A 48,956-nucleotide genomic window follows, 5' to 3' on the forward strand; every position below is an offset into this window, starting at 1 on the left:
CCGTCCGCGTCAGCCTTTGGTGTCACGCCATCTGCCGTTGGGGATTCTAGGGCCTGCGGCCTTCAGCGACCGTTGTGAGGTCTACCCGCTGGCGCCTGGGGATCGCATTTTCCTGCTCAGTGACGGTGTTCTCGAAGCCAGCGACAAGCAAGGGGAGTTGTTCGGCGAGGCGCGCCTGCTCGGTCTGCTGGATGCCAATCGCCAACCGCAGGCGCTGTTCGAGGAAATCCAGCAGGCGCTGGTGGCATTTCGCGGTGAGCAACAGGACGATGTCAGCATGGTCCAGGTCGGTTTGGCCGAAGACGATGAACGTCCCCGGCCGCTGGCCTTTGCCGACAGCGGCCAGAGTAGCGTGATGGACTGGTCGGCCAGTTTCGAGTTTCGTGCACTGAGTCTGCGTCATTTCAACCCTTTGCCGTTTCTGCTGCAGCTGCTGCTGGACGTGCAAGCACTGCGGCCACGTGGCGGTGAGCTGTATACCGTGCTCGCCGAGCTCTACTCCAATGCGTTGGAGCATGGTGTGATGGGCCTGGACTCGTCGCTCAAGAGGGATGCCAGTGGCTTTGCCGAGTACTACCGGGAGCGGCGTCTGCGCCTGGCGTCGCTGCATGACGGCTATGTGCGTTTTCATCTGCAGATGCTGCCCGAGACGAACGGCGGTCGGCTGATCGTGCGAGTGGAAGACAGCGGGCCTGGTTTCGACCCAGCCAGTGTCATCGATACGGCCGATGATGCGCTCTGTGGGCGGGGGCTGTCGTTGGTGCGTGAGCTAAGCGATGGCTTCGGGCATTGCTCCGACGGACGGGGCGTCAGCGTGGAGTTTTGCTGGTCCACTGAGGCATAATTCGCGCTTCGATGTTCATGGAGTGACCCAGTGTCCGATATCCATCTCGACGATGCTGTCCTGGCATCCTTGCAGGATGTCATGGAGGACGAATATCCGATTCTGCTCGATACCTTCGTGGCCGACTCCGAAGAGCGCGTGCGCCTGCTGCATGAGGCTCAGGCCGAAGGCGATGCTCAGGGGGTGCGTCTGGCTGCCCACAGTTTCAAGGGCAGTTGCAGCAACATGGGCGCGGTGCTGCTGGCTAGCCTGTGCAAAGAGCTGGAGGACGCGGGGCGGCGCGACGAGCTGGAACTGGTTCCGGCCCTGATCGAGCAGATCGAGCGCGAGTTTGCGATTGTCCGCATTCTCTTCAAATCCGAGCGTCAGCGTTACCGCGTCTGACGTCTTCTCACAAGTTGGCCCGTCCTTTGCTCTGATCCAGTCACGACCCATCAGACGGAGAGCGTCCATGTCCGCGTTGCCCGACCTACGCCTGCAGGCTACGCCTGAGGTGAAGAGCAAAGCGAAGCCGCCGGCCAAAGCGCCGGAGCCCAGCAAGAACGGTGCTTCCAGCTTTGCCGAGGTATATGCCAAGGAGCGCCAGGCCAAGCCCGGCGAGCGCGCTGGCAGTACCGATAAAACTAGCCAGGAGCAGAAGTCTGCGCCGTCAGCAGAAGAGTCCGATAGCGCTTCTGCTGCCGCCGAAGAGCCTGCGGTTGCCGCGTCCGGCAATTCCTTGCCGACGCAGGAGGGGGCTGAAGAAGAGCTCGATCCGTTGCTGGCAATGGCGCTGAGCGGCATTCAGGCGCAAGTCGACGATGCCCAGGTAACCGAGGAGTCGCCGGATCTGCCGGCGCTGGTGATAACCGGCGCCAAAGGCGAAGGCGTCGAGAATGCCGATCCAGTGTTGGAGGAAGAGGCGCTCGACCCATTGGCGCAGCTCAAGCTGCCAGCGGATGAGGCGGGCAAGGCGCAGTTGCCTCAGGACGCCGCGAACAAGAGTGCGCGAGTGGCAACCAGCACGGACTTCGCCGCTGCCATGGCCTCCATGGGCAAGGGCGAAGAGTCGACCGAGAGCACTGAGGAGGCGGCGCTGGATCTGCCACTGGAAAGCCTGGCCAAGGACACTCAGGAGAGTCTCAAGGACAGCGTTCAGCCCAATCGTCCGGATCAGTTCGTCAGCAAGCTCAATGCGTTGACGCAGGCGCTCAATCACCAGACCGGCGCCGCTCAGCGGGCGCCTCTGGTGCCCGGTCAGCCAGTGGCGATGCATCAGGGGGGCTGGAGCGAGGCGGTGGTGGATCGCGTCATGTGGCTGTCCAGTCAGAACCTCAAGTCGGCTGAAATTCAGCTCGATCCGGCGGATTTGGGGCGTCTCGAGGTGCGGGTGAACATGTCTCAGGATCAGGCCCAGGTGACCTTCGCCAGCCCCAATGCCGGGGTGCGGGAGGCGCTGGAAGGGCAGATGCACCGCCTGCGTGAGCTGTTCGCGCAGCAAGGCATGAACCTGGCCGATGCCAACGTCTCCGATCAATCGCTCAACCGCGGCTGGCAGGGGCAGGGCGAAGGCGGTCGGGGCGGCTCCGGCTCGCGTGGCGACTCGCTTGCCGGTGATGAGTTGCAAGCAGTTGCTCATCAGGATGTGCGTAGCGAACGTCTGGCCTCGGGTCGTGGGTTGGTCGATTACTACGCGTGAGTGACGTCAGGGTTGGGTAGTCGCACTGACCAATGTCCGGTGAGCGTCGATCCTCCGCTAGACTTGCATTCGCCCGGGTTGCCAAAAGGCACCCGGGCGAATGCATTTAGGGTGACAGCAAGGAGCTGGCGCTGTTAAATCCGCAGCCCAGAGTTAGACAAGCCTGCTCATATGCTGGCATAACACTTGCTCTTAACCCTTTGAATGCGGAAAGAACTCCGATAGTGACGGATTATTGGCATGGCTAAGAAAGAAGCAGCACCGGCTGCCGACGGACAACCCGCCGGCAAGAGCAAGCTGAAACTCATCATCCTGATCGTGGTGGGGCTGCTGCTGGCCGTCGGCCTGTCCGTGGGTGGTACCTGGTTCATTCTCAGCAAGGGTGACAAGCACGAGGAGACCAAGCCAGAAGAGGCTGCGGCTGAGGCGGCTCCAGCGCATCAGCCGGCCATCTACCAGGACCTGATGCCGGCCTTCGTGGTCAATTTCAACTACCAGAACCGTACCCGCTACCTGCAGGTGAGCATGGCGTTGATGGGCCGTGATGCAGCCGGTATGGAGAAGCTCAAGGTGCATATGCCGGTACTGCGCAATCGCCTGGTGATGCTGCTGTCCGGTCAGGACTTTGCCACGCTGCAAACGCCGCTGGGCAAGGAGATGCTCCTGCAGCAGGCGCTGGCCAGCGTGCAGGAGCTGGCGCAGAAGGAAACCGGCAGCACTGTGGTCGAGCAGGTGCTGTTCACCAATTTCGTGTTGCAGTAGCGGGAGCCGAAGATGGCCGTGCAAGACCTGCTTTCCCAGGACGAGATCGATGCGCTGTTGCATGGTGTTGACGACGGTCTGGTCGAAACCGAGGACGCTGCGGAGCCTGGGAGCGTCAAGCAATATGACCTGACCAGCCAGGATCGTATCGTCCGTGGGCGCATGCCGACCCTGGAGATGATCAACGAGCGTTTCGCCCGTTATACCCGCATCAGCATGTTCAACCTGCTGCGTCGTTCGGCTGACGTCGCCGTCGGTGGCGTGCAGGTGATGAAGTTCGGCGAATACGTGCACTCGCTGTACGTGCCGACCAGCCTCAACCTGGTGAAAATGAAGCCGTTGCGTGGCACCGGACTGTTCATCCTCGACGCCAAGCTGGTGTTCAAGCTGGTGGACAACTTCTTCGGCGGCGATGGGCGTCACGCCAAGATCGAAGGCCGCGAATTCACCCCTACCGAATTGCGCGTGGTGCGCATGGTGCTCGATCAGGCCTTCGTCGATCTGCGCGAGGCCTGGCACGCGGTAATGGACATCAATTTCGAATACGTCAACTCCGAGGTCAACCCGGCGCTGGCCAACATCGTCAGCCCCAGTGAGGTGGTGGTGGTGTCCACCTTCCACATCGAACTCGACGGCGGTGGTGGCGACCTGCACATCACGATGCCGTACTCGATGATCGAGCCGATTCGCGAAATGCTCGATGCCGGTTTCCAGTCCGATGTCGACGACCAGGACGAGCGTTGGATCAAGGCGCTGCGCGAGGACATTCTCGATGTCAGCGTACCGCTGGGCGCTACCGTTGCCCGCCGCCAGCTGAGGCTGCGCGACATCCTGCATATGCAGCCGGGCGATGTAATCCCGGTGGAGCTGCCCGAGAACGTGGTCATGCGCGCCAATGGCGTGCCGACCTTCAAGGTCAAGTTGGGTGCACACAAGGGCAATCTGGCCCTGCAGGTGCTGGAGCCCATCGAACGCCAGCGCTGAGGCGCTGGTAACTCTTCAGGGCTGACAAGCCCGATGCGAACGAATAGCTGGAGCCAGGCGAGGAAAGACGATGGCAGACGAAGAAAACACCTCTCCCGAGGAGCAGGCACTGGCCGATGAGTGGGCCGCGGCGCTGGCCGAGGCGGGCGATGCCGATCAGGACGATATCGATGCGATGCTGGCCGGGCAGGCCGCTGCTGAGCCTGCGCAACCTGCAGCACCCCGTGCACCGATGGAAGAATTTGGCAGCGCTCCGCCGCCGAGCAATCTGCCGGTGAACCTGGATGGGCCGAACCTGGATGTGATTCTCGACATTCCGGTGTCGATTTCCATGGAGGTGGGCAACACCGACATCACCATCCGTAACCTGCTGCAGCTCAACCAGGGCTCGGTGATCGAACTCGATCGTCTGGCCGGCGAGCCACTCGACGTTCTGGTCAATGGCACCCTGATCGCTCATGGTGAAGTGGTGGTGGTCAACGAGAAGTTCGGCATCCGCCTGACGGACGTGATCAGCCCCAGCGAACGTATCAAGAAGCTGCGCTGATCATGGCCCGACTCATCGCGTTACTGTTGGTGCTGCCGGGTTTGGCGCTGGCTGCCGAACCCGCCGGCAAGGCTGCCACGCCCATGGCTGGCAGTGATATCGCCGGCCAGCTCGGCCAATTGTTGCTGGGCCTGTTGCTGGTCATCGGGCTGATCTTCCTGCTTGCCTGGCTGCTGCGCCGCGTGCAGCGACTGAGCCCGCGTGGCGGGCAGGTGATCAAGCTGCTGTCGAGCCAGGCGCTCGGCCCGCGTGATCGCCTGGTGCTGGTGCAGGTGGGTAACGAGCAGATTCTGCTGGGCCTGTCGGCGGGGCGCATCACGCCTTTGCATGTACTCAAGGAGCCGGTGCACCTGCCAGACGCCGAGCCTGCCACACCGGAGTTCGCCCAGCGCCTGATGGAGCTGCTGGGCAAGGATCAGAAGGACAAATCCTGATGCTGCGCTTGTTGCTGGTGCTGGTGCTGAGCCTGGCCGCTTCACTGGCTTTCGCCGAAGATCCGCCTGGCGCCACTACGCTGATTCAGCAGGGCAACAACCCGCTGTCGATCCCGGCCATCACGCTGTCCACCGACGCTCAGGGGCAGCAGGAATACTCGGTCAGTCTGCAGATTCTGCTGATCATGACGGCGCTGAGTTTCATCCCGGCGTTCGTCATGCTGATGACCAGCTTCACGCGGATCATCATCGTCTTCTCCATCCTGCGGCAGGCGCTGGGTCTGCAACAGACGCCGTCGAACCAGATCCTGGTGGGGTTGGCGCTGTTTCTCACGATGTTCATCATGGCGCCGGTGTTCGACCGCATCAACAACGACGCCCTGCAGCCCTATCTCAACGAAGAGATCGTTGCCCAGGAGGCGTTGACGCGGGCTGAGGGGCCGATTCGCGACTTCATGCTGGCGCAGACCCGCGAGAGTGATCTAGCGCTGTTCGTGCGCCTGTCCAAGCGTACCGACCTGGCGGGTGTCGAGGACGTGCCGCTGACCATCCTGGTGCCGGCGTTCGTCACCTCCGAGCTGAAGACCGCGTTCCAGATCGGCTTCATGATCTTCATTCCGTTTCTGATCATCGACATGGTGGTCGCCAGCATCCTCATGGCAATGGGCATGATGATGCTTTCGCCACTGATCATCTCATTGCCGTTCAAGATCATGCTGTTCGTCCTGGTCGACGGCTGGGCGCTGATCATGGGGACGCTTGCCGCCAGTTTCGGCACGATATAGCGAGGCTCACGATGACTCCCGAGGTAGCAGTTGATCTGTTTCGCGAAGCGCTCTGGCTGATCGTGCTGATCGTTGGTCTGGCAGTGGTGCCGAGCCTGCTGGTGGGCCTGGTGGTCGCCATGTTTCAGGCGGCTACGCAGATCAACGAACAGACCCTGAGCTTCCTGCCGCGTCTGATGGTGATGCTACTGACTCTGATCTGGGCCGGCCCCTGGCTGGTGAGCCAGTTGATGGAGTACACCCAGACGTTGATACAGAACATTCCGTACCTCATAGGTTGAGGGGCAGGGCGCGATGCTGGAGTTGAGCAACGAGCAAATCAGCGCCTGGGTCGGCCAGTTTCTGCTGCCGTTGTTTCGCATCGCCGCAATGTTGATGGTCATGCCGATCTTCGGTACCCAGTTGGTGCCGACGCGCGTGCGGCTCTACCTGGCGCTGGCCATCAGCGTGCTGCTGGTGCCGACATTGCCGCCAATGCCGCAGGTGGACGCGCTGAGCCTGCGCAGTCTGTTGCTGATCCTCGAGCAGGTGCTCATCGGTGCCATGTTCGGTTTCATCCTGCAGCTGTTCTTCCACCTGTTCGCCGTGGCCGGACAGATCATTGCCATGCAGATGGGGTTGGGCTTCGCCTCGATGGTCGATCCGGCCAACGGCGTCTCCGTGCCGGTGCTCGGCCAGTTCATGCTGATGTTGGTGACCTTGCTGTTTTTGGCCATCAACGGTCACCTGGTGGCATTGGAAATTTTGGCGGAGAGCTTCGTCACCCTGCCGTATGGCCAGGGGATGATGGTCAATCACTACTGGGAGCTGGTCGGCAAGCTGGGCTGGGTGATCGGCGCCGGCCTGCTGTTGACCCTGCCTGCCGTCACCGCCTTGCTGGTGATCAACCTGGCATTCGGCGTGATGACCCGCGCTGCGCCGCAGCTGAACATCTTTTCCATCGGTTTCCCGCTGACCCTGGCCATGGGCCTGGTGATCTTCTGGGTAAGTCTCTCCGACTTCGGCAGCCTGTTCCAGGCGCTGGCCAGCGAAGCCCTGCAGCAGTTGGGCGAATTCGCCCTGACGCGATGAGGGGCGAGCATGGCTGAGAGCGAAAGTGGCGCCGACAAGAGCGAGGAACCCACAGGCAAGCGGCTTGAAGAGTCGCGCAAGAAAGGTCAGATCGCTCGCTCCAAGGAGCTCAACACCCTGGCGGTGACCCTCACCGGCACCGTGGCCCTGATCATCTTCGGCGCCTACATGGGCAATGCGCTGCTGGATATCATGCGCGGTAATTTCAGCCTGCCGCGTGACGTGTTGATGAACGAGGGCAGCATGGCGCTGCACCTGCTGGCCTCGGGCAAGCAGGCGCTGCTGGCGGCGCAGCCATTTCTGATCGCCTTGCTGATCGCCTCCGTGATCGGCCCCATTGCGTTGGGCGGCTGGCTGTTTTCTGCCGAAGCGCTGCAACCCAAGGCCAGCCGGATGAACCCTCTGGCCGGCCTTAAACGTATGTTTTCGGTTCAGGCTTTGGTCGAGTTGCTCAAGGCACTGGCCAAGTTTCTGGTGATTCTCGCAGTCGCCCTGGTGGTGCTGTCGGTGGACCAGGACGACCTGCTGGCGATTGCCAACGAGCCGCTCGAAGCCGCCATCCTGCATAGCCTCAAGGTGGTTGGCTGGAGTGCGTTCTGGTTGTCGTGCGGCTTGATCCTGATCGCGGCGGTGGATGTGCCGTTCCAGCTGTGGAGTCACAAGCAGAAGCTGATGATGACCAAGCAGGAAGTGCGCGACGAGTACAAGGACACCGAGGGCAAGCCCGAGGTCAAGGGCCGTATTCGCCAGCTGCAGCGGGAAATGGCCGAGCGGCGGATGATGCAGGCCGTACCGCAGGCCGACGTGGTGATCACCAACCCGACCCACTTCGCGGTGGCGCTCAAGTACGACCCGGAGAATGGCGGGGCTCCGGTGATGCTGGCTAAGGGTGGCGACTTCCTGGCGCTGAAAATTCGTGAGATTGCCCAGGAGCACCAGGTGATGGTGCTGGAGTCGCCGGCCCTGGCGCGTGCCGTGTATTACTCCACCGAGCTGGATCAGGAGATTCCTGCAGGCCTGTACCTGGCAGTGGCTCAGGTGCTGGCCTACGTCTATCAGCTGCGGCAATACCGGGCGGGCAAGGGCAAGCGGCCCGGTCCGTTGCCGGATCTGCCGATCCCTGCGGACCTGCGTCGCGACTCGTAAAGAGCGCCTTGCACGCTACTGCGTCATTTCTGGAACGCTTCTTGCCATTACCCCTTCAAGGCGCATTTTCGCGTCAAAAGATTGAATGGCTCGGGGTAGGGACGTGGCAGTAGATCGCGCACAGTTAATCGGTGATGTTCGCAGCAATCTGGCGGGCTTGCGTCACGGCAATCTGGGGATTCCCCTGCTGCTGCTGGTCATGCTCGGCATGGTCATGCTGCCGATCCCACCCTTCCTGCTGGACGTGTTGTTCACCTTCAGCATCGCGCTGTCGATCGTGGTGTTGCTGGTCAGTATCTACGCGCTGCGCCCGCTGGATTTCGCGGTTTTCCCGACCATTCTGCTGGCCGCCACGCTGCTGCGTCTGGCGCTGAACGTCGCTTCAACGCGGGTGGTGCTGCTCAACGGGCATGAGGGGCACGGCGCTGCTGGCCAGGTGATCCAGGCCTTTGGCGAGGTGGTGATCGGCGGCAACTACGTGGTCGGTATCGTGGTCTTCGCCATCCTCATGATCATCAACTTCGTGGTGGTCACCAAGGGTGCCGGGCGTATTTCCGAAGTCAGCGCGCGTTTCACCCTGGATGCCATGCCCGGCAAGCAGATGGCTATCGATGCCGACCTCAATGCCGGCCTGATCGATCAGGTCGAGGCCAAGAAGCGCCGCAGCGAAGTGGCTCAAGAAGCCGATTTCTACGGCTCCATGGACGGTGCCAGCAAGTTCGTTCGCGGTGACGCCATCGCCGGTCTGCTGATCCTGTTCATCAACCTCATCGGCGGTATCGCCATCGGCGTGCTGCAGCACAGCCTGGCCTTCTCCGATGCGGGCAAGGTCTACACCCTGCTGACCATCGGTGACGGTCTGGTAGCGCAGATTCCCTCCCTGTTGCTGTCCACGGCGGCAGCGGTGATGGTGACCCGCGTATCCACCTCCGAGGACATGGGCGCGCAGGTCAATCGGCAGATGTTCGCCTCGCCCCGTGCGCTGGCCGTGGCGGCGGCGATCATGATCGCCATGGGCCTGGTGCCGGGCATGCCGCACTTTTCCTTCATCGGCCTGGGTCTGATCGCTGCGGGTGGCGCGTACTGGATCGCCCACCGCCAGCGCAAGATCAAGGAAGAAGAGGTCAAGGAAGTCCAGCGTCAACAGGAGCTGCTGCCGGCGCAGAAGGCTCAGGAGGTCAAGGAGCTGGGCTGGGATGACGTGACTCCGGTGGATATGGTCGGCCTGGAAGTGGGGTATCGGCTGATCCCGCTGGTCGATCGCAACCAGGGTGGCCAACTGCTGGCGCGGATCAAGGGGGTGCGCAAGAAGCTCTCGCAGGAAATGGGTTTCCTCATGCCTTCGGTGCATATCCGCGACAACCTCGATCTGGCGCCCAATGCCTATCGTTTGACGCTGATGGGCGTCAGCGTCGCCGAGGCAGAGGTCTATCCGGATCGTGAGCTGGCGATCAACCCCGGTCAGGTGTTCGGTCCGCTCAATGGTATCGCCGCCAAGGATCCGGCGTTCGGCCTGGAAGCGGTATGGATCGATCCCAGTCAGCGCGATCAGGCGCAATCGCTGGGCTACACCGTGGTCGACGCCAGCACCGTGGTCGCCACTCATCTCAATCAGATCCTGCACAAGCATGCTCACGAGCTGCTGGGGCACGAGGAAGTGCAGCAACTGTTGCAATTGCTGGCCAAGAGCTCGCCCAAACTGGCCGAGGAGCTGGTGCCGGGGCTGGTGTCGCTGTCGACCTTGCTCAAGGTATTGCAGGCGTTGCTGCAGGAGCAGGTGCCGGTGCGCGACATCCGTACCATTGCCGAGGCGATCGCCAACGTCGCGCCAAAGAGTCAAGATCCCGCCGCCATGGTCGCTGCCGTTCGCGTTTCGCTGGCCCGCGCCATCGTGCAAAGCGTTGTGGGACTAGAGCCGGAGCTGCCTGTGATCACCCTTGAGCCAAGGTTGGAACAGATATTGCTGAACAGTCTTCAGAAGGCCGGTCAGGGCAGTGAGGATGGCATCCTCCTCGAACCTGGCATGGCCGAGAAGCTGCAGCGTTCCCTGGTGGAAGCGGCGCAGCGCCAGGAAATGCTCGGCAAGCCGGTGATTCTGCTGGTGGCCGGACCGGTCCGGGCGATGCTCTCGCGCTTCGCGCGGCTGGCGGTGCCCAGCATGCATGTGCTGGCGTACCAGGAAATTCCGGACAACAAGCAGGTCACCATAGTCGCTACGGTTGGCCAGAACTGAGGTAAAGGGTCATGCAGGTCAAACGCTTCTTCGCCGCCGATATGCGGACCGCCATGAAACTGGTGCGTGACGAGTTGGGTGCCGACGCCTCGATCATCGGCAATCGCCGTGTCGCCGGTGGCGTCGAGTTGACTGCTGCGCTGGACTACCAGGCGCCGGCGCCGGTGCGTGCGAATCCCGCGCTGGAGGCCGAGTTGCGCAAGACCCAGGCGCGTATTGCCAACGCCCAGGCCGAGCTGACCACGCGTGCCGAACAGGATGGCGGCAAGGATCGTCAACTGTTCGCCAACGAATCGCTGCTGGCACCCGAGCTGCTGGCAACGCCGGTCAAACCGCAGCGCCCGGTCGAAGCCGCAGCGCCTGCCACGCCCGCAGTCGATCCACGGGCGCTGGATGCCATGCGTTTCGAACTGCACGGCCTGCGCGAGCTGATTGAGGTGCAACTGGGCTCCATCGCCTGGGGGCAACTGCAAACTCGTCGTCCGCAACAGGCCAATCTGTGGCGTCGTCTGCAACGCATGGGCTTGTCCGCCGAACTGTCGCAGGCGCTGCTGAGCAAGGTGGCTGGCGTTGCCGAGCCGCGTCAGGCCTGGCGCATGCTGCTGGCGCATCTGGCGCATGCGATCAAGACGCCCAAGGTCGAGCCACTGGAGGAGGGCGGTGTCATCGCTCTGGTCGGCCCGGCTGGCATGGGCAAAACCACCACGCTGGCCAAGCTGGCTGCACGCTACGTGCTTAAGTACGGCTCGCAACAGGTCGCTCTGGTCAGTATGGACAGCTTCCGCATCGGTGCGCAGGAGCAACTCAAGACCCTCGGGCGTATCCTCGGTGTATCGGTGACCCAGGTCGATCCGGGGCAGTCTCTGCTGCAATCCCTGGCGCCGCTAGCCAAGAAACGCGTGGTGCTGGTCGATACCGCCGGCTTGCCGGGCAACGATCCCGCCTTGCGCCTGCAACTGGAAAGTCTGGCTTCGGCGCGCATCAAGGCAAAAAATTATCTGGTACTGGCTGCAACAAGTCAGAGCCAAGTGCTCAAGGCGGCCTACCATAGTTACAAGCGTTGTGGCCTTTCAGGCTGCATACTGACGAAACTGGACGAGGCCGCGAGCCTGGGCGAGGTTTTAGGCCTGGCTATAGGCCAGCAACTGCCGGTAGCCTATGTGACAGACGGACCGCGGATTCCGGACAATCTGCAGGTGCCGCGCAGCCATCAGCTGGTGAGCCGGGCAGTAGGTTTGCAGGCCGCCGAGGAGCCAAGTGAAGATGCCATGGCGCAGATGTTCGCCGGCCTCTATCACAACCCGACGCAGCGAGCCGGCTGAAGCGGCGATAATGTTGCACCCTCTCGCGCAGGTTGTGTGGGAGTGAACGGCCTGACGGCCAAGTCGAAGTTAGACAAGGTGTAAAGAGAACATGGGTATGCATCCCGTACAGGTGATTGCGGTGACTGGCGGCAAGGGTGGCGTCGGTAAGACCAACGTGTCGGTCAATCTGTCCATGGCCCTGGCCGATCTCGGTCGCCGGGTAATGCTGATGGACGCCGACCTTGGTCTGGCCAACGTCGACGTTCTGTTGGGGTTGACGCCCAAGCGCACGCTGGCCGATGTGATCGCCGGCGAGTGCGATCTGCGTGACGTGCTGTTGCAAGGGCCGGGCGGTGTCCGCATCGTGCCGGCAGCCTCCGGCACGCAGAGTATGGTCAGCCTGACGCCAATGCAGCACGCCGGCTTGATCCAGGCGTTCAGCGATATCAGCGAGAATCTCGACGTGCTGGTGATCGATACCGCGGCAGGTATCGGCGACGCGGTAGTGAGCTTCGTTCGCGCCGCGCAGGAAATCCTCGTGGTGGTGTGCGACGAGCCCACTTCAATCACCGACGCCTACGCGCTGATCAAGCTGCTCAACCGTGATCACGGCATCAGTCGCTTTCGCGTGTTGGCCAACATGGCCCACAGTCCGCAGGAAGGTCGCAATCTCTTTGCTAAGCTGACCAAGGTGACGGATCGCTTCCTCGATGTTGCTCTGCAGTATGTCGGTGCCGTGCCCTATGACGAGTGCGTGCGCAAAGCCGTACAGAAGCAGCGTGCTGTGTATGAAGCCTTCCCTCGCTCCAAGTGCGCTCTGGCGTTCAAGGCGATAGCTCAGAAGGTTGACACCTGGCCGCTGCCGGCCAATCCCCGTGGCCATCTGGAGTTTTTCGTCGAGCGTCTGGTGCAGCAACCGACTGCAGACTCGGCCGTATGACAGCAGCCTCTGGACTTCGTATGTACAACAAGGCTCAGGCGCAGGATTCCCAGCATCAGCTGATCGAGCGCTACGCGCCTCTGGTCAAGCGTATCGCCTACCACCTGCTGGCCCGCTTGCCGGCCAGCGTGCAGGTCGACGATCTGATTCAGGCCGGCATGATCGGCCTGCTCGAAGCCTCGCGCAAATACGACTCCAGCAAGGGTGCCAGCTTTGAAACGTTCGCCGGTATTCGCATTCGCGGCTCCATGCTCGACGAGGTGCGCAAGGGTGACTGGGCGCCTCGTTCGGTACACCGCAACAGCCGGATGGTCAGCGATGCGATTCGCGCCGTAGAGGCGAGAACCGGACGTGACGCTAAAGATCACGAGGTTGCGGCCGAACTCCAATTGAGTCTGGAGGATTACTACGGCATTCTTGGCGACACTTTGGGCAGCCGCCTGTTCAGCTTCGACGACCTGGTGCAGGACGGCGAGCACGGCGGGTTGCACGAAGACGCCGGGCACACCCACCTCGAACCTTCGCGGGACCTCGAAGACGAACGTTTCCAGACGGCTTTGGCCAATGCCATTGCCGGTTTGCCGGAGCGTGAACGCCTCGTGCTGGCGCTGTATTACGATGAAGAACTGAACTTGAAAGAAATCGGTGAAGTGCTGGGGGTTAGCGAGTCACGTGTGAGCCAGTTGCACAGCCAATGCGCAGCGCGTCTGCGTTCACGGTTGAGCGAATGGCGCGCTGGCTGAAGGCGACGTACTCGCAGGCGGAAGCGGTTTCACGATTAAAGGACGTAGTTGCAAGCGCAATACGTTTGGGACTGTACGGAGGTCGACTTGGACAAGAACATGAAAATCCTCATCGTTGACGATTTCTCGACGATGCGACGGATCATCAAGAACCTCTTGCGGGATTTGGGTTTCACCAACACCGCGGAAGCCGATGACGGCACCTCGGCGCTGCCGATGCTGCAGAGCGGCAGCTTCGACTTTCTGGTGACCGACTGGAACATGCCGGGCATGACCGGTATCGACCTGCTGCGTGCCGTGCGTGCCGATGAGCGCCTCAAGCATCTGCCAGTGCTGATGGTGACCGCTGAAGCCAAGCGCGATCAGATCATCGAGGCGGCTCAGGCCGGCGTGAATGGTTATGTGGTCAAACCCTTCACTGCCCAGGTGCTGAAGGAAAAGATCGAGAAGATCTTCGAGCGGGTCAACGGCTGATGTCAGCCGCGAGGGTGCTATGGAACACGATGATTCCACGATGGGCGATCTTGAGTCGTCCCTGAAAACCAATGCCCGTGAGCTGGTTGATAGCCTCGAAAAAGGTAACTTCGGCAACGCGGTGCAACTGATCAACGAGCTCAACAAGGTTCGTGATCGAGGTCTTTATCACGAGGTCGGCAAACTGACCCGTGAGCTGCACAACGCTATTGTCAATTTTCAGCTCGACCCGCGCATGCCGCATGCTCAGGAGCTGTCGCAGATCGCCGACGCGACCGAGCGCCTCAACTACGTCGTAACCATGACCGAGAAGGCTGCCAACCGGACCATGGATCTGGTCGAGCAGAGCGCGCCGCTGGTCAATGACCTGAGCGACGAGGCGCAGAGCCTGGGCGTCGAATGGGGTCGCTTCATGCGCCGTGAAATCGGTGCCGATGGTTTCCGTGAACTGGCCAAGCGCGTCGAGCTGTTTCTCGCCCGTAGCGAACGAGATGGCGCCAAGCTGTCCGGCCACCTCAACGACATTCTGCTGGCGCAGGATTACCAGGACCTTACCGGTCAGGTGATCAAGCGTGTCACCCAACTGGTGACCGAAGTGGAAAGCAACCTGCTCAAGCTGATGCTCATGGCCAGCCAGGTCGACCGTTTTGCCGGTATTCAGCACGATCACGAAGAGCTGCGCACCGAACAGGAAAAATTAAAAGAGCCATCGCGGGGTGAAGGTCCACAGATTCATGCCGATAAGCGTGATGACGTCGCCTCCAGCCAGGACGATGTAGATGACCTGCTGTCCAGCCTAGGGTTCTAAGGAGCACACAATATGAGCTTCGGCGCCGATGAAGAGATCCTCCAGGATTTTCTGGTAGAGGCCGGCGAGATTCTCGAACAGTTGTCCGAACAATTAGTCGAGCTGGAAAGCCGACCGGACGACATGAACCTGCTCAACGCCATCTTCCGCGGTTTCCATACCGTGAAGGGCGGAGCGGGTTTCCTCCAGCTCAACGAGCTGGTTGAATGCTGCCATATCGCCGAAAACGTCTTCGACATCCTGCGCAAGGGTGAGCGTCGCGTCGACTCGGAACTGATGGATGTGGTGCTCGAGGCTCTTGATGCTGTCAATGGCATGTTCGGCGAGGTGCGTGAGCGCCGCGAGCCGACGCCTGCCACGCCGGAGCTGCTGGCCGCACTGGCGCGCCTGGCTGAACCGGCAGGTGCCGAGCCGGCGCCTGCGCCGGTACAGCAGGCCGAGCCTGAGCCGGAACCAGAGCCCGCGTCCGTTGCCGCGCCTGTCGCGTCTGGCGACATCACCGATAGCGAATTCGAGCAACTGCTCGACGCGCTGGGTGAGGCCCCGGCGACCAATGCGAGCCCTGAACCCAGTGCTGGTGGCGACGAGATCACCGACGACGAGTTCGAATCGCTGCTCGATCAGCTACATGGCAAGGGGCAGTTCGCCGGTACGGTCGAGCCCCCTGTCGCTGCGCCAGTGGCCTCGGCTCCGGCAGCCGCGCCGGCAGGCGATGACATCACCGACGACGAGTTCGAAGCGCTGCTCGACCAGTTGCATGGCAAAGGTCAGTTCTCCGCTGCGGCCGAAGCGGCAGCGCCAGTCGCTGCTGTTGCCGCCGCACCAGCTCCGGCTGGTGACGAGATCACCGACGACGAATTCGAATCCTTGCTCGATCAGTTGCACGGCAAGGGCAAGTTCGTGCCGCCTAGCGAGCCGACGCCTGCGCCTGCAGCCGCTGAAAAACCGCTTGCCACACCCAAGGCCGCTGCGCCGGCAGCCAAGCCTGCTGCGGCCAAGTCTGAGCCTGCACCTGCGCCTGCCCGTGCTCCTGCCGCATCGGCTCCGGCCGCTGACAAGGCACCTGCCGCGAGCGAAGCGGAAACCACCGTACGGGTCGATACCGCACGTCTCGACGAAATCATGAACATGGTCGGCGAGCTGGTGCTGGTGCGTAACCGTCTGGTGCGCCTGGGGCTCAATAGCGGCGACGAAGCCATGTCCAAGGCGGTGTCGAACCTCGATGTGGTCACGGCGGATCTGCAGACCTCAGTGATGAAGACCCGCATGCAGCCGATCAAGAAGGTCTTCGGCCGCTTCCCGCGCCTGGTCCGCGATCTGGCGCGTAACTTGAAGAAGGAAATTAACCTCGAGCTGGTGGGCGAGGAGACCGATCTCGACAAGAACCTGGTCGAGGCGCTGGCCGACCCGCTGGTGCACTTGGTGCGCAACGCCGTCGACCACGGCGTGGAAACCCCCGAAGAACGCGAGAAGGCTGGCAAGGCCCGCGCAGGCCGCGTGGTGCTGTCCGCCGAGCAGGAAGGCGACCATATCCTGTTGTCGATCACCGATGACGGAAAAGGTATGGATGCCGACGTGCTGCGTGCCAAGGCGGTGGAGAAAGGCCTGCTGGACAAGGACGCAGCCGATCGTCTCAACGAGTTCGAATGCTACAACCTGATCTTCGCCCCGGGTTTCTCGACCAAGACCGAGATTTCCGACGTGTCCGGCCGTGGCGTGGGCATGGACGTGGTCAAGACCAAGATCACCCAGCTCAACGGCACGGTGAACGTGTTCTCGCAGAAGGGCCAGGGTTCGAAGATCATCATCAAGGTGCCGCTGACCCTGGCGATCATGCCGACGCTGATGGTGATGCTGGAAAATCAGGCCTTCGCCTTCCCGCTGGTCAACGTCAACGAGATCTTCCACCTCGACCTGTCGCGCACTAACGTGGTCGACGGCCAGGAGGTGGTGATCGTGCGCGACAAGGCGTTGCCGCTGTTCTATCTCAAGCGCTGGCTGGTGCCGCAGGCCTTCCACGAAGGGCAGCGCGAAGGTCACGTGGTGATTCTCACCGTTGGCAGCCAACGCATCGGTTTTGTCGTCGATCAATTGGTCGGTCAGGAAGAAGTGGTAATCAAGCCACTGGGCAAGATGCTGCAAGGCACGCCCGGGATGTCTGGCGCCACGATCACCGGCGACGGACGCATCGCGTTGATTCTCGACGTACCGAGCATGCTCAAGCGCTACGCTCGACGTTTCTGATGTTTTGCGGCGCGGGCCATGGCTTCGCGCCGTCTAGGAGAGTGTATGGCTGTTAAGGTTCTGGTGGTGGACGACTCCGGTTTCTTCCGCCGGCGCGTTTCGGAAATTCTGTCTGCTGACCCCAGCATTCAGGTCGTGGGCACGGCCACCAACGGGCGCGAGGCCATCGATCAGGCGCTGGCACTCAAGCCAGACGTGATCACCATGGATTACGAGATGCCGATGATGGACGGCATCACCGCAGTACGAAACATCATGCAGCGTTGCCCGACTCCGGTCTTGATGTTCTCCTCGCTCACCCATGAAGGCGCCCGCGTTACGCTCGATGCGCTGGATGCCGGTGCGGTGGATTTCCTGCCGAAGAACTTCGAAGACATCTCGCGCAATCCCGAGAAGGTCAAGCAGATGCTGTGCGAGAAGGTCCACAGCATCGCCCGCAGCAATCGTCGTTTCAGCTCCGCTGCAGTGGCGCCGACCGCAGCCAGCCCGAGTGCGGCGCCGACTAGTCGTCCAGCCGTTTCGACGCGGCCGGCTGCTCCGGCGCCCACCGCTGCTGCACGTCCAGCGGTCTCGGCCGGTGGCGCAGCTCCTGTATCGCCAGCGCCCAAGCGCAAGGCCTACAAGTTGGTGGCCATCGGCACCTCCACGGGCGGTCCGGTGGCGCTGCAGCGGGTGTTGACTCAGTTGCCGGGCAATTTCCCGGCGCCACTGGTGCTGATCCAGCATATGCCCGCCGCGTTTACCAAGGCCTTCGCCGAGCGCCTGGACAAGCTATGCCGCATTCAGGTCAAGGAGGCCGAGGACGGCGATGTCCTGCGTCCCGGGCTCGCGCTGCTGGCGCCTGGCGGCAAGCAGATGATGGTCGACGCGCGTGGCGTGGTGAAGATTCTGCCCGGTGACGAGCGTCTCAACTACAAACCCTGCGTTGATATCACCTTTGGCTCTGCCGCCAAATCCTACGGCGACAAGGTTCTTGCCGTGGTGCTGACCGGTATGGGCGCCGATGGCCGCGAGGGTGCGCGCCTGCTCAAGCAGGGTGGCAGTCAGGTATGGGCGCAGGATGAAGCCAGTTGCGTGATCTATGGCATGCCCATGGCGGTGGTCAAGGCCAACCTGGCCGATGCGGTTTACGGTCTGGATGACATCGGTCGGCACCTGACCGAGGCGTGCCAGTGACCAAGGCTAAGTGTGGAACCTGCGCATGGATGTATTGAGCCTAATCGGCGTCATCCTGGCGTTCGTTGCCATTCTGGGTGGCAATTACCTTGAAGGGGGCAACGCCGGGGCGCTGCTCAACGGCCCGGCGGCGCTGATCGTCATTGGCGGTACGCTGGGCGCCGCTTTTCTCCAGGCGCCGGTGCAGGTGTTCAAGCGCGCCATGGGGATTGTGCGCTGGATCTTCTTCCCGCCACGCATCGATCTGGTGGGCGGCATCAATCGCGTGGTCGGTTGGAGCATGGTGGCGCGCAAGGAGGGCCTGCTGGGTCTGGAGGCAGTGGCTGATGCCGAGCCCGATCCGTACGCGCGCAAGGGCTTGCAGTTGCTGGTCGACGGCGCCGAGCCTGAGTCCATTCGCAGCATCCTCGAGGTCGATCTCTACACCCAGGAGGCGCGCGATATCCAGGCGGCCAAGGTGTTTGAGAGCATGGGCGGCTACGCTCCGACCATCGGTATCATTGGCGCGGTAATGGGCCTGATTCACGTGATGGGCAATCTGGCCGACCCGAGCATGCTCGGTAGCGGTATTGCCGTGGCCTTCGTCGCCACCATCTACGGCGTCGGTTTCGCCAACCTGCTGCTGTTGCCGGCGGGCAACAAGCTCAAGTCCATCGCGCTGCGCCAGTCGCGTTATCGCGAGATGCTTCTCGAAGGCATCCTGTCCATCGCCGAGGGTGAAAACCCACGTTCCATCGAGCTGAAGCTGCAAGGCTTCATGGACTGATGGAGGTATGGCATGGCGCGCAGGCGGCATCATGAGGAACACGAGAATCACGAGCGTTGGCTGGTTTCCTACGCCGACTTCATCACCTTGTTGTTCGCCTTCTTCGTGGTGATGTATTCGATCTCCTCGATCAACGAAGGCAAGTACAAGATTCTCTCGGAGTCTCTGACCGGTGTATTCAATCAGCCTGATCGCTCGATCAAGCCGATTCCCGTTGGTGAGGAGCGACCTCGCACCAGTGAGCCCGACAACACCGCGCTCGACGATCCCAGTTCGGATTCCACCTTGCAAAACATTGCCTCCAGTGTGCGAGAGGCATTTGGTGAGTTGATCCAGAGCGATCAGCTGACCGTGCGTGGCAACGAGATGTGGATCGAAATCGAGCTGAGCTCCAGCCTGCTGTTTCCCAGCGGCGATGCGATCCCGAACAATCAGGCATTCGATATTATCGAGAAGGTCGCCAAGATTCTGGCGCCTTATCAGAACCCGGTTAAGGTCGAGGGATTTACCGACAATCTACCGATCCAGACTGCCCAGTATCCAACCAACTGGGAGCTGTCTTCGGCGCGTGCGTCGAGCATCGTGCGCATGCTCGCCATGGATGGTGTCGACCCCTCACGTCTGGCGGCCGTAGGCTATGGTGAGTTCCAGCCGGTAGCCGACAATGCCACAGCGGAGGGCAGGGGGCGAAACCGCCGCGTGGTATTGGTGATTTCGCGCAATCTCGACACGCGACGTAGCGCTGGCAGTGCCGCGACTCAGCAGTCGGGAGCTGGCACGCAACCTGCACCGGCGTCTGCGTCGGGGGTTCCACAGTCGTGAGCCGTCAAATCCCAGTCGCCTGCTGCGTGCGTGCGACAGCCATTCTCGGCCTGAGCGCCTCTTGCCGGGAGGATGAGAGAAGATGAAAGTCTGGGCAGTAGCCAATCAGAAAGGTGGGGTCGGCAAGACCACTACCTCCATCGCCCTGGCAGGCCTGTTGGCCGATGCCGGCAAGCGTGTGGTCGTGGTCGATCTTGACCCGCATGGGTCGATGACCAGTTATTTCGGTCATGATCCCGATACGCTGGAGCACAGTTGCTTCGACTTGTTCCTGCACCAGGGCAACGTGCCGCAGGGCCTGCCCAAGCAGCTGTTGCACGGTACCAGCCACGAGAATATCTCCCTGTTGCCGTCGAGCACGGCGCTGGCCACGCTCGAACGTCAGTCGCCGGGGCAGAGCGGCCTGGGCCTGGTGATCGCCAAGAGCCTGGCGCAGCTGTGGGAGGATTTCGATCACGCCATCATCGATAGCCCGCCACTGCTTGGCGTACTGATGGTCAATGCCTTGGCGGCCAGTCAGCAGCTGGTGATCCCGGTGCAGACCGAGTTTCTCGCGGTGAAGGGGCTGGAGCGCATGATCACCACGCTGGCGATGATCAATCGTTCGCGCAAGCAGGCCTTGCCTTACACCATCGTACCGACGTTGTTCGACCGTCGTACCCAGGCGTCCATGAGCACGCTGCGGGTGCTGCGCAATTCCTATCCTGAACACCTGTGGCCGGCTTACATTCCGGTCGACACGCGCTTGCGCGATGCCAGTCGGGCGGGGCGCACGCCTTCGCAGTTCGATGCCGGCAGCCGTGGCGTGATTGCCTACAGGGCGCTGCTCAAGCACCTGCTCAGCCATCAGCCTGCGACGCAGGTGGCCTGAAATGCGCGTCTGTGTTGAACTGCGTCACTCAAGTTGGAGCATGCTGCGGCCGATAGGCTGTAAAGATCTTATCCCGGGTTTCAGTCATGAGTCGTAACCTCGCCACTGCCACGCGTTCCCAGCTCGCCCTGCAGTCCTATCTCGATGGTCTGCTGCAGGATGCCGCTGCTGAACTGGAAATGTCCGTCAGTCTCGACGAGTTCGAGGCCGCAGTGCTTGAGGAGCAGGTGCGTGATGCCAGGCTGCTCGAACCCGTAGCACCTGTTGTGGCCCCGGTTGCCCTGGCCACGGTGCTCGAGTCGCAGGCGCCGGTGCAGGTTGCTCCAGTGGAGTTGCTGGCACCGGTACAGGCCCCTGTCGTCGAACAGGCGCCGCCGGAGGTCGCCACGACCGCTGAACAGGCGCCGCAACCAGCCGCCTTGCTGGCCGATGGTCGTCCGGCCTGGGCCGAGGAGCCCTTCGAGTGCCTGTTGTTCGACGTTGCCGGGCTGACCCTTGCCGTGCCACTGATCTGCCTGGGTTCGATCTATCCGCTCGAAGGCCAGGAACTGACTCCGCTGTTCGGTCAGCCGGAGTGGTTCCTCGGTATTCTGCCGAGCCAGGCCGGTAACCTGAAGGTGCTGGACACGGCGCGCTGGGTGATGCCGGACCGTTACCGCGAAGACTTCCGCGAGGGCCTGCAGTACGTGATCTCGGTTCAGGGCTACGAGTGGGGGCTGGCAGTGCATCAGGTCAGCCGCTCGATCCGCCTCGACCCAAGCGAGGTCAAATGGCGCAGTCAGCGGGCGCAGCGCCCCTGGTTGGCCGGCACGGTGATCGAACACATGTGCGCGTTGCTGGACGTGGAGGCGCTGGCCGAACTGATCGCCAGTGGTGGCGCGAAACGCCTGAATGGCGGAAAAGTGCATTGAGAATTGGTGAGCCTGTGCCAACCGGCTCTATAGTTAATGATAAGCGGGTCGACCCGCGCATGCCGCACTGAGCGGTTTTTGACGAGGCTAGGGACATGAAGAAAAGTTCTGCACAAGGTGCCGAAGATCCGATTCTGCAGTGGGTGACCTTTCGCCTGGACAACGAGACCTACGGCATCAACGTGATGCAGGTACAGGAAGTCCTGCGCTACACCGAGATTGCTCCGGTGCCGGGTGCGCCGAGCTATGTGCTGGGCATCATCAACCTGCGCGGCAACGTGGTCACCGTGATCGATACCCGTCAGCGTTTTGGCCTGGGTTCGGCGCCGGTTACCGACAACACCCGCATCGTCATCATCGAGGCAGACAAGCAGGTGGTGGGCATCCTGGTCGATAGCGTGGCTGAAGTGGTGTACCTGCGTCAGTCCGAGATCGAGACGGCACCGAACGTTGGTAACGACGAGTCGGCCAAGTTCATCCAGGGCGTGTGCAACAAGAATGGCGAACTGCTGATCCTGGTTGAGCTGGACAAGATGATGTCCGAGGAAGAGTGGTCGGAGCTGGAGAGCATCTGAGCCATGTCCGAGTTTGCCATGCTTGCCGCGGCCCTGGCCTTCGTGGCGCTGCTATGCGTGGCATTGGGCATCGCCTGCAATGGCCTGTACCGGAACCAGCAGCGCCTGCTGGCTGAGCAGGCCAAGCGCGACGCCGTGCGCGACGCGCGGATCAAGGAGCTGAACAAGCGGCTGGATGCTTACCTGACCGGCAGCATTCGCATGGGTGAAGAGCTGCATGAGCTGCGCCGAGTGGTGGCGCCGCTACCGGACAAGGTGAGCCAGATCGAGCAGCGCGACCCCAGCAGTCTGTCCTTCACTCAGGCCGCTCGCCTGGTAGGCATGGGCGCCAGTGTCGACGATCTCACCCAGTCCTGCGGCCTGAGTACGGCCGAGGCCGAGCTGATCAGTCGGCTGCACAAGCCCAAAGCGGGGCAGTCGCGCTAGCGGCCCGGCCCTGACGCTCTGTCGAGCACCTCGTCAGGGCCGCTGAGTCACCGATCGTTCGCCTGGCCGATCATTGCCGGGCTTTTGCTCTGCACTCTTGAATCCGTGAAATTCTGCAATAGTCGCCCGTGCCGCGTGCAGTCCATTGCATTCTGGCTATCCGTCCGTACAGGCGTTACGCCAGGGCCTGGCGAGCGACTGATACTCAGTGGGTCGGGCCCTTGAGCAACGGCAGCGGCGGGGTGACGTCGCGCTCGGCATCCGCCGTAAAGCCGGGCGGTGTCTTGCCCTGGAGGTACCAGGCGAAGGCGATGATTTCGGCAATGCAGCGATACAGTGATTCTGGAATCGCATCACCGAGTTCCAGGCGCGCGAGCAGGCGTACCAGTTCAGCGTTCTCGTAGATCGGGACTTCGTATTCACGGGCAATGGCGAGAATGGCTTCAGCCAGTTCGTCATCGCCTTTGGCGCTGAGTACAGGGGCGCTCTGCCCGTCGTAATTGAGGGCGATGGCTTGGCGGGCCTGAGGTTGCTGCTGCTTGCGGCTCATGCGGTTTCATCCACCCAGCGTTGCTCCAGCGAGGTTTTTGGCCCCTGTGGGGGCATGCCCTGGCTGCAGGCCAGCTCGCCCACTTCCAGACCTGCGGCCTGCAGACGCTCACGCAGGTTGCCCAGTTCGGCGCTGATCAGCGATGCCGTGTCGGCACGCTCGGCCCAGAGCTGGCTGGACAGGCTGCCGCGCAGCAGCTGCGCACGAACCTGCAGCGGGCCAAGGTGAGCGAGGTCGAAGGCCAGATCGATCCGCCACAGTGGTTCCTTGGTTTCGTTCTTCTCGCCCTTGGCGTTCTGCTCCTCGCGCTGCAGCTTGATCTGCAGCGGAATCACCTCCTGCTGATGGCGCATCGGCAGTTCCAGCTGCCAGGTGGTCAACTGGTTGCCGTTGGCGTCTACCTGAGTCTGCGCCAGGCTCGACAATTGATGGGTCTGCAGCCTTGATATGGCAGAAGCAGCGAGCTTGAGCAGGGTTTCCAGGTCGGCTTCGCCATCCATGTTCTGCAGCAGCCGCGAGGGCAGGGGGAAGGTCAGGGCCTGCTGGCGGGCCGTGCCGTTGGCATTGACGCCGAGCAGTTGCCTGGCCAGGTTCGGCAGGTTCTGATTGAGCGCGTTCTGCAGCCCGGCCAGGGAGCCAGCGCCGCCAGGCAGCTGCGGGGCCAGTTGTGCGATCAGGCGTAGCAGGTTGGCCTTGAGGTCCTGCGCCAGGCCGCTGGTCTGGCCTTGCAGCAGCTTGGCCTCCAATAGCAGACCGCTGCCCTCGAGTGCCTGTGCCAGGCCCTTGGCGGTACTGAGTTGGCTGCTGTCGGGCAGGGCGCCGAGTAGCTTGTCGACACTGCCGCGCAGCGCCTCGTCAGCACCAGCCAACCCTTGCAGGCCTTTGAAGAGGCCCTCCAGCGAGGCCTGGCGGTTCTGTTGAGCGGCCAGCTGTTGACCTAGAACCAGCTGGTCCAGGCGGCCACTGAGCGGCAGAAACGCCAGGCTCTGGCTGCCTTGCACCTGGGCGCTGAGCAGGCTGCCGAGCGGCAGGTTCAAGGGGCTGTCGATGGCCAGTTTGTTGCCCGCCAGCGGTGTGTTGAGCAGGTTGACCACCAGGCGATAGATCGTCTGCGCGTTCTGCGCGTTTGGCGCGGGCATTGGGGCGTTGCTGACGACCTTGCCCTGCACCAGCGTGCCGGGTGGCAGCTGCTGCAGGTCGAGCTGGGTCAGGGCCTTGTCGCTACCCGGTTGCAGCAACACGCTCAGGCGCGTATCGGAAAGGGCGGTCACGGTCAGGGCCGTGCCTTGGGCCAGCGGCCTCGAACTGTCGGCCTGCACGGTGGCCTGGCGGCCGCCTTCCAGGGTTAGCTTGAGCAGCAACTGAAAGCTCTGTGCCTGCTCGCGCACGGCTATCACTTCGGCCTTGGCGCTTTCGCCGGCGGCCAGCATGCCTTCCAGCGGTTGCAGCAGGCGCACGGCCATATCGGCGGCCGTCGCCGTGTTACGGATGACGGGAACCGCAGGGGGGAGCGGGCGTGGACTGCTGATTTCGCTCATGGGCTTTGGTGAGGCTCCGTCCTGTGCTGGTGCCGTAGGCTGTACCTTGTGCAGTGGTTTCGACTGCTGGCGCGCATGGCCCAGCCTACGCGATTCACACCCTGTCGAAAATGCTGACTGCGGGGACAGCGGCGCGCCATGTATAATGCCGCCCCGCTGCGCATAGTACCTCCGGCACGCGTCAGTATAGCGGCCGGAGCACCGTCGACTTTAACCCTGCCAGGTATCGATGACCCGTCCCGTTCCCCTTCTAGAAGCCGTGGCGCTCAGCTGTGAGCGGGATTGGCGCATGCTCTTCGAGCAACTGGCCTTTCGTCTCGATGGCGGTGACATGCTGCAGATCAGCGGGCCCAACGGTAGTGGCAAGACCAGTCTGCTGCGGCTGGTCGCCGGCCTGCGCCAGCCGACCTCCGGTGACATCCTGTTGCAGGGCAAGACCTTGTCCGAGCAACGCAGCGAACTGGCGCGCAACCTGCTGTGGATTGGTCATGCCGCTGGCATCAAGGGCTTGCTGACTGCCGAAGAGAACCTGGCCTGGCTCTGCGCGCTGCATCGCCCGGCCAGCCGCGAGGCGATCTGGCAGGCGCTGGAGGCAGTCGGCCTGCGTGGTTTCGAGGACGTCCCCTGTCATACCTTGTCGGCCGGCCAGCAGCGTCGTGTGGCCCTGGCGCGTCTGTACCTTGCCGATACGCCGCCGTTGTGGGTGCTCGATGAGCCCTTCACTGCGCTGGACAAGGGCGGTGTGGCGCAGCTCGAAGCGCATCTGGCCGCCCATTGCGAGCGCGGCGGCGTGGTGGTGCTGACCACCCACCACAGCCTGCAGCACAAGCCGGCGACTTATCGCGATCTGGATCTGGGGCAGTACGCCGCATGAGCAATGTCTTCACTCAGCTGCTGTCGCGCGAGATGCGCCTGTTGGCGCGCCGTCCATCCGACCTGGCCAACCCCCTGGTGTTCTTCGCCATCGTCATCGCCCTGTTTCCGCTGGCGGTGGGGCCGGAGACGCAATTGTTGCAAACCCTTTCTCCCGGCCTGGTCTGGGTGGCGGCGCTTTTGGCCGTGCTGCTCTCGCTGGACGGGCTTTTCCGCAGTGATTTCGAAGATGGCTCGCTCGAACAGTGGGTCCTTTCGTCGCACCCCCTGCCTCTTCTGGTGTTGGCCAAGGTGCTGGCACACTGGCTGTTCAGTGGTCTGGCGCTGGTTTTGCTGGCGCCTTTGCTAGCGCTGATGCTCGGTTTGCCCGGGCGTTGCCTGCCAGTGCTGCTGATATCCCTGCTGCTCGGCACTCCGGTGCTGAGCCTGCTCGGTGCGGTGGGCGCGGCGCTCACCGTCGGTCTCAAGCGCGGCGGTCTGCTGCTGGCGCTGCTGATTCTGCCGCTGTACATCCCGGTGCTGATTCTTGGCAGCGGGGCGTTGCAGGCGGCCCTGCAAGGATTGCCGGCGACCGGTCATCTGTTATGGCTGGCCAGCCTCACTGCTTTGGCGGTGACCCTGACACCTTTTGCGATTGCCGCCGGTCTGACCATCAGCGTCGGCGAATAACAACGAACCGTGACTGACATCTGAACCGGATAACCGCCGGATCAGGCCTGAATAATGAGTCGAGCATGAACTGGACGTGGTTTCACAAATGGGGTTCGCCCAAGTGGTTCTATGAGATGAGCGGCCGCTGGCTGCCCTGGCTCAGCATCGCTGCGGTGTTGCTGATCGTCGCCGGTCTGGTCTGGGGCCTGGCGTTCGCGCCACCGGACTACCAGCAGGGCAACAGCTTTCGCATCATCTACATCCACGTTCCTGCCGCCTTTCTCGCTCAGTCCATCTACGTGATGCTGGCCATTGCCGGCCTGGTTGGTCTGGTGTGGAAGATGAAACTGGCCGACGTCGCGCTGCAGCAAGCTGCGCCCATCGGTGCCTGGATGACCGCCATCGCGCTGTTGACCGGTGCCATCTGGGGCAAGCCGACCTGGGGTACCTACTGGGTCTGGGATGCGCGGCTGACCTCCATGCTGATCCTGCTGTTTCTTTATTTCGGTGTCATCGCCCTGGGCAATGCCATCAGCAACCGCGACAGCGCTGCCAAGGCTTGCGCGGTACTGGCCATCGTCGGTGTGGTCAACATCCCGATCATCAAGTACTCGGTGGAGTGGTGGAACTCGCTGCACCAGAGCGCCACTTTCAAGATCACCGAAAAGCCGGCCATGCCGGTGGAAATGTGGCTGCCGTTGCTACTCGCGGTGCTGGGGTTCTACTGCTTCTTCGGTGCCGTACTGCTTTATCGCATGCGCCTGGAAGTGCTCAAGCGCGAAGCGCGCAGCAGCTGGGTGAAAGCCGAAGTGCAGAATCTGGTGGAGGGCAAGGCATGAGCTTTTCCTCGTTCTCCGAGTTTCTCGCCATGGGCACCCATGGCGCATATGTCTGGAGCGCCTACGGCATCAGCCTGGCAATCCTGGCATTGAATGTGGCGCTGCCGATTCTGGCCCGTCGCCGTTACCTGCAAGACGAGGCGCGCCGTTTGCGCCGGGAGAAGTCGAAGTGAATCCGGTTCGCAAGAAACGTCTGTACATCATTCTGGCCATCCTCTGCGGCGTCAGCATCGCCGTGGCGCTGGCGCTGACCGCACTGCAGGAGAACATCAACCTGTTCTACACCCCGAGCCAGATCGCCAATGGCGAGGCGCCGGTCGATACGCGCATTCGCGCCGGCGGTCTGGTGGAAGAGGGCTCGCTGAAGCGTTCCGCCGATTCGCTGGAGGTGGACTTCGTCGTCACCGATGGCGCGCACGGTGTGACCATTCGCTACAGCGGCATCCTGCCGGACCTGTTCCGTGAAGGGCAGGGCATCGTCGCCCTCGGTCGGGTCAATGAACAGGGTGTGCTGGTGGCCGACGAGGTGCTGGCCAAGCACGACGAGAACTACATGCCGCCTGAAGTCATGCAGGCACTGGAAAAGAGCGGAATGATGCAGAAGCACAATGAGGCCAAGGCCGCCAAACAGGGTTATCAGCAGGAGAGCGCGCAATGATCCCCGAGCTCGGCCATCTGGCGATGATCCTGGCCCTGTGTCTGTGCCTGGTACAGGCGACTCTGCCGCTGATCGGTGCCTGGCGTGGTGACCACCAGTGGATGAGCCTGGCGCAGCCGGCTGCCTGGGGGCAGTTCGCCTTTCTGCTGTTCTCCTTCCTGTGCCTGACCTATGCCTTCATGGTCGACGATTTCTCCGTCGCCTACGTGGCCAACAACTCCAACACGGCGCTGCCCTGGTACTACAAATTCAGCGCGGTGTGGGGCGCGCACGAAGGTTCCTTGCTGCTGTGGGCATTGATCCTGGCTGGCTGGACCTTCGCCGTGGCAATCTTCTCGCGCCACCTGCCGGAAGAGATGCTCGCCCGCGTGCTGTCGGTGATGGGCATGATCAGCGTCGGCTTCCTGCTGTTTCTGATCGTCACTTCCAACCCCTTCGAGCGCCTGCTGCCGAATGCTCCGACCGATGGTCGCGACCTCAACCCCTTGTTGCAGGACTTCGGCCTGATCGTGCATCCGCCGATGCTGTACATGGGCTACGTCGGTTTCTCCGTGGCCTTCGCCTTCGCCATTGCCGCGCTGCTCGGCGGTAAACTCGACGCCGCCTGGGCGCGCTGGTCGCGGCCCTGGACCATCATCGCCTGGGCCTTCCTCGGCATCGGTATTGCCCTCGGCTCCTGGTGGGCCTACTACGAGCTCGGCTGGGGCGGCTGGTGGTTCTGGGACCCGGTAGAGAATGCCTCCTTCATGCCCTGGCTGGTGGGCACCGCGCTGATTCACTCGCTGGCGGTGACCGAGAAACGTGGCGTGTTCAAGAGCTGGACCGTACTGCTGGCCATCGCCGCGTTCTCCCTCAGCCTGCTCGGGACCTTCCTGGTGCGCTCCGGCGTGCTGACCTCGGTACATGCTTTTGCCACGGATCCGGAGCGCGGCGTGTTCATCCTCGCCTTCCTGCTGGTGGTGGTCGGCGGCTCGCTGGCGTTGTTCGCCGTGCGGGCACCGGTGGTCAGGAGTCAGGTCGGTTTTGGCCTGTGGTCGCGTGAAACGCTGCTGCTGGTCAACAACATTGTGTTGGTGGTTTCGGCCGCGATGATCCTGCTCGGTACCCTCTACCCGCTGGTGCTCGATGCCCTGACCGGCGCCAAGCTGTCGGTCGGCCCGCCTTATTTCAACGCGCTGTTCCTGCCGTTGATGGCGCTGCTGATGGCGGTGATCGCTGTCGGTGTACTGGTGCGCTGGAAGGACACCCCGCTGACTTGGCTGGGGCGCATGCTCGCTCCGGTGCTGATCGCCAGCGTAGTGCTGGCGCTGATCGCCACCTTCGTGCATGGCGATTTCCACTGGGCTGTGCTGGCGGTCTGCCTGCTGGCCTTCTGGGTGGTGTTGGCCGGGGGGCGCGACATTCTCGACAAGACGCGCCACAAGGGCCTGATCAAGGGCCTGCCGAGCCTGACCCGCAGCTACTGGGGCATGCAGATGGCACACCTGGGGTTTGCCGTATGCGCCCTGGGTGTGGTGCTCACCAGCCTGGGCAGCTACGAGCGCGACCTGCGCATGGCGCCGGGTGAATCGGTGGAACTGGCGGGCTATCGCTTCCAGTTCGAAGGCGCGGTGCACCACGAAGGGCCCAATTTCATCTCCGACAAGGGGACGGTGCGGGTCTTCGATGGCGAGCGGCAGATCAAGGTGCTGCACCCGGAGAAGCGTCTGTACACCGTGCAGCAGTCGACCATGACCGAGGCGGGCATCGACGCCGGTTTCACCCGCGATCTGTTCGTTGCCTTGGGGGAGCCGCTGGAGCAGGGCGCCTGGGCCGTGCGCATTCATATCAAACCCTTCGTGCGCTGGATCTGGCTCGGCGGTCTGTTGATGGCCTTCGGCGGCTTCCTCGCCGCGGCTGACAAGCGCTACCGGATCAAGGTCAGAACCCGCGTGCGCGAAGCCCTGGGCATGCAGGAGGCCAACGCATGAGACGTTTGCTGCTGCTGTTGCCGCTGCTGGCCTTTCTGGCGATTGCCGTGTTCCTTTATCGCGGCCTGTTCCTCGACCCGTCCGAGCTGCCTTCGGCTTTGATCGGCAAGCCGTTTCCGGCCTTCAGCCTGCCCTCGGTAACCGATCCGTCGCGCACCCTGACCCAGGACGATCTCAAGGGTAAGCCGGCGCTGGTCAACGTCTGGGCCACCTGGTGCCCGGCCTGCCGGCACGAGCACCCGGTACTGAACAAACTGGCCGAAGCCGGCGTGGTGATCCACGGCATCAACTACAAGGATCAGCTCGAGCCGGCGCAGAAGTGGCTGCGTGACCTGCACAACCCCTACCAGCTCAATATCGAGGATGCCAAAGGCAGCCTCGGTCTGGACCTGGGCGTGTACGGTGCGCCGGAAACCTTCTTCATTGACGCCAAGGGCATCATTCGTCACAAGTACGTCGGCGCCATCGACGAGCGCATCTGGCGTGAGCAACTGGCGCCGGTCTATCAGCAACTGGTCGACGAGGCCCAGCCATGAAGCGTTTGCTGATTTCCGCCGGTCTGGCGCTGGGCCTGTTGGCCAGCGCGCATGCCGCCATCGATACCTTCGAGTTTGCCAACGAGGCTGAACGCCAGCGTTATCGCAACCTGGTCGAAGAGCTGCGTTGCCCGAAGTGCCAGAACCAGAACATCGCCGACTCCGATGCGCCGATCGCCATGGACCTGCGCAACGAGATCTACCGCATGCTCGAAGCGGGCAAGAGCAATGATGAGATCATCGATTTCCTGGTCGCGCGTTACGGTGACTTCGTGCTCTACAAACCGCCGCTGACCAGTCGCACGCTGCTGCTCTGGTACGGCCCTGCCGGCCTGCTGGTGCTGGGTTTTGGCGTGCTAGGGGTGATCGTCCTGCGCCGTCGTGGGCAGCAGAAAAACCGTTCGGCCGTAGGCCTCTCCGTCGATGAGCAGGCGCGCCTCGCCGCACTGCTCGACCAAGCCTCTCAGGACAAGAAAGACCGATGATCGATTTCTGGTTGCCCGCCGGGCTGCTGTTGCTGACCGCCCTGGCGTTTCTGCTGATTCCGGTGCTGCGCATTCGCAAGCTGCAGGCCGAAGAAGACCGCACCGCACTCAATGTCACTCTCTATCAGGAGCGCCTGCAGGAGCTGGAAGTCCAGCGCCAGGCTGGCGTGCTCGATGATGCGCAGCTGGAGGCCGGTCGCGCCGAGGCCGCGCGCGAGCTGCTCGATGACACCGAAGGCGTGCAGCGCCGCAGCAGCGTGCTCGGCGGCAAGATTCCGCTGGTGTCGGCGCTGCTGGTCCCGGTGCTGGGCGTGGCCCTGTACCTGCACTGGGGCGCGCTCGATCAGGTCGAGCAGACCCGTCAGCTGGCGGCCATGCAGCCGCAGAGCATCGAGGAGATGACCGCGCGCCTGGAGCAGACCGTCAAGCAGCAGCCGGATTCGGCCGAAGCCTGGTACTTCCTGGGGCGTACCTACATGGCGCAGGAGCGTGCCGGCGACGCCGCCAAGGCGTTCGAACGCGCCGTGCAGATTGCCGGGCGTGCCCCGGAGCTGCTCGGTCAGTGGGCGCAGGCGCTGTATTTTGCCGAAGGCAAACAGTGGAACGAGCAACTCCAGGCAATCACCGACGAGGCGCTCAAGGCGGACCCGCAGGAGGTCACCAGCCTTGGCCTGCTCGGCATCGCGGCCTATGAAAGTCAGCGCTATGCTGATGCAGTGCGTTACTGGGAGCGCCTGGTCGCCGTGTTGCCGGAGCAGGATCCGTCCCGCGCGGCCATTGTCGGCGGCATCGAACGCGCCCGTCAGCAACTGGGTGAGGGGGAGCAGCCGAGCACGGCTGCAGCGCCGGAGGCCAAGGTGCAGGCGCTGGAGGTCAGCGTGTCGCTGTCGCCCGAGGTGCAGAAGAGCGTGCAGCCGGACGATGCCGTATTCGTCTTCGCTCGCGCCCTCAGCGGCCCGCCGATGCCGCTGGCGGTCAAACGCCTGAAGGTCTCCGACCTGCCGGCGCAAGTCAGCCTCTCCGACGTGGATGCGATGATGCCCGAACTGAAGATTTCCCGATTCGACCAGGTACAGCTGGTCGCCCGCGTTTCCCGCGCTGGCAATGCCACCCAGGGCGAGTGGAGCGGCAAGACCGGCCCAGTTGCCAACACCGCTCGTGACGTGCAGACGCTGTTGATCGACAGCCGCGACGGGCAGGCCCAGTGAAGCGCCTGGTCCTGGTCTGCGCATTCGGGCTTGGCCTCAGTGGCTGCGTTTTGCAGCAGCCGAGTGCGCCGGTGGGTGAGCTGCCGCCGGTGCAGCAGCCATCGCATCCGCGCTATGCGCCACCACCCGGGGTCAAGAGTCATTGGAATCCGGGTCTGGGCGTCTACGTGGTCGAAGGGGCGCGCGACCTGTACTACCGCGAGCGCGTCTTCTATCGCTGGGACGGCGGCTGGAGCTGGTCTTCGCAGGCCGGCGGGCCGTGGCAGGAAACCGACAGCTCGGGCATTCCGCCAGGGCTGTACCGGCACTACCAATCTCGGTGAGGCATCTGTTTTGGCCTTTCAACGGCGCCTCTGGCGCCGTTTTCCATTTATCCGTCAGCCTCTTCTGGATGCACGGCGGTTCACATAGCCGCCTATTCCTCTGCCGTAATGATTGGCTAGTCGCTTCAGCAACTTAAAAGAGTAAGGACACTTCACCTACATAAGCTAAAAGGATAAAGCATGAGTGATGAAGCACTGTTAATTGCTTTGGCGCAAGCCATTCCGGGGTTCTCGGAAAAATATACTGCAGTGCCTGCGGTTGATGAGCGGCAGGGGGAGTATAAGCAACTCTATTGGCTGGATGCACTGTTGGGTGAGCGTTATCTTTGTTATGTCGAATGGAAGGAGTTTGATCCTTGGGGTGTTGATGGATTAAATGCATTGGCACCGGTTCAGCAGGCCGGTATTACCTTGTCTACCGACAGTCTTTATGATGAGCAGGGCTTTCCGGTTCAGGACATCAGTCGTGAAGCGTTCCTGTATGACGCCGGTGGTTTTTATCTGCCGGTGTTGCAGCAGCAATTACAACAGGCCGGGTTGCAATTGCTGGAGGTCGGTATGCTGCAGCGTGATGGCAACGTCTATTTGCATGAAAATCCGCGTTTCATCTGCGTCATCACTGAGCAGCCCAAAATCGAGCAACTCAATCTGCAATTACAACCGCGAGGACTGGTGCTGTGCTGAGATCTTCGTATGTAACCCCCGCTACCGCCGGCCGGTTAGCGATATGTCTGATCATTTTGTTAATTGTCAGCGGTTGTACGTCTCGTTCGGTGCGCTGGATGCACCCGACGCCCTCGAAAGAGCTGTTGTTGAAAGCCATGACTGATCTGCAGGGTCTTCATGTTTACACCGGCCTCGACCGCAGGGATAACAGCCTGTTAAGTCGTGAAGATGTATCGAGAATGCTGGCGGATAACAGCCTGATTACCAGCGAAACCCCCAATTTCATGTTCGTCAGCTTTAGTGGCAATGAAGTCAGCATTGTTGGTTACAACCAGTATTACCGGCCAAAAACGCAGGATTATCGCAGTCCGATGATTTACCGCTATCGCGGGCAGTTAAAGCGCGCTGTTTATAGCTTGCCGCATATGGCGCCAGAGAGTGGCGATTTGAAAGTCACCTCGAAACCGATTGAAAATGTGCAACTGTGGTTGTTGAATGAAAAGAAGACGGTCTATCCGGACTTTAATGGCACGCTGACGTTCAAGTCCTGGAGCGGTGAATATATAGCTGTCAGCGCATTTACCACCCGGAGCTGGGACAGTATTTTTTAAGGCGCTTCGAATAGTTTGGGAAAGGTCCGGTATCAATCGTATCTTCCCCTCGACAAAAGCGACGCACCATAAAAAACGGCGCCCGAAGGCGCCGTTCTTGTTGGTGCGATCCATGCTCAATGCGCCCAGATCATGCCCACCAGTAGGTAGCTGATCACCGTCACCAGCACCACACCGAACAGGTTGAGGGCGAAGCCCGCCCTGATCATCGACTGTATCTTCATGTGCCCGGTGCCGAACACGATGGCGTTGGGCGGCGTCGCCACCGGCATCATGAAGGCGCAGCTGGCGGCGATGGCGGCAGGAATCGCCAGCAGCTCGGCCGGCATGCCCTGCGACACGGCCAGCGCGCCGAGCAGCGGCAGGAAGGCTGCTGCGGTGGCGGTGTTGGAGGTGACTTCGGTGAGGAAGATAATCACCAGCACCACTACGCCGATCATCGCGATGACTGGCAGGGCGCCCAGGGCTCCGAGGCTCTGCGCAATCCATTCGGCCAGGCCGGTGCTGCGAATCACCCCCGCCAGCGACAGGCCGCCGCCGAACAGCAGCAGTACGCCCCAGGGCAGCTTGCTGGCGCTTTCCCAGTTCATCAGGAATACGCGCTGTTTGGTGTCCACCGGAATGATGAACAGCGCCAGTGCCGCGGCGATAGCGATGCTGGTGTCATTGACACCGGGCACCCAATCAGAGATCAACGGCTGGAACACCCAGGCCAGTGCGGTGGCGACGAACACCATGGCCACCAGCTTCTCGCCACGGCTCAGCGGACCGAGTTCGGCCAGTTCGCCGCGAATCAGCTGCGTGCTGTCATGCCCGGCCAGGTTGAAGCCGCCACGGGTCAGCCACCACCAGATGAACGCCAGCATGATCACCGCCACTGGTACGCCGAGCAGCATCCACTGGCCGAAGCCGATCTGCACGTCATAGTTCTCGGCGAGGAAAGCGGCGAGCAGGGCGTTCGGCGGGGTGCCGATCAGCGTGGCGATACCGCCGACACTGGCGGCATAGGCAATCGCCAGCAGCAGTGCAGTGGCGAAGCGTTCACGCTCGGCCTCGCCGGTGTTCTTCTCGCTGGTGAGCATGCCGATCACCGAAAGGCCGATGGGCAGCATCATGATGGTGGTGGCGGTGTTGCTCACCCACATGCTGAGAAAGGCTGTGGCCATCATGAAGCCGGCGATCTGCTTGCTCGGCTTGCTGCCCATGGCCAGCAGCGTCATCAGGGCGATGCGTTTATGCAGGTTCCAGCGCTCCATGGCCAGGCCCAGCACGAAACCACCGAGGAACAGGTAGATGGTCGGGTTGGCGTAGGGCGCAGTGGCGGCATTGAGGCTGTCGATGCCCAACGCCGGGATCAACAGGATCGGCAGCAGCGAAGTGGCCGGGATCGGGATCGCTTCGGTCGACCACCAGGTGGCCATCAGCAGGGTCAGACCGATGGTGGCCCAGGCCGTGCTGGAAAGGCCGGCTGGCGGCTCGGTGACCAGGCAGACGAGCAGTAACAATGGACCCAGAATCAGGCCGATCCAGGCAGCCTTGGCGGGTGCCGTGGATTCATTGGTGGTAACGGCCATGGCGCGCTTCCTTCAGCTAAAAAGTCGGGCTTTATAGCCCACAGGGCGACGTTATGACCACGCGATGGCCGATCGGTTTTGCTTCAGTCTGTTTCAGGCGTGCTTTGCGCCGACGGTGATGGCTCGGCCTGTCTGCTGAACAATGGTCCACCACAACGGCTGCAGAACGCTGCGCTGTGCTCGTGGCGATTCTTGCGGCAGTGCGGGCAGTCGTGCTCCAGCAAGCCGTCCTGGCGCATGGCATTGGCCAGCTCGGCGGTGAAGATGCCGGTCGGTACGGCGATGATCGAGTAACCGGTAATCATCACCATCGTCGCCAGCATCTGGCCCAGCGGGGTCTTCGGCGTGATGTCACCGAAACCCACGGTGGTCAGCGTCACCACTGCCCAGTAGATGCTGGTGGGAATGCTGGTAAAGCCGTGGGCAGGGCCTTCGACCACGTACATCAGCGCACCGAACACTGTGACCAGGGTAGAAACGCTGACCAGAAAGACGACGATCTTCTGCTTGCTGCCACGTAGCGCCACCAGCAGGAAATTGGCCTGGGTCAGGTAGTGGCGCAGCTTGAGCACGCGGAAGATACGCACCATTCGGATGGCCCGGACGATCATCAGGTACTGCGCGTCGACGAACACCAGTGCCAGGATGGCGGGCAGTACGGCCAGCAGGTCGACCAGGCCGAAGAAGCTGAAGGCATAGCGCAGGGGCTTGGGCGAGCAGTACAGGCGCAAGCCATATTCGATCGCGAACAATGCGGTGAAGAACCACTCCAGCGCGCTGAACATGCCTGCGTACTGGTTGTGAAAGCGCTCGATGCTGTCGAGCATCACCACGATCAGACTGGCGAGAATGGCCACCAGCAGCCAGTTGTCGAAACGCTGCGCCGCCGGCGTGCTGGTCTCGAAAATGATGATGTAAAGGCGCTGGCGCCAGGTCTGGTCTTTGGCCACGGCGTGACTCTCCTTGTGATGCGAGGGGCAAGCCTAGGCAGGACGACGCCATGAGGGCAAGTGACAGACCCGTGCGAACGGTGTTTGCCGCTCCCGGCCTCTCTGAAAATTTGACAGTTGTAGTGGTCAACCCCTCCCGGATAGTGGGGTAAGTTTTTCTTCGGAAACGGCGGCAGAGGTCAATAAAAAATAGGTTCCTTTTTTCAAAGCTTGCGTAGGCCTTTTGTAGTGGGCGAGCCCGATCTTCGACCGCCGGGATATAACTGACCAGGCTGGGAATCGCCTCGGCGCTGGTAACGTTTATCGCCAGCAGCAGGTTGAGCGTTGTTTTTTGTGATCTGGCCGGTTGGCCGGCGGTGATGCGTTAGGTCGCCAGCGTGGCGCGATGCTGGCGACGCAGCCTGTAACCTGCTGCCGTTTTCAGTCGACGGCCAGGTAGTGCTTGGTGAAACTGTCGCTCACGACTTCCCAGAGGGTGTTGGTGCCGCTGGCGACGAAGAAGGAATCACCGGCCTTGTAGTGGGCGGTTTCGCCAGTGGCTTCGTTGGTGATCTTCACTTCGCCGAGGGTTACCACTGCCTGCTCGTGGAAGGTGTAGGGCAGGCGGAAGCGGCTGCGGCGCACGCCAAAGTAGCCGGCGCTGACCGACTCGTCCTCGGTGGCGAAGGTGGTCAGGGCGAACATGGCGTTGTCACCTTCGAGCATCTCGACACCGATGTCCTCGAGGGTGCCGGCCAGTTCCAGTTCGTCCAGGGTGATGCCTTGCTTGATGCTGTGCAGCATGTCGTTCTCGCTCGATAAGGGCTGTAGGTCATGCACGCTAGCAGGGTCGGATAACGGAGCCAGTCGTGGCAGCGACATCGGGTACCGGGGAAACGTCTTGCCGCCTGCCTGGTTGAGCGTGCGCGAGCGGTGGATCAGACGCCGCGGAGACGAGGGCAGTTTCTCCTGAAACGCCTCAACAGGCCGTTGTCAGGTTAATCGTCTCCCAGCGACGACTCCTGCCGTGGATCAGCGAGCACGAAGGTCTCGCCGGTGACGGCCGTCAGCCAGCCGGTGCCCATGTTGCGCAGCAGCCAGTGCCATTGGCCGTAGCGACTGGTCAGCGTGCCACTGGCGTAGCAGGGGCCGTAGAGGTACCAGTCGTGTTCCTGGCGGTGAGTGATGACGATGGCGTGGCGCAGGAAGTCGGCGACTTCCTCTGCTGTCACGCTGTATTCCTGGCAGTTGTCCACGGCCGTATTGGGGCCCTGGCTGATCTCGAGGACTTCGATCTGCTCCACCGGCCCGATCACTGTCGTCACTTCACCAGCCAGCAGTGGTGTGGCCAGCAATTGCAGGCTCAGGCCTAGAATCCATCCTTTCATGCGTGCGTCGTCCAGTGGCAGCCTTGCGGCAGGCATCACGACTATAGGGCATTTCTGGTGGTATTAACGACGCGAGCCTGCGCAGGGCTCGCGTCGTATGCCGCTGCCGGCGTCAGGCGCCGATCACGCCGCCGTCTTTACGGGTGATGGTCACCACGCTCGAACGCGGATGCACGCCGGGCTGGTGGTCGGGGAAGGACGAGCCGCCCGCTTCGCCAGGGTGCTGGATGCCGACGAACATCGTGCGGTAGTCCGGCGAGAAGGCCAGGCCGGTGATTTCGCAGCCCACAGGGCCGACCATGAAACGGCGGATCTCGCCGCTTTGCGGGTCGGCGCAGAGCATCTGGTTGTTGCCCATGCCGGCATAGTCGCCCTCGTTGCTGTACTTGCCGTCGGTCTGGATCCACAAGCGACCGCCGCCATCGAAACCGACGCCGTCAGGGCTGTTGAACATGTTGTCGGCGTTGATTGCGTGGCTGCCTGCCTCGGGCGTGCCGGGATGCACCACCGGGTTGCCGGCAACCACGAACAGGTCCCAGGCGAAGGTGTCGGCCGCGGCGTCATCGGCCGCTTCGCGCCAGCGCAGGATCTGCCCGTAGAGGTTGTTGGCGCGCGGGTTGGGGCCGCCGACGGGCTGGCCGTCCTCGCCGCGCTTGCTGTTGTTGGTCAGGGTGCAATAGACCTGGCCGTCCTGCGGGCTGACGGTGATCCACTCGGGGCGATCCATGCGGGTGGCGCCAACCAGGGTACCGGCCTGGCGTGCACGAATCACCACCTCGGCCTGGTCAGCGAAGCCGTTTGCCGCAGTCAGGCCGTTCTTGCCGGCGCTGAGCTCGATCCAGCGGCCCTGGCCGCGCGGCTGGTCGGCGTCGCCATTACCAGCATCGAACTGGGCGACGTACAAGGTGCCGTGGTCGAGGATATGCCGGTTGGCCTTGGCGTCGCTGCGGTTCAGGCGGTCGCGGGTGATGAACTTGTAGATGAACTCGCCACGCTCGTCGTCGCCCATGTACACCACCACGCGGCCATCACGGGTGGTGGTGAGCGCCGCGTTCTCGTGCTTGAAGCGGCCCAGGGCGGTGCGCTTGATCGGCTTGGAGGTTGGGTCGAAGGGGTCGATTTCGACGATCCAGCCGTGGCGGTTCAGCTCGTTCGGGTTCTGGGCCAGATCGAAACGCGGATCGAAGTGGTGCCACTGGTTTTCGCCGCTGTCGTGCTCGACGCTGAAGCGCTTCTGATCGTCGCTGAACTGCAGGTTGGCGTCGTTGCTACCGAAGCAGTCGCTGAAGTTCTCTTCGCAGGTCAGGTAGGTGCCCCACGGGGTCTGACCGCTGGAGCAGTTCTGGAAGGTGCCAAGCACCTCGATGCCGGCCGGGTCGGCCTTGGTCTTGAGCAGGTCGTGACCGCGGGCCGGGCCACTGACTTCGATAGGCAGGTTGCCGTGGATGCGGCGGTTGTAGGGCGAGCCCTGGACGAAGCTCCAGGCACCGTTTTGGCGGCGTACCTCGATCACGGTCACGCCTTCAGCATTCTGCGCCTTGCGCACGTCCTCGGCGGATTTCGGCAGCTCGCCGTGTGGCAGCAGGTAGCGGTAGTTGACGTACTCGTTGTTGATCGCCATCAGTGCGCGATCCGCGTCACCCGGCCAGGGGAAGAGGCTCATGCCGTCGGTGTTGTCGCCGAACTGCAGCAGCTGCTCGGCGGCGCTGTTGCTGCCGTCGCCCTTGAACGCCGGGCCGCCTGCATGTAGCGGCTGGCCCCAGCTGATCAGGGTATTGAACGAATAGCCGGACGGCAGGGTAATGGTGTCGGCGCTGGAGGCGGCGATATTGGCGAAGCCTATCAGCGGGCTGCGGCTGCTGGCACTGACTGCGTCGGCCAGCGCGCTGCGCCCCAGCAGGCCGCCGCCAAGAAACAGAGCGGCGCCAGTCAGAGCGCCCGCGCTGATGAAGCGACGACGGGACAGTGTCAGGCGTTCAAGGTCGGTCAATTGATTGTCATGCATCACGGTAGCTCCTACTTTGGATGCGCAGGACCCTAGGGCAGGGGGATGACAATTGAATGACATCGCGTGGTGGTTTCCCCCTTGAGGGATCAGCTTGTGGGCCTGCGGTTGCGGGCTGTGCGCTGGCAGCTTTGCGCGCCGGCTCTGATCAGCCAACAGGCAAGGATGAAAGGCATGGTCAGGGCGGGCAGGCCAAGGGCGCCGAAGCCCGGCTGCAGCACCAGTGCGAGGAGGACGCCGAAGGCCGGTACCAGCGGGCAGCGGTGGACCTGCGCCAGTGCGATGGCGGCGAGGCTGGCGTTGTAGCCGTACACACCCGCCAGCGCGTCCTCGGCGGGCCAGCCGTAGAACAGGGCCAGGGTTGTGCCGCTAGCGGACCCCAATAGCGCCCACAGTGCCGTGCGCCCATCGGCCAGGCGCAAGCCGATCAACAGGCACAGGCCGGCCAATGGTGAGTCGAGAAAGATGACCTGGCTCAGGCCGCGCAGCACCGCGAGCATCAACTGCAGAACGCTCAGCTCCGGCTGTTCGGGGGCATGGCTGGGCTGCGCAACTGGCAGCTCGAGCTGGACGATCAGTGCCAGCAACAGCCAACCGAGCAGCACGAAGGGAAAGGTGAAAGCAGGCAGCCAGCCATGTATACGCATGCGCTGCATCCAGGGCGCCAGCAATAGGCTGGAGAGGGCTGCGCTGGCGATGATCAGCACGGGCAACAGCGGAGTCCAAGGCAACTTCAGGCTGAGCAGCAGGCCGAGCAGGATGCCGTTGTAGCCGTACAGGCCGATGGCGATGTCCGTAGGCGGGTAACCCCGTCGCTGCGCGATCAGGGTCGAGGACAGGCCGCCGAGCAGCGCGCCAGGTAGCAGATCGGGTGCGCCGATAAGGATGGCCAGCAGCACCAGCAGGCCACAGCCCGGGTGTTGCTGGAGAAATATCTGGGCGAAGCCGCTGAGCAGGGCACGCAGGCTTTGCAGGGTTGGGTGTGAGGTTGGTAGTGGAGGCATGATGTCTGTGCCAAGGGTCCTCTCCCCCAGCCCCTCTCCCATAAATGGGAGAGGGGAGCGGTCCGTGTCGCTTGGAGGAGCCGTGTAGGGTCAATGCAGCGTTTCGATCCTCAGGCTGTTGGTGCTGCCGGGCTGGCCGAAGGGTTCACCGGCAGTGATCACCACGGTTTCGCCGCGCTGGGCCATGCCCTGGGCCTGGGCGATTTCCAGCGCGGTGCTGGTGACTTCCTCGACCTTGCGCAGGCGCTCGTTGACCACCGAGTAGATGCCCCAGGCTACGGTCAGGCGCCGCGCGGTAGTCAGGCTCGGCGTCAGGCTGAGGATCGGCGCCTTCGGACGCTCGCGTGAGGCGCGCAGGCTGCTGGCGCCGGACTCGCTGTAGTTGACCAGGGCCGCGACCGGCAGGATCGAGCTGATGCGGCGGATGGCGCAGCTGATGGCGTCGCTGGCGGTGGCTTCGGCCTGCGGGCGGCCGACGTCGAGCTGGCTCTGGTAGTCCGGGCCGTTCTCTACCTGGCGGATGATCTTGCTCATCATCTGCACGGTTTCCAGCGGGTAATCACCGGAGGCGGTTTCGGCCGACAGCATCACTGCATCGGCGCCTTCGGCCACGGCGTTGGCCACGTCGGTGACTTCGGCGCGGGTCGGCGCCGGGGAGAAACGCATGGATTCGAGCATCTGCGTGGCGACCACCACCGGGCGACCAAGCTGGCGGCAGGTGCGCACGATAGCTTTCTGGATACGCGGCACGTTTTCGGCCGGCACTTCCACGCCCAGGTCACCGCGCGCCACCATGATGGCGTCGCACAGCTTGGCGATTTCTTCCACGTGGATCACCGCCGACGGCTTCTCGATCTTGGCCATGAGGAAGGCCTTGCCGCCGATCAGTTCGCGGGCTTCGACGATGTCCTCGGGGCGCTGCACGAAGGACAGCGCGACCCAGTCCACACCCAGCTCCAGGCCGAAGGTCAGGTCGCGGCGGTCTTTCTCGGTCAGCGGCGACAGCTGCAGCACGGCCTCGGGTACGTTGACGCCCTTGCGGTCGGACAGTTCGCCACCGGCGATCACTTCGGTGATCACGGCATCATTCTGCTTGGCAGTCACTTTCAGGCGCAGGCGGCCGTCGTCCAGCAGCAGGCTCATGCCCGGTTGCAGGGCCTCGATGATTTCCGGGTGGGGCAGGTTGACCCGCTTTGCGTCACCGGGCGTCTTGTCCAGATCCAGGCGCAGGCTCTGGCCGTTGACCAGTTGCACCTTGCCTTCGGCAAAGCGGCCGACGCGCAGCTTCGGCCCCTGCAGGTCCATTAGGATGCCGATGGGCTGGTTCAGCTCGCGCTCCACTTCGCGCACCCACTGGTAGCGCTGGGCGTGATCGGCGTGTTCGCCGTGGCTGAAGTTGAGACGAAACAGGTTGACCCCGGCTTCCACCAGTTGGCGGATGTGTGCGGCATCGCGGATGGCCGGGCCGAGGGTGGCGAGGATCTTTACTTTCTTGTCGGCGTTCATTGGTCGTTCTCGAGAATCAGAATGGCGCGGAAGTCGTTGACGTTGGTACGGGTCGGGCCGGTGACGATCAGCTCGTCGAGGGCGGCGAAGTAGCCATAGCCGTTGTTGTCGTCCAGCTCGTCGCGGGCGCTCAGGCCCTTGATGCCGGCGCGGGCGTAGCTATAGGGCGTCATGATGGCGCCGGCGTTGTCTTCGGAGCCGTCGATGCCGTCGGTATCACCGGCCAGCGCGTAGACGCCGGGCAGGCCCTTGAGGCTGTCGGTGAGGCTCAGGAGGAATTCGGCGTTGCGCCCGCCACGTCCGTTGCCGCGTACGGTGACGGTGGTTTCGCCGCCGGAGAGAATTACGCACGGCGCTTTGATCGGCTGGCCGTGCAGCTGCACCTGGCGGGCGATGCCCGCATGCACCTTGGCCACGTCGCGCGACTCGCCTTCCAGGTCGCCGAGGATCAGCACCGGGAAACCGGCGGCTTCGGCCTTGGCCGCGGCGGCGTCGAGCGACTGCTGCGGGGTGGCGATCAATTGGAAGTGGCTACGAGCGAGTACCGGGTCGCCGGGCTTGACCGTTTCCGAGCGTGGGTCCTGCAGCCAGCTGCGTACGTTGGCCGGGATGTCGATGGCGTAGCGGGCAAGAATCGCCAGGGCTTCGGCCGAGGTGGTCGGGTCGCCCACGGTGGGGCCGGAGGCAATCACCGTGGCTTCGTCACCGGGCACGTCGGAGATGGCGTAGGTGTACACGGTGGCAGGCCAGCAGGCCTTGGCCAGACGGCCGCCCTTGATCGCCGAGAGGTGCTTGCGTACGCAGTTCATCTCACCGATGGTGGCGCCGGATTTGAGCAGGGCCTTGTTGACCGCCTGCTTGTCCTTGAGGCTGATGCCGTCTGCCGGCAACGCCAGCAGCGAGGAGCCGCCGCCGGATAGGAGGAAGATCACCCGATCGTCTTCGCTGAGGTTCGACACCAGCTCCAGCACGCGGCGCGCGACGCGCTCGCCGGCATCGTCCGGTACCGGGTGCGCGGCTTCCACCACTTCGATCTTCTTGCAGTCGGCGCCGTGCTCGTAGCGGGTCACCACCAGGCCGCTGACCTCGCCTTGCCATTCCTGTTCGATCACCTCGGCCATCGCCGCGGCGGCCTTGCCGGCGCCGATGACGATGACGCGGCCGCTGCGCTCGGCGGGCAGGTGATCGGCCAGCACCTGGCGCGGATGCGCGGCGGCGATGGCGGTGGCGAACAGGTCGCGCAGCAGGCGTTGCGGGTCGAAGGTCATGGCGGTGTTCTCTTGTTCTTGGAGCCTGTTCAACGTCTGCTGCGCGCCGGCCCTGCTGCGTTAAAGGCAGGCTCCAGTTCGCGAGACCTTGAATAGGCTCTTGGGTGGTGCTGGATCGATTCCAGTCCGCAGGCGCCGCGTGGCAGCGCCTGGGGAGTGGAATCGACCGACCTGGCAATCGGGCCGTGACACCTCCTGCCAGGAAGGTCGAAAGGGTGGGCGAAACGCGGGGCCTTCGGGAACTGTGGGAGGCGCTTCAGCGGCGACAGTCGCGGCTAAAGCCCCTCCCACGGATTTCCTGAGATGGCTGCGCTTACTCGCCGCGAATATTGAAGTTGGCCATGTGCTCCAGGCCCTTGATCAGGCCGGAGTGGTCCCAACCGCTACCACCGAGTGCCGCGCAGGTGCTGAACACTTGCTGGGCGTTGGCGGTGTTGGGCAGGTTCAGGCCCAGCTCGCGCGCGCCGGACAGCGCCAGGTTGAGGTCCTTCTGGTGCAGGCTGATGCGGAAGCCCGGATCGAAGGTGCCCTTGATCATGCGCTCGCCGTGCACTTCGAGAATCTTCGAACCGGCGAAACCACCCATCAGTGCTTCACGCACCTTGGCCGGATCGGCGCCATTCTTGGCGGCGAACAGCAGGGCTTCGGCCACTGCCTGGATGTTCAGCGCGACGATGATCTGGTTGGCCACCTTGGCGGTCTGGCCGTCGCCGTTGCCGCCGACGCGGGTGATGTTCTTGCCCATGGCCTGGAACAGCGGCAGGGCGCGCTCGAAGGCATTCGGGCAGCCACCGACCATGATCGACAGGGTCGCAGCCTTGGCGCCGACTTCACCGCCGGACACCGGGGCGTCCAGGTAGGCGGCGCCGGTGGCCTTGATCTTCTCGGCGAAGGTCTTGGTCGCGGAGGGCGAGATCGAGCTCATGTCGATCACTACCTTGCCGGCGCCGACACCAGCGGCAACGCCATCAGCGCGGAACAGCACGTCTTCGACCTGCGGGGTGTCCGGCACCATGACGATGATGAACTCGGCTTCCTGAGCGACTTCCCTGGGGTTGGCCAGGGCAATGCCGTTATCGCCAACCAGATCGGCCGGGGCCTTGTCGAAGTGCTCGGAGAAGAACAGGGTGTGGCCGGCTTTCTGCAGGTTCTGCGCCATGGGTTTGCCCATGATGCCGGTGCCGATGAATCCAATTTTAGCCATGAGAGATAACCTCGATGTAGGGGTGAGCCTGTAGGAGCGGATTCATCCGCGAACACCGGCGAGGCCGGCGCCATGCAGTGCGGGTGAACCCGCTCCTACAGATGTCGCTTTCAGATTGCGTTGTGGCTTTTCATCCAGCCGAGGCCGGCAGCGGTGGTGGTTGCCGGCTTGTATTCACAGCCGACCCAGCCCTGGTAGCCGATGCGGTCCAGATGCTCGAAGAGGAAGCGGTAGTTGATCTCGCCGGTGCCCGGCTCGTTGCGGCCCGGGTTATCGGCCAGCTGCACGTGGTTGATCGCGGCCAGGTTGCTTTCCACCGTGCGGGCCAGGTCACCTTCCATGATCTGCATGTGGTAGATGTCGTACTGCAGGTACAGGTTGGTGCTGCCGACCTTGTCGCGAATCTCCAGAGCCTGCCGGGTGTTGTTCAGGTAGAAGCCGGGGATGTCGCGGGTGTTGATGGCTTCCATGACCAGGCGGATGCCGGCGCCGGCCAGCTTGTCAGCGGCGTAGCGCAGGTTGTCGACGAAGGTCTTTTCCACGGTCGCGCAGTCCACGCCCTGTGGGCGGATGCCAGCCAGGCAGTTGATCTGCTGGTTGCCCAGTACCTTGGCGTAGGCGATGGCCTGGTCGACGCCGGCGCGGAATTCCTCGATGCGGTCCGGGTGGCAGGCGATGCCGCGCTCACCCTTGGCCCAGTCGCCGGCCGGCAGGTTGAACAGCACCTGGGTCAGCGCGTTGGCGTCCAGACGGGCCTTGATCTCTTCGACCGGGAAGTCGTAGGGGAAGAGGTATTCCACGCCGCTGAAACCGGCTTCGGCGGCGGCGGCGAAACGGTCCAGGAAGTCCACCTCGGTGAACAGCATGGACAGGTTGGCAGCAAAACGGGGCATGGTGTCGCTCCTTTCGTTTGTCTCTCCTCTCCCGCAAGCGGGAGAGGAAATTGTTTGCATCAGTCGAGCAGCGAGATGGCAGTCGGTGCGTCGACGCCGCGCTCGGCCAGTTCTTCGAACTCGTTGATGGCGTTGATCTCGGTGCCCATGGAGATGTTGGTGACACGCTCCAGGATGATCTCGACCACCACCGGTACGCGGTGCTCGGCCATCAGGCGCTTGGCTTCGGCGAAGGCGTTCTGCAGTTCGTTCGGGTCGAGCACGCGGATCGCCTTGCAGCCCAGGCCCTCGACCACCGCGACGTGATCGACGCCGTAACCATTGAGCTCCGGCGCGTTGATGTTCTCGAACGCCAGCTGCACGCAGTAGTCGATGTCGAAGCCGCGCTGCGCCTGACGGATCAGGCCCAGGTAGGAGTTGTTCACCAGCACGTGGATGTACGGCAGGTTGAACTGCGCACCGACGGCCAGCTCCTCGATCATGAACTGGAAGTCATAGTCGCCAGACAGCGCCACGACCTGACGTTGCGGGTCGGCCTTGACCACGCCGAGGGCCGCCGGAATGGTCCAGCCCAGCGGGCCGGCCTGGCCGCAGTTGATCCAGTGGCGCGGCTTGTACACGTGCAGGAACTGCGCGCCGGCGATCTGCGACAGACCGATGGTGCTGACGTAGCAGGTGTCCTTGCCGAAGGCTTCGTTCATCTCTTCGTACACGCGCTGCGGCTTGGCCGGCACGTTGTCGAAGTGGGTCTTGCGCTGCAGGGTGCGCTTGCGCTCGCGGCAGGCTTCGACCCAGGTGCTGCGGTCTTTCAGCTTGCCGGCGGCTTTCCATTCGCGGGCAACGATGAGGAAGGCGTCCAGCGCGCTGCCGGCGTCGGAAACGATGCCCAGGTCCGGGTTGAACACGCGGCCGATCTGCGTCGGTTCGATGTCGACGTGGATGAACTTGCGACCTTCGGTATAGACGTCGACCGAACCGGTGTGGCGGTTGGCCCAACGGTTGCCGATGCCGAACACCAGATCGGAAGCGAGCAGGGTGGCGTTACCGTAGCGATGCGAAGTCTGCAGGCCGACCATGCCGACCATCAGCTTGTGATCGTCAGGGATCGCACCCCAGCCCATCAGCGTCGGCACCACCGGGACGCCGGTCAGCTCGGCGAATTCCACCAGCTTGCCTGCCGCGTCGGCGTTGAAGATGCCGCCGCCAGCGACCAGCAACGGGCGCTCGGCGTCGTTGAGCATGGCGATGGCTTTTTCGGCCTGGAGGCGGCTGGTGCTCGGCTTGGCCACCGGCAGCGGTTCGTAGGCATCGATGTCGAATTCGATCTCGGCCATCTGCACGTCGAACGGCAGGTCGATCAGTACCGGGCCGGGGCGGCCGCTGCGCATCTCATGGAAGGCGCGCTGGAAGGCACGCGGCACCTGGCCGGGTTCCATCACGGTGGTGGCCCATTTGGTCACCGGGCCAACGATGCTGGTGATGTCGACGGCCTGGAAATCTTCCTTGTGCATGCGAGCACGCGGCGCCTGGCCGGTGATGCACAGAATCGGAATGGAGTCGGCGGAGGCCGAGTACAGACCGGTGACCATGTCGGTGCCGGCGGGGCCGGAGGTGCCGATGCACACGCCGATGTTGCCGGCATTGGTGCGGGTGTAACCCTCGGCCATGTGCGAAGCGCCTTCGACGTGACGGGCCAGGACGTGATCGATGCCACCGAGTTTCTTCAGTGCGGCATACAGGGGGTTGATGGCAGCGCCGGGGACGCCGAACGCGGTATCGACACCTTCGCGACGCATCACCAGTACGGCGGCCTCGATTGCTCTCATTCTGGCCATGACCATTGTTCTCCGAGTCAGTGGTTTTTCTTCTTGGGAGCAAGGATGACGGCTGTACCGGAGTGACGGAATTGTTGGATACTTCAGTTCTGTCGATACCTGGAGTACCGAATGGACCGTCATACCCTCATTCGCAGTTTCGTTCTGGTCGCCGACAACGGCAGCTTCGCTGCTGCTGCGCTCAGTGAAGGCGTCACCCCGGTGGTCATGGGGCGTCGCCTCGATACGCTGGAGCGCCACCTCGGCGTCAAGCTGATGCATCGCTCCACGCGTGGCCTGCAACTGACCGACCTTGGCGAGCAGTACCTCGACCGTGCCCGCAGCCTGCTCAAGGACTTCGATGAAGCCGACGCCAGCGTGGCGCGTGGTGGCCGGTCGGTGCGCGGGCACCTGGTGGTGTCGGCACCTGCCGCGTTCGGCAGGCGTCATATCGCGCCGCATGCGCCGGCTTTTCTCAAGCGCTATCCGGACCTGAAGCTGTCGTTCAACTTCACCGACAGCCTGGTCGATCTGGTGCGTCAGGGTTACGACATGGGCATCCGCATCGGTGAGGTGACCGACCCCAATTACGTTGCGGTCAAGCTGTTCCCCAATCGCCGCGTGGTCTGTGGCGCACCCAGCTACTTCGAGCTGCATGGCGTGCCGCGCACCCTCGAAGACCTGGCGCGGCACAACTGCCTGGCGTTCAACCTGCAGGGCGGCCAGCAGCGCGGCTGGACCTTCCTGCGTGACGGCCGTCAGGTGGCGGTCAAGGTGGCTGGCAATCTCGACTGCAACGATGGAGAGCTTCTCTACGACTGGGTCAAGCAGGGGCTGGGAATCGGCTGGCGGTCGACCTGGGAGATTCAGGCGGAGCTGAAGGCCGGTGAGCTGGTGACGGTGCTGGATGACTTCGAGATTCCCGCTTACGACATCCAGGCGGTGTACCCGCAGCAGCGTTATCTGCCGGCCAAGGTGCGCTTCTTCATCGACTACCTGAAGGACATCTACAACGCCCCTGGATACTGGGAGGTACGAGGAGGTTGACGGACTTATTCGATACTTATCTTGTTATTCATTGGTATTTTTATTGTGTACATTTTTAATGTTGTTTTGTTCTTTTTTGTTGAAACAATTCTTCTGTTCGGCTATTGCATAAGGCGCTTTCTCATGTCGCATGCTGCCGTTCGCGCATGCGGCGACTTCCTGTTCGGTTTTTGGAGAATCCTTATGAATGCGCTCAACCTGTCCACCGCCGTGAGCATCACTCACAGCGCGCTTGCCGTTGGTCGTGAGCTTCACGCTGCACCGCTGACGGTCGCGGTACTGGATGCCGGCGGGCATCTGATCAGTCTGCAGCGCGAGGATGGTGCCAGTCTGCTGCGTCCGCAGATCGCCATCGGCAAGGCCTGGGGCGCGCTGGCGCTGGGCAAGGGCTCGCGCCTGATCGCCGCTGATGCACAGCAGCGCCCAGCCTTTATCGGTGCGGTCAACAATCTGGCCCAGGGCAGCCTGGTGCCGGCGCCGGGCGGGGTGCTGATCCGTGATGCACACGGCGAGGTGATCGGCGCCGTCGGGATCACCGGCGACACCTCGGATATCGATGAGCAATGTGCGGTGAGTGCGCTGGAGTCTCTGGGCCTGAAGGCCGACGCGGGGGCGTAGGGTGTTGCGGGGCCGCCTAGGCTGCGCACCGGTTTGATCACGACTGCGCGATGCTCCAGATTGCATCCGGGCTACGACTGTGGGAGGGGCTTCAGTCGCGACTGCGGCATTAAAGCGTCGCCGCTAGCAGCCTGTTGAAATTCGCTGTGATGACTGCGAGCACTGCGTTGTAGCGGCAGTGCTCGCGGCCACGCGCTCTTGCTCAGGGCGTCGAGCAGGTGAAGTAGCCCGATTTCACAGGTGCCGGGCGCACC

At 62.8% G+C, this 48,956-nt stretch carries 52 protein-coding genes (1 of these 52 running past the window's edge); 39 read left to right on the top strand and 13 right to left on the bottom strand.

What is annotated here, in order from left to right; all coding sequences use genetic code 11:
* The 25 genes from ACN8M7_RS13975 to ACN8M7_RS14095 form a co-directional block, all read left to right on the top strand.
* Window positions 1-844 carry the final stretch of an ATP-binding SpoIIE family protein phosphatase gene (locus ACN8M7_RS13975; RefSeq protein ID WP_061241401.1) on the top strand. 845 nt of this gene lie to the left of the window's left edge, so only the last 844 of its 1,689 coding nucleotides appear in the window; its start codon lies beyond the left edge, outside the window; the stop codon is at window positions 842-844.
* A 30-nt stretch (window positions 845-874) separates the two neighbouring features.
* Complete coding sequence (locus ACN8M7_RS13980) at window positions 875-1,228, top strand: Hpt domain-containing protein (RefSeq protein WP_061241399.1); 354 nt, start codon at window positions 875-877, stop codon at window positions 1,226-1,228.
* 67 nt (window positions 1,229-1,295) lie between these two features.
* Window positions 1,296-2,522 (top strand): flagellar hook-length control protein FliK, encoded by a 1,227-nt coding sequence (locus tag ACN8M7_RS13985; protein WP_061241394.1) that lies wholly within the window; start codon window positions 1,296-1,298, stop codon window positions 2,520-2,522.
* A gap of 240 nt (window positions 2,523-2,762) precedes the next feature.
* On the top strand, window positions 2,763-3,284 hold the full coding sequence (fliL, locus tag ACN8M7_RS13990; RefSeq protein WP_061241391.1) for a flagellar basal body-associated protein FliL: 522 nt from the start codon (window positions 2,763-2,765) through the stop codon (window positions 3,282-3,284).
* 12 nt (window positions 3,285-3,296) lie between these two features.
* Window positions 3,297-4,268, top strand: coding sequence for a flagellar motor switch protein FliM (gene fliM, locus ACN8M7_RS13995; protein ID WP_061241387.1), 972 nt, complete (start codon window positions 3,297-3,299; stop codon window positions 4,266-4,268).
* Window positions 4,269-4,338: 70 nt separating this feature from the next.
* Entirely contained in the window at window positions 4,339-4,815 is a 477-nt protein-coding gene (gene fliN / locus ACN8M7_RS14000; protein ID WP_061241383.1) for a flagellar motor switch protein FliN, read from the top strand.
* Window positions 4,816-4,817: 2 nt separating this feature from the next.
* Window positions 4,818-5,249 (top strand): flagellar biosynthetic protein FliO, encoded by a 432-nt coding sequence (gene fliO, locus ACN8M7_RS14005; protein WP_061241380.1) that lies wholly within the window; start codon window positions 4,818-4,820, stop codon window positions 5,247-5,249.
* The gene (gene fliP, locus ACN8M7_RS14010) at window positions 5,249-6,034 is read left to right on the top strand and encodes a flagellar type III secretion system pore protein FliP (protein WP_061241378.1); all 786 of its coding nucleotides are present in this window, start codon (window positions 5,249-5,251) and stop codon (window positions 6,032-6,034) included. The genes fliO and fliP overlap by 1 nt, the downstream gene beginning before the upstream one ends.
* 11 nt (window positions 6,035-6,045) lie before the next feature.
* Window positions 6,046-6,315: a flagellar biosynthesis protein FliQ gene (gene fliQ / locus ACN8M7_RS14015; protein WP_061241377.1), complete on the top strand. Its 270-nt coding sequence runs from the start codon at window positions 6,046-6,048 to the stop codon at window positions 6,313-6,315.
* Between the two features lie 13 nt (window positions 6,316-6,328).
* Entirely contained in the window at window positions 6,329-7,105 is a 777-nt protein-coding gene (fliR, locus tag ACN8M7_RS14020) for a flagellar biosynthetic protein FliR (RefSeq protein ID WP_061241374.1), read from the top strand.
* 9 nt (window positions 7,106-7,114) lie between these two features.
* Entirely contained in the window at window positions 7,115-8,251 is a 1,137-nt protein-coding gene (gene flhB, locus ACN8M7_RS14025; RefSeq protein ID WP_061241371.1) for a flagellar biosynthesis protein FlhB, read from the top strand.
* A gap of 85 nt (window positions 8,252-8,336) precedes the next feature.
* Window positions 8,337-10,484, top strand: a complete 2,148-nt coding sequence (gene flhA / locus ACN8M7_RS14030; protein ID WP_061241368.1) for a flagellar biosynthesis protein FlhA — start codon at window positions 8,337-8,339, stop codon at window positions 10,482-10,484.
* Between the two features lie 11 nt (window positions 10,485-10,495).
* Window positions 10,496-11,806, top strand: coding sequence for a flagellar biosynthesis GTPase FlhF (flhF, locus tag ACN8M7_RS14035; RefSeq protein WP_061241366.1), 1,311 nt, complete (start codon window positions 10,496-10,498; stop codon window positions 11,804-11,806).
* Between the two features lie 91 nt (window positions 11,807-11,897).
* A complete protein-coding gene (gene fleN, locus ACN8M7_RS14040; RefSeq protein WP_162843938.1) occupies window positions 11,898-12,728 on the top strand; it encodes a flagellar synthesis regulator FleN in 831 nt (276 codons plus the stop codon).
* Window positions 12,725-13,471 carry an RNA polymerase sigma factor FliA gene (gene fliA / locus ACN8M7_RS14045; RefSeq protein ID WP_061241364.1) on the top strand — a complete coding sequence of 249 codons (747 nt, stop codon included), beginning with the start codon at window positions 12,725-12,727 and terminating at the stop codon, window positions 13,469-13,471. Before fleN ends, fliA begins: the two co-directional genes overlap by 4 nt.
* Window positions 13,472-13,570: 99 nt before the next feature.
* Window positions 13,571-13,945 (top strand): chemotaxis response regulator CheY, encoded by a 375-nt coding sequence (locus tag ACN8M7_RS14050; protein ID WP_169968482.1) that lies wholly within the window; start codon window positions 13,571-13,573, stop codon window positions 13,943-13,945.
* 19 nt (window positions 13,946-13,964) lie between these two features.
* Window positions 13,965-14,753, top strand: a complete 789-nt coding sequence (locus ACN8M7_RS14055; protein WP_061241362.1) for a protein phosphatase CheZ — start codon at window positions 13,965-13,967, stop codon at window positions 14,751-14,753.
* Window positions 14,754-14,765: 12 nt separating this feature from the next.
* Complete coding sequence (locus ACN8M7_RS14060; protein WP_490261144.1) at window positions 14,766-16,997, top strand: chemotaxis protein CheA; 2,232 nt, start codon at window positions 14,766-14,768, stop codon at window positions 16,995-16,997.
* A gap of 45 nt (window positions 16,998-17,042) precedes the next feature.
* Window positions 17,043-18,173 (top strand): protein-glutamate methylesterase/protein-glutamine glutaminase, encoded by a 1,131-nt coding sequence (locus ACN8M7_RS14065; protein WP_490261145.1) that lies wholly within the window; start codon window positions 17,043-17,045, stop codon window positions 18,171-18,173.
* A gap of 25 nt (window positions 18,174-18,198) precedes the next feature.
* Window positions 18,199-18,939, top strand: coding sequence for a flagellar motor protein (locus ACN8M7_RS14070; protein WP_490261146.1), 741 nt, complete (start codon window positions 18,199-18,201; stop codon window positions 18,937-18,939).
* Between the two features lie 12 nt (window positions 18,940-18,951).
* The gene (motD, locus tag ACN8M7_RS14075) at window positions 18,952-19,761 is read left to right on the top strand and encodes a flagellar motor protein MotD (RefSeq protein ID WP_061241353.1); all 810 of its coding nucleotides are present in this window, start codon (window positions 18,952-18,954) and stop codon (window positions 19,759-19,761) included.
* Window positions 19,762-19,843: 82 nt separating this feature from the next.
* The gene (locus tag ACN8M7_RS14080; RefSeq protein ID WP_061241351.1) at window positions 19,844-20,632 is read left to right on the top strand and encodes a ParA family protein; all 789 of its coding nucleotides are present in this window, start codon (window positions 19,844-19,846) and stop codon (window positions 20,630-20,632) included.
* A gap of 86 nt (window positions 20,633-20,718) precedes the next feature.
* Window positions 20,719-21,543 (top strand): CheW domain-containing protein, encoded by an 825-nt coding sequence (locus ACN8M7_RS14085; RefSeq protein WP_490261147.1) that lies wholly within the window; start codon window positions 20,719-20,721, stop codon window positions 21,541-21,543.
* Between the two features lie 95 nt (window positions 21,544-21,638).
* Window positions 21,639-22,118, top strand: coding sequence for a chemotaxis protein CheW (locus ACN8M7_RS14090; protein ID WP_003243242.1), 480 nt, complete (start codon window positions 21,639-21,641; stop codon window positions 22,116-22,118).
* Between the two features lie 3 nt (window positions 22,119-22,121).
* Entirely contained in the window at window positions 22,122-22,544 is a 423-nt protein-coding gene (locus ACN8M7_RS14095) for a DUF2802 domain-containing protein (protein WP_490261148.1), read from the top strand.
* A 205-nt stretch (window positions 22,545-22,749) separates the two neighbouring features.
* On the opposite strand, the gene ACN8M7_RS14100 is transcribed toward ACN8M7_RS14095, so the two are convergent.
* The gene (locus tag ACN8M7_RS14100; protein ID WP_490261149.1) at window positions 22,750-23,094 is read right to left on the bottom strand and encodes an EscU/YscU/HrcU family type III secretion system export apparatus switch protein; all 345 of its coding nucleotides are present in this window, start codon (window positions 23,092-23,094) and stop codon (window positions 22,750-22,752) included.
* Window positions 23,091-24,632, bottom strand: coding sequence for a flagellar hook-length control protein FliK (fliK, locus tag ACN8M7_RS14105; RefSeq protein WP_490261150.1), 1,542 nt, complete (start codon window positions 24,630-24,632; stop codon window positions 23,091-23,093). Before fliK ends, ACN8M7_RS14100 begins: the two co-directional genes overlap by 4 nt.
* Before the next feature lie 229 nt (window positions 24,633-24,861).
* Here fliK and ccmA point away from each other — a divergent pair, with 229 nt between their 5' ends.
* The 12 genes from ccmA (at window position 24,862) to ACN8M7_RS14165 (ending at window position 33,452) form a co-directional block, all read left to right on the top strand.
* Window positions 24,862-25,506, top strand: coding sequence for a cytochrome c biogenesis heme-transporting ATPase CcmA (ccmA, locus tag ACN8M7_RS14110; RefSeq protein WP_490261151.1), 645 nt, complete (start codon window positions 24,862-24,864; stop codon window positions 25,504-25,506).
* The gene (ccmB, locus tag ACN8M7_RS14115) at window positions 25,503-26,174 is read left to right on the top strand and encodes a heme exporter protein CcmB (protein ID WP_037002833.1); all 672 of its coding nucleotides are present in this window, start codon (window positions 25,503-25,505) and stop codon (window positions 26,172-26,174) included. The genes ccmA and ccmB overlap by 4 nt, the downstream gene beginning before the upstream one ends.
* 65 nt (window positions 26,175-26,239) lie before the next feature.
* The gene (locus ACN8M7_RS14120; protein WP_061241339.1) at window positions 26,240-26,995 is read left to right on the top strand and encodes a heme ABC transporter permease; all 756 of its coding nucleotides are present in this window, start codon (window positions 26,240-26,242) and stop codon (window positions 26,993-26,995) included.
* A complete protein-coding gene (ccmD, locus tag ACN8M7_RS14125; protein ID WP_037002829.1) occupies window positions 26,992-27,168 on the top strand; it encodes a heme exporter protein CcmD in 177 nt (58 codons plus the stop codon). Before ACN8M7_RS14120 ends, ccmD begins: the two co-directional genes overlap by 4 nt.
* Entirely contained in the window at window positions 27,165-27,653 is a 489-nt protein-coding gene (gene ccmE, locus ACN8M7_RS14130; protein WP_061241337.1) for a cytochrome c maturation protein CcmE, read from the top strand. The genes ccmD and ccmE overlap by 4 nt, the downstream gene beginning before the upstream one ends.
* On the top strand, window positions 27,650-29,623 hold the full coding sequence (locus ACN8M7_RS14135; RefSeq protein WP_490261152.1) for a heme lyase CcmF/NrfE family subunit: 1,974 nt from the start codon (window positions 27,650-27,652) through the stop codon (window positions 29,621-29,623). The genes ccmE and ACN8M7_RS14135 overlap by 4 nt, the downstream gene beginning before the upstream one ends.
* Window positions 29,620-30,159, top strand: coding sequence for a DsbE family thiol:disulfide interchange protein (locus ACN8M7_RS14140; protein WP_490261153.1), 540 nt, complete (start codon window positions 29,620-29,622; stop codon window positions 30,157-30,159). Before ACN8M7_RS14135 ends, ACN8M7_RS14140 begins: the two co-directional genes overlap by 4 nt.
* Complete coding sequence (locus ACN8M7_RS14145) at window positions 30,156-30,644, top strand: cytochrome c-type biogenesis protein (protein ID WP_061241330.1); 489 nt, start codon at window positions 30,156-30,158, stop codon at window positions 30,642-30,644. Before ACN8M7_RS14140 ends, ACN8M7_RS14145 begins: the two co-directional genes overlap by 4 nt.
* Window positions 30,641-31,852, top strand: coding sequence for a c-type cytochrome biogenesis protein CcmI (ccmI, locus tag ACN8M7_RS14150; RefSeq protein ID WP_490261154.1), 1,212 nt, complete (start codon window positions 30,641-30,643; stop codon window positions 31,850-31,852). The genes ACN8M7_RS14145 and ccmI overlap by 4 nt, the downstream gene beginning before the upstream one ends.
* Window positions 31,849-32,175, top strand: a complete 327-nt coding sequence (locus ACN8M7_RS14155; RefSeq protein WP_490261155.1) for a hypothetical protein — start codon at window positions 31,849-31,851, stop codon at window positions 32,173-32,175. Before ccmI ends, ACN8M7_RS14155 begins: the two co-directional genes overlap by 4 nt.
* Before the next feature lie 180 nt (window positions 32,176-32,355).
* Window positions 32,356-32,859 carry a DUF6630 family protein gene (locus tag ACN8M7_RS14160; protein ID WP_231740181.1) on the top strand — a complete coding sequence of 168 codons (504 nt, stop codon included), beginning with the start codon at window positions 32,356-32,358 and terminating at the stop codon, window positions 32,857-32,859.
* Between the two features lie 98 nt (window positions 32,860-32,957).
* A complete protein-coding gene (locus ACN8M7_RS14165) occupies window positions 32,958-33,452 on the top strand; it encodes a hypothetical protein (protein ID WP_490261156.1) in 495 nt (164 codons plus the stop codon).
* Window positions 33,453-33,568: 116 nt separating this feature from the next.
* Here the strand turns inward: ACN8M7_RS14165 and ACN8M7_RS14170 are convergent, their stop codons facing one another.
* The 11 genes from ACN8M7_RS14170 to gcl all read right to left on the bottom strand — a co-directional run bounded on the left by ACN8M7_RS14170 (window position 33,569) and on the right by gcl (window position 47,058).
* A complete protein-coding gene (locus ACN8M7_RS14170; protein WP_490261157.1) occupies window positions 33,569-35,026 on the bottom strand; it encodes an SLC13 family permease in 1,458 nt (485 codons plus the stop codon).
* A gap of 83 nt (window positions 35,027-35,109) precedes the next feature.
* The gene (locus ACN8M7_RS14175; protein WP_490261158.1) at window positions 35,110-35,976 is read right to left on the bottom strand and encodes an ion transporter; all 867 of its coding nucleotides are present in this window, start codon (window positions 35,974-35,976) and stop codon (window positions 35,110-35,112) included.
* Window positions 35,977-36,396: 420 nt separating this feature from the next.
* A complete protein-coding gene (locus ACN8M7_RS14180) occupies window positions 36,397-36,759 on the bottom strand; it encodes a cupin domain-containing protein (RefSeq protein WP_061241308.1) in 363 nt (120 codons plus the stop codon).
* 194 nt (window positions 36,760-36,953) lie between these two features.
* Window positions 36,954-37,343, bottom strand: coding sequence for a hypothetical protein (locus tag ACN8M7_RS14185; RefSeq protein ID WP_490261159.1), 390 nt, complete (start codon window positions 37,341-37,343; stop codon window positions 36,954-36,956).
* 112 nt (window positions 37,344-37,455) lie between these two features.
* Window positions 37,456-39,348: a PhoX family protein gene (locus ACN8M7_RS14190; protein ID WP_490261160.1), complete on the bottom strand. Its 1,893-nt coding sequence runs from the start codon at window positions 39,346-39,348 to the stop codon at window positions 37,456-37,458.
* A gap of 89 nt (window positions 39,349-39,437) precedes the next feature.
* Window positions 39,438-40,352, bottom strand: a complete 915-nt coding sequence (locus tag ACN8M7_RS14195) for an urea transporter (protein WP_490261161.1) — start codon at window positions 40,350-40,352, stop codon at window positions 39,438-39,440.
* Between the two features lie 90 nt (window positions 40,353-40,442).
* Window positions 40,443-41,858, bottom strand: a complete 1,416-nt coding sequence (gene pyk, locus ACN8M7_RS14200; RefSeq protein ID WP_490261162.1) for a pyruvate kinase — start codon at window positions 41,856-41,858, stop codon at window positions 40,443-40,445.
* Window positions 41,855-43,126 carry a glycerate kinase type-2 family protein gene (locus tag ACN8M7_RS14205; protein ID WP_490261163.1) on the bottom strand — a complete coding sequence of 424 codons (1,272 nt, stop codon included), beginning with the start codon at window positions 43,124-43,126 and terminating at the stop codon, window positions 41,855-41,857. The genes pyk and ACN8M7_RS14205 overlap by 4 nt, the downstream gene beginning before the upstream one ends.
* Before the next feature lie 313 nt (window positions 43,127-43,439).
* Complete coding sequence (locus ACN8M7_RS14210; RefSeq protein ID WP_490261164.1) at window positions 43,440-44,330, bottom strand: 2-hydroxy-3-oxopropionate reductase; 891 nt, start codon at window positions 44,328-44,330, stop codon at window positions 43,440-43,442.
* 110 nt (window positions 44,331-44,440) lie between these two features.
* The gene (gene hyi / locus ACN8M7_RS14215; RefSeq protein WP_490261165.1) at window positions 44,441-45,223 is read right to left on the bottom strand and encodes a hydroxypyruvate isomerase; all 783 of its coding nucleotides are present in this window, start codon (window positions 45,221-45,223) and stop codon (window positions 44,441-44,443) included.
* Window positions 45,224-45,282: 59 nt separating this feature from the next.
* Window positions 45,283-47,058 carry a glyoxylate carboligase gene (gene gcl, locus ACN8M7_RS14220; RefSeq protein WP_490261166.1) on the bottom strand — a complete coding sequence of 592 codons (1,776 nt, stop codon included), beginning with the start codon at window positions 47,056-47,058 and terminating at the stop codon, window positions 45,283-45,285.
* A 111-nt stretch (window positions 47,059-47,169) separates the two neighbouring features.
* On the opposite strand from gcl, the gene ACN8M7_RS14225 reads away from it, so the two are divergent.
* Together ACN8M7_RS14225 and ACN8M7_RS14230 are read left to right on the top strand one after the other, a co-directional pair.
* Window positions 47,170-48,084: a LysR family transcriptional regulator gene (locus ACN8M7_RS14225; protein WP_490261167.1), complete on the top strand. Its 915-nt coding sequence runs from the start codon at window positions 47,170-47,172 to the stop codon at window positions 48,082-48,084.
* Window positions 48,085-48,267: 183 nt separating this feature from the next.
* On the top strand, window positions 48,268-48,702 hold the full coding sequence (locus tag ACN8M7_RS14230; protein WP_061241290.1) for a GlcG/HbpS family heme-binding protein: 435 nt from the start codon (window positions 48,268-48,270) through the stop codon (window positions 48,700-48,702).
* Window positions 48,703-48,956: the final 254 nt, after the last annotated feature.

The organism is Pseudomonas spartinae (genome assembly GCF_965197125.1).
Classification (GTDB): domain Bacteria; phylum Pseudomonadota; class Gammaproteobacteria; order Pseudomonadales; family Pseudomonadaceae; genus Aquipseudomonas; species Aquipseudomonas composti_A.

Excerpts from the sequence above, each read along its gene's own strand:
- ACN8M7_RS13985 (WP_061241394.1), top strand. The coding sequence starts at position 1,296 with ATGTCCGCGTTGCCCGACCTACGCCTGCAGGCTACGCCTGAGGTGAAG.
- fliL (WP_061241391.1), top strand. The coding sequence starts at position 2,763 with ATGGCTAAGAAAGAAGCAGCACCGGCTGCCGACGGACAACCCGCCGGC.
- fliM (WP_061241387.1), top strand. The coding sequence starts at position 3,297 with ATGGCCGTGCAAGACCTGCTTTCCCAGGACGAGATCGATGCGCTGTTG.
- fliN (WP_061241383.1), top strand. The coding sequence starts at position 4,339 with ATGGCAGACGAAGAAAACACCTCTCCCGAGGAGCAGGCACTGGCCGAT.
- fliO (WP_061241380.1), top strand. The coding sequence starts at position 4,818 with ATGGCCCGACTCATCGCGTTACTGTTGGTGCTGCCGGGTTTGGCGCTG.
- fliP (WP_061241378.1), top strand. The coding sequence starts at position 5,249 with ATGCTGCGCTTGTTGCTGGTGCTGGTGCTGAGCCTGGCCGCTTCACTG.
- fliQ (WP_061241377.1), top strand. The coding sequence starts at position 6,046 with ATGACTCCCGAGGTAGCAGTTGATCTGTTTCGCGAAGCGCTCTGGCTG.
- fliR (WP_061241374.1), top strand. The coding sequence starts at position 6,329 with ATGCTGGAGTTGAGCAACGAGCAAATCAGCGCCTGGGTCGGCCAGTTT.
- flhB (WP_061241371.1), top strand. The coding sequence starts at position 7,115 with ATGGCTGAGAGCGAAAGTGGCGCCGACAAGAGCGAGGAACCCACAGGC.
- flhA (WP_061241368.1), top strand. The coding sequence starts at position 8,337 with ATGGCTCGGGGTAGGGACGTGGCAGTAGATCGCGCACAGTTAATCGGT.
- flhF (WP_061241366.1), top strand. The coding sequence starts at position 10,496 with ATGCAGGTCAAACGCTTCTTCGCCGCCGATATGCGGACCGCCATGAAA.
- fleN (WP_162843938.1), top strand. The coding sequence starts at position 11,898 with ATGGGTATGCATCCCGTACAGGTGATTGCGGTGACTGGCGGCAAGGGT.
- fliA (WP_061241364.1), top strand. The coding sequence starts at position 12,725 with ATGACAGCAGCCTCTGGACTTCGTATGTACAACAAGGCTCAGGCGCAG.
- ACN8M7_RS14050 (WP_169968482.1), top strand. The coding sequence starts at position 13,571 with ATGAAAATCCTCATCGTTGACGATTTCTCGACGATGCGACGGATCATC.
- ACN8M7_RS14055 (WP_061241362.1), top strand. The coding sequence starts at position 13,965 with ATGGAACACGATGATTCCACGATGGGCGATCTTGAGTCGTCCCTGAAA.
- ACN8M7_RS14060 (WP_490261144.1), top strand. The coding sequence starts at position 14,766 with ATGAGCTTCGGCGCCGATGAAGAGATCCTCCAGGATTTTCTGGTAGAG.
- ACN8M7_RS14065 (WP_490261145.1), top strand. The coding sequence starts at position 17,043 with ATGGCTGTTAAGGTTCTGGTGGTGGACGACTCCGGTTTCTTCCGCCGG.
- ACN8M7_RS14070 (WP_490261146.1), top strand. The coding sequence starts at position 18,199 with ATGGATGTATTGAGCCTAATCGGCGTCATCCTGGCGTTCGTTGCCATT.
- motD (WP_061241353.1), top strand. The coding sequence starts at position 18,952 with ATGGCGCGCAGGCGGCATCATGAGGAACACGAGAATCACGAGCGTTGG.
- ACN8M7_RS14080 (WP_061241351.1), top strand. The coding sequence starts at position 19,844 with ATGAAAGTCTGGGCAGTAGCCAATCAGAAAGGTGGGGTCGGCAAGACC.
- ACN8M7_RS14085 (WP_490261147.1), top strand. The coding sequence starts at position 20,719 with ATGAGTCGTAACCTCGCCACTGCCACGCGTTCCCAGCTCGCCCTGCAG.
- ACN8M7_RS14090 (WP_003243242.1), top strand. The coding sequence starts at position 21,639 with ATGAAGAAAAGTTCTGCACAAGGTGCCGAAGATCCGATTCTGCAGTGG.
- ACN8M7_RS14095 (WP_490261148.1), top strand. The coding sequence starts at position 22,122 with ATGTCCGAGTTTGCCATGCTTGCCGCGGCCCTGGCCTTCGTGGCGCTG.
- ACN8M7_RS14100 (WP_490261149.1), bottom strand. The coding sequence starts at position 23,094 with ATGAGCCGCAAGCAGCAGCAACCTCAGGCCCGCCAAGCCATCGCCCTC.
- fliK (WP_490261150.1), bottom strand. The coding sequence starts at position 24,632 with ATGAGCGAAATCAGCAGTCCACGCCCGCTCCCCCCTGCGGTTCCCGTC.
- ccmA (WP_490261151.1), top strand. The coding sequence starts at position 24,862 with ATGACCCGTCCCGTTCCCCTTCTAGAAGCCGTGGCGCTCAGCTGTGAG.
- ccmB (WP_037002833.1), top strand. The coding sequence starts at position 25,503 with ATGAGCAATGTCTTCACTCAGCTGCTGTCGCGCGAGATGCGCCTGTTG.
- ACN8M7_RS14120 (WP_061241339.1), top strand. The coding sequence starts at position 26,240 with ATGAACTGGACGTGGTTTCACAAATGGGGTTCGCCCAAGTGGTTCTAT.
- ccmD (WP_037002829.1), top strand. The coding sequence starts at position 26,992 with ATGAGCTTTTCCTCGTTCTCCGAGTTTCTCGCCATGGGCACCCATGGC.
- ACN8M7_RS14135 (WP_490261152.1), top strand. The coding sequence starts at position 27,650 with ATGATCCCCGAGCTCGGCCATCTGGCGATGATCCTGGCCCTGTGTCTG.
- ACN8M7_RS14140 (WP_490261153.1), top strand. The coding sequence starts at position 29,620 with ATGAGACGTTTGCTGCTGCTGTTGCCGCTGCTGGCCTTTCTGGCGATT.
- ACN8M7_RS14145 (WP_061241330.1), top strand. The coding sequence starts at position 30,156 with ATGAAGCGTTTGCTGATTTCCGCCGGTCTGGCGCTGGGCCTGTTGGCC.
- ccmI (WP_490261154.1), top strand. The coding sequence starts at position 30,641 with ATGATCGATTTCTGGTTGCCCGCCGGGCTGCTGTTGCTGACCGCCCTG.
- ACN8M7_RS14160 (WP_231740181.1), top strand. The coding sequence starts at position 32,356 with ATGAGTGATGAAGCACTGTTAATTGCTTTGGCGCAAGCCATTCCGGGG.
- ACN8M7_RS14165 (WP_490261156.1), top strand. The coding sequence starts at position 32,958 with ATGCACCCGACGCCCTCGAAAGAGCTGTTGTTGAAAGCCATGACTGAT.
- ACN8M7_RS14170 (WP_490261157.1), bottom strand. The coding sequence starts at position 35,026 with ATGGCCGTTACCACCAATGAATCCACGGCACCCGCCAAGGCTGCCTGG.
- ACN8M7_RS14180 (WP_061241308.1), bottom strand. The coding sequence starts at position 36,759 with ATGCTGCACAGCATCAAGCAAGGCATCACCCTGGACGAACTGGAACTG.
- ACN8M7_RS14185 (WP_490261159.1), bottom strand. The coding sequence starts at position 37,343 with ATGAAAGGATGGATTCTAGGCCTGAGCCTGCAATTGCTGGCCACACCA.
- ACN8M7_RS14190 (WP_490261160.1), bottom strand. The coding sequence starts at position 39,348 with ATGCATGACAATCAATTGACCGACCTTGAACGCCTGACACTGTCCCGT.
- ACN8M7_RS14195 (WP_490261161.1), bottom strand. The coding sequence starts at position 40,352 with ATGCCTCCACTACCAACCTCACACCCAACCCTGCAAAGCCTGCGTGCC.
- pyk (WP_490261162.1), bottom strand. The coding sequence starts at position 41,858 with ATGAACGCCGACAAGAAAGTAAAGATCCTCGCCACCCTCGGCCCGGCC.
- ACN8M7_RS14205 (WP_490261163.1), bottom strand. The coding sequence starts at position 43,126 with ATGACCTTCGACCCGCAACGCCTGCTGCGCGACCTGTTCGCCACCGCC.
- ACN8M7_RS14210 (WP_490261164.1), bottom strand. The coding sequence starts at position 44,330 with ATGGCTAAAATTGGATTCATCGGCACCGGCATCATGGGCAAACCCATG.
- hyi (WP_490261165.1), bottom strand. The coding sequence starts at position 45,223 with ATGCCCCGTTTTGCTGCCAACCTGTCCATGCTGTTCACCGAGGTGGAC.
- gcl (WP_490261166.1), bottom strand. The coding sequence starts at position 47,058 with ATGGCCAGAATGAGAGCAATCGAGGCCGCCGTACTGGTGATGCGTCGC.
- ACN8M7_RS14225 (WP_490261167.1), top strand. The coding sequence starts at position 47,170 with ATGGACCGTCATACCCTCATTCGCAGTTTCGTTCTGGTCGCCGACAAC.
- ACN8M7_RS14230 (WP_061241290.1), top strand. The coding sequence starts at position 48,268 with ATGAATGCGCTCAACCTGTCCACCGCCGTGAGCATCACTCACAGCGCG.